Origin of the sequence: Pseudomonas sp. DL, from assembly GCF_047199225.1 — a bacterium.
Classification (GTDB): Bacteria; Pseudomonadota; Gammaproteobacteria; order Pseudomonadales; family Pseudomonadaceae; genus Pseudomonas; species Pseudomonas aeruginosa.
Genome location: NZ_CP178323.1, coordinates 4,387,019 through 4,442,598, shown reverse-complemented (window position 1 = coordinate 4,442,598; position 55,580 = coordinate 4,387,019). Strand labels below are relative to the sequence as shown.

Here is a 55,580-nt window from a genome sequence, read left to right as displayed (position 1 = left end):
TACAGCCTGGCGGCGATCGCCTGCGCCAAGGCCAGTGGCAAGCGCCTGGTGATAGCCACCGCGACCGTCGCCCTGCAGGAGCAGATCGTCCACAAGGATCTTCCCGACCTGCTGCGCAACAGCGGGCTGGCCTTCAGCTTCGCCCTGGCCAAGGGCCGCGGGCGCTACCTGTGCCTGTCCAAGCTCGACGTGCTGCTGCAGGAAGGCCAGGCGCAGAGCGCGACGGCGCAACTGTTCGCCGACGACGGTTTCAACATCGATGTCGACGAGACCAGCAGCAAGCTGTTCAACCAGATGATCGAACGCCTGGCCGGCAACCGCTGGGACGGCGACCGCGACAGCTGGCCGGAGGCGATCGACGACGCGCATTGGGCGCAGCTCACCACCGATCACAGCCAGTGCACCAACCGACATTGCCCGAACTTCCAGCAGTGCGCCTTCTACAAGGCGCGCGAAGGGATGACCAAGGTCGACGTGATCGTCACCAACCACGACCTGGTCCTGGCTGACCTGGCCCTGGGCGGCGGCGCCATCCTGCCCGATCCGCGCGAGACCCTCTACGTGTTCGACGAGGGCCATCACCTGCCGGACAAGGCGATTGGCCATTTCGCCCATTTCACCCGCCTGCGCGCTACCGCCGACTGGCTGGAGCAGGTCGCCAAGAACCTCACCAAGCTGCTCGCCCAGCACCCGCTGCCGGGCGACCTCGGCCGCCTGATCGAACAGGTGCCGGAGCTGGCCCGGGAGATCAAGACCCAGCAGCAGTTCATGTTCACCGCCTGCGAAGAGATCGGCGATTTCCGCGCCGGCGAGGACATGGAGGGTCGCGAGCGGCCGCGTCACCGTTTCGTCGGCGGGGTGGTCCCCGAGCATATCCGCGAGATGGGCATCGAGCTGAAGAAAGGCTTCTCCAAGCTGACCGACCTGTTCACCCGCCTCACCGATATCCTCAAGGAGGCGATGGACGGCGAAGGCGCCGGCGGCATCGCCAGCCACCAGGCGGAGGAGTGGTACCCGCTGTTCGGTAGTCTTTTGGCGCGCGCCCAGGGCAACTGGGAACTGTGGACCGCCTTCACCTGCGAGGACCCGCAGGACAGCCCGCCGATGGCGCGCTGGCTGACCCTCGCCGAGAGCGGCAGCTTCTACGACATCGAAGCCAACGCCAGCCCGATCCTCGCCGCCGAGACCCTGCGCCGCAACCTGTGGAACGTCGCCTATGGCGTGCTGGTGACCTCGGCGACCCTGACCGCGTTGGGCACCTTCGACCGCTACCGCATGCGCGCGGGCCTGCCGCGCAACGCGGTCACCGCGGTGGTGCCGAGCCCCTTCCACCATGCCGAGGCCGGGGTATTGCGGGTCCCCGACCTCAAGGCGGATCCGCGCAACGCCGCCGAGCACACCGCGGCGATCATTCGCGAGCTGCCGGAACTGGTGAAGGGCGCGCGCGGCAGCCTGGTGCTGTTCTCCTCGCGCAAGCAGATGCAGGAAGTCTTCGACGGTCTCGACCGCGACTGGCGCAAGCGGGTGTTCATCCAGGGCAACCTGTCCAAGCAGGAAACCCTGAACAAGCACAAGTCGCGAGTCGACGACGGCGAGGACAGCGTGCTCTTCGGCCTCGCCAGCTTCGCCGAAGGCGTGGACCTGCCGGGGGCCTATTGCGAACACGTGGTGATCGCCAAGATTCCCTTCGCGGTACCCGACGACCCGGTGGAGGCGGCGCTGGCCGAGTGGATCGAGGCGCGCGGCGGCAATCCGTTCATGGAGATCGCCGTGCCAGACGCCTCGCTGCGGTTGGTCCAGGCCTGCGGGCGGCTGCTGCGCACCGAGCAGGACCGCGGCACCATCACCCTGCTGGATCGCCGCGTGGTCACCCAGCGCTACGGCAAGGCTATCCTCAATGCATTGCCGCCGTTCCGCCGGGAAATCGCCTGACGCGCTGATCTGCGCGGAGGGCGCCAGCCTTCACGTCCGAGCCGCATCGGGAAATTCCCGGCATTTGTCCATGCCGGGATGGAGTTAAGGAAAACAGGCTTCATGATCCGTTCGCGTTGGCATCTTCCCCTGCTTCTCGGCCTGCTCGCGGTGGCCGCGCCGCTGGCGGCGAACGACACCCAGCAGGTGCTGTTCAACTTCGTCAAGCCAATGGCCGTGGTCGGCATCACCCTGGAGGATGCCGACCTGCCCAGCGTGACGGCGGAGGCCACCCCGGAGGGCGACATTCTCCGTCGCGTCACCTTCAGCCCGGCGCAACGGCCCACCTTGCGCATGAGTCCGGCGCAGGGCCGTTGGGACTGGTCCGCAGCGGACTACGTGAGCCTGCGCATCCAGAACGCGATGAGCTGGGACATGACCCTGGAGGTCGCGATCGAGGGCGAGCAGGGCGCGCCGGGGTTGCAGGCATCCATCGAGCTTCCGGCAGGCCCGCCGCAGACCCTGCTGGTGCCGTTGCGGGCGGTTTCGCCAGAGGCTCTGGGCATGCGTGCGGGGCCGCCGATGCCGCAGATGGTCGAAGGCCAGCGGGTGCTGCTGGCGCCACGCGTGGAGGGCTCGCTGGACCGCGCCAGGGTCGGGGCGCTGAGCCTGTCCCTGCGCTCGCCGCAAGCTCCCCAGAGCATCCTGCTCGGACGTTTCGGCATACGCGCAGGGAGAGCGGTGGAGCGGAGCATCCTGACCGGCCTGATCGATCGCTATGGCCAGTACAGCCGCGCCGACTGGCCGGAAAAGATTCGTTCCGACGAACAGTTGCGCAGCGCCTATGCGGCCGAGGCCGCACAGCTCCGCGACTGGGAACGGCAGACACCGGCGCGCGACCGTTTCGGCGGCCTGCTGGGTGGGCCGGTGTTCGAAGCCAGCGGTTTCTTCCGCACGGAAAAACGTGGCGGGCGCTGGTGGCTGGTTACTCCGGAAGGACATCCGTTCTGGTCGCTGGGCGTTAATGCGGTGACCGCCGACGGCAGCCGGACCTACGTCGAAGGACGCGAGCCGATGTTCGCCGAACTGCCGGCGGAGGGTGAGCCGCTGGCCGCATTCTTCGGTGAGGGCGACGACCGCCGCGGCGTCGCCGCGCAGGCCGGGCGGCGCTTCGGGCATGGTCGCTGGTTCGATTTCCTCGGTGCCAATCGCCAGCGCATCGCTCCCCAGGCGAGTGCCGACCAGCTCGCCGGCGAATGGCGCCAGCGCACCCTGGAGCGCCTCTCGGCATGGGGTTTCAACAGCCTCGGCAACTGGAGCGATCCGGCGCTCGCCGCACAGACGCGGATGCCCTACAGCCTGCCGCTGTCGATCGCCGGCGACTACGCCACGGTCAGCAGCGGTTTCGACTGGTGGGGAGCCATGCCCGATCCCTTCGACCCGCGCTTCGCCATGGCCGCCGAGCGCGTCATCGCCATCGCTGCTCGCGACCACCGCGACGATCCCTGGCTGCTCGGCTACTACGCCGACAACGAACTGGCCTGGGCCGGGCGCGACGGCTCGGCCCAGGCGCGCTACGGCCTCGCTTTCGGAGCCTTGACGCTGTCCATGGACAGTCCGGCGAAGCGCGCCTTCGTCAAGCAATTGAAAGCCAAGTACCTGGGCCATGAGGCATTGGCCGAGGCCTGGGGCATCGAGCTGGCCGCCTGGGAGGCCCTGGAGGCGCCGGGCTACGCGGCTCCGCTGCCGGGCGAGGGGCATCCGGCCATCGCCGAGGACTACAGCGCCTTCCTCCGGCTGTATGCCGACGCTTACTTCAAGACCCTGCGCGACGCCCTGCAATGGCACGCACCGAACCACCTCCTGCTCGGCGGCCGCTTCGCCGTCAGCACTCCCGAGGCGATCACCTCCTGCGCCCGGTATTGCGACCTCCTCAGTTTCAACCTCTATACGCCGTTGCCCGGGCAGGGCCTGGACGACTCCCTGCTGGCGCGGCTGGACAAGCCGGTGCTGATCAGCGAGTTCCACTTCGGCTCGCGGGATCGCGGTCCGTTCTGGGGTGGTGTCAGCGAGGCGGCCAATGAGCGGGCGCGCGGCGACTCCTACCGAACGTTCCTGGAGGCGGCGCTGAAGAGTCCGTATATCGTCGGCGCCCACTGGTTCCAGTACCTCGACCAACCGGCCAGCGGGCGTCTGCTGGACGGCGAGAACGGCCATATAGGCCTGGTCGGGATCACGGGCTTGCCGTTCGCCGGCTTCGTCGACACGGTGCGCCGAAGCAACCTTGCCGTCCTGTCGCGACTGTCGGCGATGGCCAGGTCCATGCCTGCCGTCGAGCCTCTGCCGCCGCGCGAGGATTCAGCCGGTTCATGAGCGCGCATTCACCGCCGCCCGCTTGCGGCGAACCCCTCTTATGTCAGGGTTCACAAGGCCGCCGAGGGCTGGAAGAATGCCCCGACCACTTTCCCACCGGAACTTGCCCATGACGCCCCAAGGCCACTGTGACAGCCGTTTCGCCCCGCTTGCCGAGGCCTTCGCCCGGCTTTTCGACAATCCGCAGGAGCGCGGCGCGGCGTTGTGCCTGGAGGTCGGTGGCGAGACGGTGGTCGACCTCTGGGGCGGCGTCGCGGACAAGGACGGCGAGCAGCCCTGGCAGCGCGACACCATCCTCAATCTGTTCTCCTGCACCAAGACCTTCACCGCCGTTGCCGTGCTGCAACTGGTGGCCGAGGGCAAGCTCGAACTGGACGCGCCGGTGGCACGCTACTGGCCCGAGTTCGCCGCGGCCGGCAAGGCAGCGATCAGCGTGCGCCAGTTGCTCTGCCATCGCGCCGGCCTGCCGGCGCTGCGCGAGCAGATGCCGCCCGAGGCACTCTACGACTGGCAGGCGATGACCACGGCACTGGCCGCCGAGGAGCCCTGGTGGACGCCTGGTGAAGCGCACGGCTATGCACCGATTACCTATGGCTGGCTGCTCGGCGAGGTGATCCGCCGGGTCGACGGCCGCGAGCCGGGCGAGGCCATCGTGGCGCGCACCGCGGCACCGCTGGGCCTGGATTTCCATGTCGGCCTGGACGACAGCCAGTTCGGCCGCGTCGCCCACATGGCACGGAGCAAGGGCAGCCTCGGCGACGCTGCCGCCCAGCGCATGCTGAAGACCATGATGAGCGAGCCATTGGCGCTGACCACCCGTGCCTTCACCAATCCGCCGTCGATCCTCACCAGCACCAACAAGCCGGAATGGCGACGCATGCAGCAGCCGGCCGCCAATGGCCATGGCAACGCGCGCGCGCTCGCCGGCTTCTATAGCGGCCTGTTGCGGGGACGTTTGCTGGAAGATGAACTGCTGGGCCAGTTGGCCCACGAACACGCGGTAGGCGAGGATCGGACCTTGCTGACCCGGACCCGCTTCGGCCTCGGCACCATGCTCGACCAACCGGGCGTGGCCAATGCGACCTACGGACTCGGCCCCAAGGCCTTCGGCCACCCTGGGGCGGGTGGCTCGATCGGCTTCGCCGATCCCGAGCGCGACCTGGCTTTTTCCTTTGTCAGCAACGCCTTGGGGCCGTATGTGCTGATGGATCCGCGGGCGCAGCAGCTGGCGCGTGTCGCGGGGGAGTGTCTGTAATCCGTTGGTTAACTTTTAACCGCTTGTCGGCTCGACGCTAAATTTCATTGCCAAATAATGGCTTAGCGACACAATCTAAAGCGTCGTATGAGATAGGGCGTTGCCGGGGCAGTGGATCGACTCCGGCATCGCTGCGATGTGACCGGCGGTTGAGCCGAATGTTCCATCGGGCTCGCCTTCTTTCACTTCCAACGGACCCCGACGTATGAAACTGCTTAAGACCTCGACGCTTCTTCTCTGCATGACCGCCTCCGGCTGCAGCTATTTCCAGACCCAGGACGCTTCCTCGCAGCCAGCCAAGGCTCCGGCCGAGCAGGCTTCCAGCCATTCATGGTGGCCGTTCGGCAAGGACGACGGACAGACCGTCGCCAAGCAGGCCACGGAACAGAAGGCCGAAGCCGAGCATGTCGGCTCCAGCCACTGGTGGTGGCCGTTCGGCAAGGACGAAGGCGGTCGGGACGTAGCCGCCAAGGCAGCGGAGCAGAAGGCCGAGATCGCCGCGGCGAAGAAAGAAGTCGCCGCCGCAGCCGAGCCGAAGGCCGCCAACCCCTGGTGGTGGCCGTTCGGCGCCAGCTCGGCGAGCAAGGCGTCGGGCAAGCCGGCACTGGTCCAGCAGAAGGTCACCAAGGAGTGGCTGGATGCCCATGAGAAAGCCCTGCGCGAAGCGATCGCCGGTAGCGAGTTCACCCTCGAACGCCGCGACAACGCATTGATCGTCATCGCCCCCGCCGACTACTCGTTCAATCCCAAGCGCCACACCATGCTGATGCCGATCACCCTCAACCCGCTGGGCAAGGTCGCCAAGATGGCCCAGGCCGATCCGCAGAGCGGTATCCTGGTACTCGGCCATACCGACAGCACCGGCAGCAAGGCGGTCAACGACAAGCTGAGCTTCGAGCGTGCCCAGTCGGTGGCGGCGATCTTCCGCCTCAGCGGCCTGAAAGGCGACCAATTGCGCCTGAAGGGGGTCGGTTCCGACATGCCGCGCGCGGACAACGCCAGCGCCGCCGGCCGCGCCCAGAACCGTCGCGTCGAAGTGCTCTATACCCAGCGCGCCAGCCTGCTGTCCCTGGCCCAGGGCAACTGAGCCGAACCGGGGCAGGGCGCTTGGCGCCATTGTCCCGGATCAAGCGCGAGGCGGAGTCTGCGGTTAAGCTATGGCGCATTTCCCCCTGGAGATGCGCCATGACCCAGTCCCTGGCCGATATGCGCCGCGAGTACACCCGCGATGGCCTCAGCGAGGCCAACGCCCCTAGCGATCCCTTCAGCCTGTTCCGCCAGTGGTTCGACGACGCGGTGAAGACCGAGCGCCTGCCGGTCGAACCCAACGCCATGACCCTGGCCACCGTCGACGCCGACGCCTATCCGCATTGCCGTATCCTCCTGCTCAAGGGCCTCGACGAGCGCGGCTTCACCTTCTTCACCAACTACGAAAGCGCCAAGGGCCGGCAACTGGCGGCCAATCCGCGGGCGGCCATGACCTTCTTCTGGCCGGCGCTGGAGCGCCAGGTGCGCATCGAAGGCAGCGTCGAGAAGGTCACTCCCGAGGAATCCGACGCCTACTACCAGGTGCGTCCGCTGGGCAGTCGCCTGGGCGCCTGGGCCTCGCCGCAGAGCCGGGTCATCGCCGATCGCGCCGAGCTGGAACGGCTGCTCGCGGACACCGAGCGGCGTTTCGCCGACCAGCCGCCGAGCTGTCCCGAGCACTGGGGCGGCTACCGTCTCCTGCCGCAGCGCATCGAGTTCTGGCAGGGGCGGCCGAGCCGCCTGCACGACCGTCTCGACTATCGACGCCAGGACGGCGGCTGGCGGCGCGAACGCCTGGCGCCCTGAATCCTCCATGTTCGAACTGGATTCGACGCTGGCGCAGCACATCGTCGATCGGGCGATGGCGATCCTGCCGCACAACATCAATGTGATGGATGCCCAGGGCATGATCATCGGCAGCGGCGATCCATCGCGCCTGCATACCCGCCACGAAGGGGCGCAACTGGTGCTGGCCAACCGGCGGGTGGTGGAAATCGACGAGCAGGCCGCCGCCTGCCTGCGCGGGGTGCGGCCAGGGGTGAACCTGCCGTTGCTGCACGCCGAGCGGCTGGTCGGCGTGCTCGGCATCACCGGCGCGCCGGAGGTGGTCCGGCCCTATGCCGAGCTGGTGCGGATGGCAGCGGAAATGCTCATGGAACAGCGCCAGATGCAGGACGAGCGACACTGGCAACGCCAGCGTCACGAAGCCTGGCTGCGCCAGTTGCTCGATCCCGGCCACGGCCTCGGGGCGCTGGCGGCCGATGCCGAACACCTGGGGCTGGCCATGCACTGGCCGCGCCAGGCGGTCTTCCTGGAGTTGCCCGAGCATGCCGATCCGCTGCCTTGCCAGGCTCGCCTGCTGGCGGCACTCGGCGGCCGGGCGGAGCACTGGAGCGCGGCGCTGGGCGAGCGCCTGGTGTTCTGGTGCCGGCCGGTAGCCCACGCAGATACGCTCGAGCACTGGCTGGAGCGCGCCGACGCGCGCGGCTGGGGCGTGGCGCGCCTGTGTGCCGGCGACCCGGCGCATGACCTGGCCGAGCTGCGCGCCTCGGCCTGCGCCGCGCGCGACCTGCTGGACTATGCGCGCAGCCGGTTGCCCGGTCGGCGGGTCGTGATCCTGGACGGACACCGCCTCGCCAGCCTGCTGTTCAGCCAGCGCGACAGTTGGCAGGTGCGGCAGCTGCTGGCGCCCTTGCAGCGGTTGCTCGACCACGATCCGCAAGGTTCGCTGGCCGCTACCCTGGAGTCCTGGTGCGCCCATGACGGGCACGCCCAGGCCTGTGCCCAGGCGCTGGGAATCCATCGCAACAGCCTGCGCTACCGACTGGAGCGCATCGCTTCGATCAGCGGGCTCGATCTCGCTCGCCTGGAGCACCGCCAGCAATTGTTGCTGGGGCTGCAATTGCTCGTTCCGCGCCGCGGGTAACGGGCGATCAATCGATTCACTGTGCAGTCGCACAAAATGTTCCCCTTCCAGCGCCGTCTTCCTCTGGCCGTTGCACAAGGCGTGTCCGGTCCCGACGGAGCGAAAATGACCCGCCCCTGGGCGCCCATCCCACACCCATAACAACAAGGAGGCGGCTCATGACCCTGGTCCTGATCCTGCTGGCGTTGATCGCCTTTATCGTCCTGTCCACCACGCGACTCAAGCTGCACCCGTTCCTCGCCCTGCTGGCGGCCGCGCTGATCGCCGGCTTCGCCTACCAGGTACCCACGGCGGAAATCGTCAAGACCGTTACCGGCGGCTTCGGCAGCATCCTCGGCTACATCGGCATCGTCATCGTGCTCGGCACCATCATCGGGGTGATCCTCGAGCGCAGCGGTGCGGCGATCACCATGGCGGAAAGCGTGATCCGCCTGCTCGGCGAACGCTTCCCGACCCTGACCATGTCGATCATCGGCTACCTGGTGTCGATCCCGGTGTTCTGCGATTCCGGCTTCGTCATCCTCAACTCGCTGAAGAACGCCCTGGCGGCGCGGATGAAGATATCCACCATCGCCATGAGCGTGGCCCTGGCCACCGGTCTCTACGCCACCCACACCTTCGTGCCGCCGACCCCGGGACCGATCGCCGCGGCCGGCAACCTCGGCCTGGACGCCAGCCTTGGCCTGGTGATCGTGGTCGGCCTGGTGGTCGCCTTCGTCACCGCGATGGCCGGCATGTGGTGGGCCAATCGCTTCGTCGGCAAGGACATTCCCCTGGTCGACGACGGCCAGGTCGTCCAGACCGAAGAGGACTTCAGCGAGCTGCGTGCCCGCTACGGCAAGCTGCCCAGCGCCACCCAGGCGTTCGCGCCGATCTTCGTACCGATCCTGTTGATCTGCCTTGGCTCGGTCGCGGTATTCCCGAGCAAGCCGCTGGGCGAGGGCGTACTGTTCGCCTGCCTGAACTTCCTCGGTCAACCGGTGATCGCCCTGCTGGTCGGCCTGGCGCTGGCCTGCACCCTGCTCAAGGGCCAGAGCAAGCGCGAGGAATTCCATGAGCGCGTGGTGGAAGGCATCCAGTCGGCCGCGCCGATCCTGCTGATCACCGGCGCCGGCGGCGCCTTCGGTGCGATGCTGAAGATCACTCCGCTCGGCGACTACCTGGGCAGCACCCTGTCAGCGTTGGGCATCGGCCTGTTCATGCCGTTCGTGGTGGCGGCCGCGCTGAAGACCGCACAGGGCTCGACCACCGTGGCGCTGGTCACCACCTCGGCGCTGGTCGCTCCGCTGCTGCCGCAGCTCGGCCTGGACAGCGAGATGGGCCGGGTGCTGACGGTCATGGCGATCGGTGCCGGAGCGATGACGGTGTCCCACGCCAATGACAGCTTCTTCTGGGTGGTCACACAGTTCAGCCGCATGACCGTATCCACTGCCTATCGCGCCCAGACCCTGGCGACCCTGGTCCAGGGTATCGCCGGTATGCTCGCGGTATGGCTGCTCAGCCTTGTGCTGCTCTGATTGAAGCGGGGCCGGGGACTCCCGGCCCTGCGAGGTGACTGATGAAAATCGTGATTGCTCCTGATTCGTTCAAGGAAAGCCTGTCCGCGCCCGACGTCGCCGAGGCTATCGCCCGCGGCTGGCGGCGAGTCTTCCCGCAGGCCGAGGTGTTGCTGCGGCCACTGGCGGACGGCGGCGAAGGCACGGTCGATGCGGTACTCGCCGCCACCGCCGGCGAACGTCGCGAATGCCGTGTCGAAGGCCCGCTCGGTGAGCCGACCCTGGCGCACTGGGGCTGGCTGGACGACGCCACCGCAGTGATCGAAATGGCTTCCGCCAGCGGCTTGCACCTGGTCCCGCGCGACCGCCGCGACGCCACGCGCAGCAGCAGCCGTGGCACTGGCGAGCTGATCCGTGCGGCGCTGGACGCCGGGGCGCGGAAGATTATCCTCGGCCTCGGCGGCAGCGCTACCAATGATGCCGGCGCCGGCCTGCTGGGCGCGCTCGGCGTGCGTTTCCTGGCTGCCGACGGCGAGGAACTGGCGCCCGGCGGCGCCGCGCTGGCTGGCCTGCACAGTCTCGACCTGGGCGGGCTGGATCCGCGCCTGGTGGATGTCGCGGTGGAAGTCGCCGCAGACGTCGACAACCCGCTATGCGGGCCGCGCGGCGCGTCGGCGGTGTTCGGTCCGCAGAAGGGCGCCAGCGCCGAACAGGTGGCGCAACTGGATGCCGCCCTGGCGCACTTCGCCAAGGTGGTCGCGGCGACCCTTGGCGAGGACTTCAGCCGGGTGCCGGGCGTCGGCGCCGCCGGCGGCCTGGGTTTCGCCGCGAGGGCATTCCTCCGCGCGCGTTTCCGCCCAGGCATCGAACTGGTGGCGGAGCTGGCCGGGCTGGCCGATGCGCTGGTCGGTGCCGACCTGGTGCTGACCGGCGAGGGCCGTCTGGATGCGCAGAGCCTGCACGGCAAGACCCCGGTGGGCGTGGCGCGGATCGCGCGCCAGGCCGGCGTTCCCGTGGTAGCCCTGGCCGGCAGCCTGGGCGACGGCTACCAGCGCCTGCACGACGCCGGCATCGATGCGGCGTTCAGCCTGGCGCCGGGACCGATCAGCCTGGAGCAGGCCTGTGCCGGAGCGGCGGCGGAACTGGAGGCGCGCGCCGAGCAGATCGCCCGGCTCTGGCGCCTGGCTCAGGCTTCGCGGGAAGGGTAGTCGGCGGCGGCGCGCTCCAGCCAGGCCGGCAGGTCGCGCCGCTTCACCTTGCTGGCCTTGGCCTCGGCCAGTCGCTGTAACAGATAGTCACGCTTTTGCGGGTCGTCGCCGGCGAATGACAGCGCCAGGTCGCGGTCCATCCAGCGGCGGATGCGCCAGTAGATCCACCAGTGGAAATACAGGCCGGCGGCGGTGGTGACGACGATGATGAAATAGTCCATGGCTGTTCCTTCTGCGGGCGCTCACCCTAGCCGATCGGTCCCGCCGATGAAAGCGGGAGGGTTCGGTCGAAACTGAACGAACCTGTACCATTGCTGAATCGATTCGATTATCTCGCGCCGGCCAGGTGACAGGAGCGGCTGCGGGAGAGTCTAATATTCGTCAGTTATCCCTTTCGGAGATGCCGTTATGCGCAAGTCTGCCTTGATCGTTGCTTCCTTCACCGCCATGGCCCTGGCTCTTGGCGGCTGCCAATCCAGCCTCACCGGCGATACCTACAGCCGTGAGGAAGCCCGTACCGTGCAGACTGTACGCATGGGCACCATCCAGGCCTTGCGCCCGGTCAAGATCGAAGGCACCAAGACCCCGATCGGTTCCATCGCCGGTGCCGGCGTCGGCGGTGTCGCCGGCAGCGCGGTGGGCGGCGGCAAGGGCAGCTACGTCGCGGCCATCATCGGCGCGGTCGCTGGCGGCCTGCTGGGCGCGGCTACCGAAGAAGGCCTGACGCGCACCCAGGGCGTCGAGATCACCGTGCGCGAAGACGACGGCAGCACCCGCGCCTATGTCCAGCAGGTCGACCAGGGCCAGATCTTCCGCGTCGGCGAGCGCGTGCGCATCCTGACCGTCAACGGCACCAGCCGCGTCGCCCACTGATTCTTCCCACGTTATCCCGCGGCCGGCATTTCGCCGGCCGTTTTCGTTGTAGCGCCGAACCACTGCCGGCGTTGTCTTGCTAAGCTTCAAGTCGTTGCCGTTGCAGAGTTTTTTTCGGCTTTCCGGCAGTCGGAACGCCTGAATTTTGTAATAATTCAATCCATGACGTTCGTTCGATAGATTGCGATAATCGTAGTTCCGTCGCGCCGCGCCTGCCGGTGGCCGATGGGGCTTCGAGCTGCTGGCGATCCGGCCGCGCACCGACAACCGCGGGGAAGCACCGCCGGCCAGGCATGCCGGGGGCTCCGCCATCGAAGAGGAGTAGCCCATGATTCTGGCGCTGATCATCGCGCTGCCGTTCATGGGGGCGTTGTTGCCCCTGCTTGCCGAGCGTGGCGGCCGCACCTTGTGCGCGGCGTCCGCCGGCGTGGCGCCGCTGATCGGCCTGATCCTGTTGCTCGGGCAGCGCGGCACGGTGTTCGCCGGGCAGACCCTGACCGCCAGCTATTCCTGGCTGCCGGAAATCGGCATCAACCTCAGCCTGCGCCTGGACGGCCTCGGTTTCCTCTTCGCCCTGCTGATCCTCGGCATCGGCCTGCTGGTGATCCTCTACGCCCGCTACTACCTCTCCGAACAGGAGCCGATGGGGCGTTTCTTCGCTTTCCTGCTGCTGTTCATGGGCTCCATGCTCGGCGTGGTGCTCGCGGAAAATCTCTTGCTGATGATGCTCTTCTGGGAGCTGACCAGCCTGTCCTCGTTCCTGCTCATCGGCTTCTGGGGCAGCCGTTCCGACGCCCGCAAGGGTGCGAGGATGGCCCTGACCGTTACCGGAGGGGGCGGCCTGGCGCTGCTGGCCGGGGTGCTGCTGCTCGGCCACATCGCCGGCAGCTTCGAACTCACCGAGGTCCTCGCGGCTGGCGAGCTGATCCGCGCCCACGCTCTGTATCCGCTGGTGCTGATACTGATCCTGCTCGGCGTGTTCACCAAGTCGGCGCAGTTTCCCTTCCATTTCTGGCTGCCCCACGCGATGGCGGCGCCGACCCCGGTTTCCGCGTACCTGCACTCGGCGACCATGGTCAAGGCCGGCGTATTCCTGCTGGCCCGGCTGTATCCGGCGCTGGCCGGCACCGAGTGGTTCTTCTACCTGGTCAGCCTGAGCGGCCTGGTGACGCTGTTGCTGGGGGCCGGCATGGCACTGTTCCAGCATGACCTGAAGGGGCTGCTGGCCTACTCGACGATCAGCCACCTGGGCCTGATCACCCTGCTGTTCGGCCTCGACTCCCCGCTGTCGAACGTCGCCGCGGTGTTCCACATCATCAACCACGCGACCTTCAAGGCCTCGCTGTTCATGGCCGCCGGGATCATCGACCACGAGACCGGCAGCCGCGACATGCGCCTGATCAACGGGATGTGGAAGTACCTGCCGCATACCGCGGTGCTGGCCATCGTCGCCTCCCTGGCGATGGCCGGGGTGCCGCTGCTGAACGGCTTCCTCAGCAAGGAGATGTTCTTCGGCGAAACCCTCAGCCAGAACCTGCTGGGCAGCTTCAACTGGCTGGTGCCGGCGGTGGCGACCCTGGCCGGCGTGTTCTCGGTGGCCTATTCGCTGCGTTTCATCCACGACGTGTTCTTCAACGGCGAGCCGGCCCGGTTGCCGAAGTTCCCGCCCCACGAGCCGCCGCGCTACATGAAGGTACCGGTGGAGATCCTGGTGTTCCTCTGCCTGTTGGTCGGCATGCTGCCGGCCTACACCGTGGCGCCGCTGCTGGCCGCCGCCGCCAGTGCCAGCCTTGGCGGGCAACTGCCGGAATACAGCCTGGCGATCTGGCACGGTTTCAACCTGCCATTGCTGATGAGCGTGGTGGCGCTGGTTGGCGGTGTGCTGGTCTATGTCCTGCGCAAGCCGCTGTTCAACTGGTACGCCGGGTTACCGGAGGTGGACGCCAAGCTGGTCTTCGAGCAGCAGGTGCAACGTGTGGTGGCCCTGGCCGCGCGCCTGACCGCCTGGCTGGAGAACGGGTCACTGCAGCGCTACCTGGCCTGGCTGCTGGGCGCGGCGCTGGTCGTGGTGGCGGTCGAGCTGGCACCGCTGGCGAGGCTGACCGGCTCGCGCGGCCTGACCCCGCTGGACGGTATCACCGCCCTGGGCATGCTGGTGCTGGCCTTCAGCGGCCTGGCCACGGCGCTGTTCCATCGTATGCGCCTGGTCGCGCTATTGATCCTCAGCGTCGCCGGCCTGCTGGTGGCCCTGGCCTTCGCTCGCTTCTCGGCCCCGGACCTGGCGCTGACCCAGTTGTCGGTGGAAGTGGTGACCATGGTCCTGCTGATGCTGGCGCTGTATTTCCTGCCCTCGCGCACTCCGGCGGAGTCCTCCAGCCTGCGCGGCTTGCGCGACGTGGCGCTGGCCGGCGGGGTCGGCATGCTGGTGGCGCTGCTGGCCTACGCGGTGCTGACCCGGCCCTACGAGAGCATCGCCGGATTCTTCGTCGAGAACAGCGTCTCCGGGGGCGGCGGCTACAACGTGGTCAACGTCATCCTGGTGGACTTCCGTGGTTTCGATACCCTCGGCGAGATCAGCGTGCTGGCGATCGCCGGCGTCGGCATCTACGCGATGCTCGCCGGTTTCGCCCTGCACAAGCCGACCTGCGACCCGCAGGGTCGCAACTGGGCCCACGCCAAGCACCCGCTGATCCTGGAAACCCTGTCGCGGGTGCTGCTGCCGCTGGCGTTGCTGATCTCGGTGTTCATCTTCCTGCGCGGCCACAACCTGCCGGGCGGAGGTTTCATCGCCGGCCTGGTGACTGCCATCGCCCTGGTGCTGCAGTACATCGCCAGCGGCTCGCAGTGGGTCGAGCAGCGCCTACCGCTGAACTATGCGGCCATGGCTGGCGCCGGAGTGCTGATCGCCGGGCTCACCGGGCTCGGCAGCTGGCTGTTCGGCTATCCGTTCCTGACTTCCGCGTTCGGCCACTTCGAGTTGCCGCTGATCGGCGAGATCGAGCTGGCCACGGCGATGCTGTTCGACCTCGGCGTGTACCTCACCGTGGTCGGTGCCGCGCTGCTGATCCTGTCCTACCTCGGCAAGCTCAGCCTGATGCCTGAACCCGTCGCACAAGAGGAGGCGCTCTGATGGAAGCCCTGTTCGCCATCACCCTCGGCCTGCTCACCGCCAGCGGCGTCTACCTGCTGCTGCGGGCGAGGACTTTCCCGGTGGTGCTCGGTCTCACGCTGATCTCCTACGCGGTCAACCTGTTCCTGTTCGCCATGGGCCGACTCGGCGGCAGCGTCGCGGTGATCGGCACTCCCGGGGAGTATGGTGATCCGTTGCCGCAGGCGCTGGTGCTGACCGCCATCGTCATCGGCTTCGCCATGACCGCCTTTGTCGTTGTCCTGGCCCTGCGTGGCCTCGGTGACCTCGGCAGCGACCACGTAGATGGCCGTCCGGACGAGGAGGAGCCGCGCCCATGAGCCATTGGCTGATCCTGCCGATCCTGCTCCCCCTGTTTGCCGGCAGCCTGCTGCTGTTGCCGCTGGCCGAGCGCTGGCAGCGCGGCCTGTCGTTGCTCGCGGCGCTGGCACTGATCCCCCTGAGCCTGCTGCTGATACGTACGGCCGCCAGCGGCGACCTGAGCGTCTATGCCCTGGGCAACTGGGCCGCGCCGTTCGGCATCGTGCTCATGCTCGATCGTCTCGCCGCCCTGATGCTGCTGGCCACCGCGGTGCTCGGCAGCGCCGCGCTGATCTACGCGCTGCGTGGCGACGACCGCCTGGGCAAGCATTTCCACGCGTTGTTCCAGTTCCAGCTGCTCGGTATCAACGGCGCCTTCCTGACCGGCGACCTGTTCAACCTGTTCGTGTTCTTCGAGATACTCCTGATCGCCTCCTACGCGTTGCTCCTGCATGGCGGCGGCGCGGAGCGGGTGCGCTCGGGCTTGCACTACGTGATCCTAAACCTGGTCGGCTCGGCGTTCTTCCTGATCGCCGTGGGTACCCTGTATGGCCTCACCGGCACCCTGAACATGGCCGACATGGCGCAGAAGATCGCCATGGCAGATGCCGAGCGCGCGCCGCTGCTGGCGGCAGCCGGGCTCCTGCTGCTGGTGGTGTTCGCCCTGAAGGCGGCGCTGTTGCCGCTGTACTTCTGGCTGCCGCGCGCCTATGCCGCGGCCAGCGCGCCGGTGGCGGCGCTGTTCGCGATCATGACCAAGGTCGGCATCTACTCGATCCTGCGGGTCTACACGCTGGTCTTCGGCGATGCCGCCGGCGAGCTGGCCAACCTGGCGCAGGCCTGGCTCTGGCCGCTGGCCCTGGCGACCCTCGGCCTGGGCGCGATCGGTGCCTTGGCGGCGCGGACCCTGCAAAGCCTGCTGGCCTACCTGGTGGTGGTCTCCGCCGGAACCCTCCTGGCTGGCGTGGCGTTGGGCAGCGAGCGGGCGCTGGCGGCGTCGCTGTACTACCTGCTGCACAGTACCTGGATCGCCGGTGGCCTGTTCCTGCTCGCCGACCTGGTCGCCCGCCAGCGCGGCGACAAGGCCGGCGACCTGGTCCAGGGCCCGGCGTTGCAGAATCCTCGGTTGCTCGGCGGGGCTTTCTTCATCGGCGCCATCGCCGTTGCCGGTCTGCCGCCATTGTCGGGGTTCTTCGGCAAGGTCATGCTTTTGCAGTCGGTCGCTCCCGGCAGCCAGGCGCTGGCCCTGTGGAGCGTGGTACTGGGCAGCGGCCTGGTGGCGCTGGTGGCGTTGAGCCGGGCCGGCAGCACGCTGTTCTGGCGCACCGGGCATACCGTGCTCGGTAGCGCCGAACTGGACCACGGCCGCTTGTTCGCCTGCATCCTGTTGCTCTCCGCCGGCCCGTTGCTGGTGTTCGCCGCGAAGCCGCTGCTGGCCTACGTCCAGGCCACCGCGGCGCAGTTGCACGACCTCGACCTGTATCGCCAGATCATCACCCGCGGAGGTGCCGCATGATCAGCCGTTCGTTGCCGCGTCCGCTTCTTCGCGTACTGCCTCATCCCGTGCTTAGTGTCCTGCTGTTGCTGGTCTGGTTGCTGCTGGTGGATTCCTTCGCCATCGGCCACTGGCTGCTCGGCGCCTTCCTCGGCGTGTGCATTCCGCTGCTGACCAACCGCCTGCTGGTCGGGCGCAGCCAGGAGTGGCATCCGTTGCTGCTGCTGAAGCTGCTGGTGCTGGTGATGTGGGACATCCTCGTCGCCAACATCCAGGTCGCCCGCCTGACCCTCGGACCGATCGAGCGCTTGCGTCCGGCCTTCGTCGAGGTGCCGATCGAGCTGGAGAACGACCTCGCCATCAGCGTGCTGGTGAGCATCGTCTCGCTGACCCCGGGGTCGGTGTCGTCGGACCTCAGCGACGACCGCAAGACCTTGCTGGTGCACGGCCTCGACGTGCCGGACAAGGCGGCGCTGATCGCCGAGATCAAGCAACGCTACGAAGCGCCGCTGAAGGAGATCTTCCCATGCTCGCTTACGTGATCCCGCTGTGCCTGGCGCTGCTCGGCCTGGCCCTGTTGCTGACCCTGGCGCGCCTGGTCAAGGGGCCGTGCCTGCCGGACCGGGCGCTGGCGCTGGACACCCTCTACGTGAACGCCATCGCCCTGCTGGTGCTGTACGGCATCTGGCGCGACAGCGACCTGTTCTTCGAGGCGGCGCTGCTGATCGCGGTGCTCGGCTTCGTCGGTACGGTGGCGGTGGCCAAATACATGCTGCGCGGAGACATCATCGAATGACTGGCGAACCCCTGAGCCTGTGGCTGGAAATCATCGTCTCGGCGTTCCTCCTGCTGGGCAGCGCCTTCGTCCTGATCGGCGCGATCGGCCTGTACCGCCTGCCGGACTTCTTCATGCGCCTGCACGGGCCGACCAAGGCCACCACCCTCGGGGTTGGCGGGGTGATCGTCGCCTCGCTGATCTATTTCTCCAACCGCCAGGCGGGCATCAGCCTGCACGAATTGCTGATCAGCCTGTTCCTCTTCATCAGCGCCCCGGTCAGCGCCTACATGCTGGCCAAGGCCGCGGTGCTGCAGCAGTTGCCGCTGGAGAAGAAGACTCGCGGCAAGCCCTGGGAGCAGTGAGGCCCGGCGCAACAGTTTTGCCCGCTTTCTGTGCCTGTCGGCGCAGCTAGCCGGCTGCCTATACTGGGAGTCCTTTTTCCGGCGCCGCGCGGCGCCCGTGGTGGAGATTCCCTTGACTCGGACGCGCTGGTTCGCCCTGGCCTGCCTGATCCTGGCGATGGCGCTGTGGGGCAGTTCGTACGTGGTGCTGAAGGTCGCTTTCCGCGAACTGCCGCCGCTCTGGGTGATCTTCGGCCGCATGGCCCTCGGCAGCCTGGTGTTCCTCGTTGCCTGGCGCTGGCGCGGACGCATCGACTACCGCCCGGGCGACTGGAAGTACCTGCTCGGCCTGGCCGTCTGCGAACCCTGCCTGTACTTCCTCTGCGAGTCCTTCGCCCTGCAGTACACCAGCGCGGCCCAGGCCGGGATGATCACCGCGCTGCTGCCGTTGCTGGTGGCGGTGGGGGCCTGGTTGTTGCTGCACGAGCGCATCGGCCGGATGACCTGGATCGGCTTTGGCCTGGCGGTGCTCGGTTCGATCTGGCTGAGCCTCGCCGGCGAGCCCGACCTGCACGCGCCGCAGCCGCTGCTGGGCAACTTCTTCGAACTTCTCGCGATGCTCTGCGCCACCGGCTATACCCTGTTGCTGAAGCACCTTTCGGCGCGCTACTCGGCATTCGCCCTGACCGCCATGCAGGCCTTCGTCGGCACGCTGTTCTTCCTGCCGCTGGCGCTGGCCAGCGCCGACCTGCCGAGCCAGCCCAGCGCGCTGGGGATCCAGGCGGTGGTGTATCTCGGCGTGGTGGTCACGGTGGGCGCCTACGGCCTGTACAACTTCGGCGTCGGTCGACTGCCGGCCAGCCAGGCCTCGGGCTTCATCAACCTGATCCCGGTCTTCACCCTGGTATTCGCCGCGCTGTTCCTCGGCGAAACCCTCAACGGCCCGCAGATGCTCGCTGCCGGCCTGGTCTTCATCGGCGTCGCCATCAGCCAGTGGCGCAGCGCTCCGCCGCCGCCTCCGGCCGGCGTCCTGAACTGAAGGAGTTTCCATGACCGTCGACCACCGCCAATGGGCCCGCGAGGCGATCCGCATCATCGAAGCGGATTTCCAGCGCAGCGCCGATACCCATTTGATCCCCCTGGAGACTCCCGGCCTGCCTGGCGTCGAACTGTACTTCAAGGACGAGTCCAGCCACCCCACCGGCAGCCTCAAGCATCGCCTGGCGCGCTCGCTGTTCCTCTATGCGCTGTGCAACGGCTGGCTCAGGCCGGCCGCGCCGGTGATCGAGGCATCGAGCGGTTCCACGGCGATTTCCGAAGCCTATTTCGCACGCCTGCTGGGCCTGCCCTTCATCGCCGTGATGCCGGCCAGCACCTCGAAGGAAAAGATCGCCCAGATCGCCTTCTACGGCGGCCAGAGCCACCTGGTGGAGGACCCCACCCAGATCTACGCCGAGTCCGAACGCCTGGCGCGGGAGAGCGGTGGCCATTTCATGGACCAGTTCACCTATGCCGAGCGCGCCACCGACTGGCGGGCGAACAACAACATCGCCGAATCGATCTTCCAGCAGATGCGCCACGAGCCGTACCCGACCCCGACCTGGCTGATCTCCAGCCCCGGTACCGGCGGCACCCTGGCGACCCTCGGCCGCTACGTGCGCTATCGCCAGCACTGCACCCGGGTACTCTGCGCCGACGCCGAGCGTTCGGTGTTCTTCGACGCCTATGTCAGCGGCGACCGTGGCCTGACCCTGGATTGCGGTTCGCGGATCGAGGGCATCGGCCGGCCGCGGGTCGAGGCGTCCTTCCTGCCGGAAGTGATCGACGCGATGGTCAAGGTGCCGGACGCCTGGTCGCTGGCGGCCATGCATTACCTGGCCCGGCGTCTGGGGCGGCGGGTCGGCGGCTCCAGCGGAACCAACCTGATCGGCGCCCTGGTGGCCGCACGGCAAATGGTCGCGGCCGGCGAGAAGGGTTCGCTGGTGGCGATTCTCTGCGACGGCGGCGAACGCTATGCGACCACCTATTACGATCCGGTCTGGCTGGCCAGGCAGGGCTATGCGCTGGAACCCCTGGTCGAGGCGCTGGCTGCCTGCATCGAGCGGGGCGTGGCGTTGCCCGACGGGCTGCTGGTGGCTGGACTTTGAAGGAGTGGATATGCACCGTTTGCGAGCTGCCGAAACCGGCGATATCGAGGCCATGACCGACCTGTTGCTGCGCCACGGGCCGAATCCCTGGAACCATTTGCCGGAGGAGGGGGTGCGTGCGCATCTGCGAGCCATCGCCGACGGCGAGGTACGTGCCGTCCTGGCCGAGCGCGACGATCGGCTGCTGGGGTTCGCCAGCTTCCGTCGCACCGAGGATTTCGCCCATTACCAGCCGCAGCGTGCCGATGCGCCGCGGGCCTACATCTGCGAGGCGGTAGTGCATCCGGCGGCGGCCGGCCAGGGGCTCGGCAGCGCGTTGCTGGAGGCGGTGCTGGCCCAACTGGCCGACGAAGGCATCGAGGACGTCTATATCGATCGTCACGAAGAGAACCTGGCGTCGGCGGGAATGATGCGCAAGGCCGGCTTCGTCGAGCTGGAAACCTACGCCGATCCGGCGCGGCGACCGAACGGCTCGGGGCGCTCGACAGTGTGCCATCGCAATCTTTCCCTCCAGCGCAGAGCCGTGCGATGAGTTTCATCCGCCTCAAGGTGCGCGCCGCCTTCATGGTCCACGGCTACGACGCGGACAACCGGGAAATCGTCGAGCAGATCGGCGAGGAACGCTTCGTCGAGAAACTGCTGCGCATCGAACGGATCCAGTCGATCAGCGAGAAATACCTGCTGGTCAGCGCCTCCCACGGGCGCGTCGCCTACTGGGAGTACGAGGGCGGCCTGACGGCGCTGCGGCGGCGCCTGGAGCAGGCCGGACTGCTCTTGTAGGGAAGGGCCGCCGCTGCGCGGCCCCTCGCTTCACTTGCCCAGTGCGCCCGGATAGGCGCAGCCGCGCAGCGTCTCGCCATCGATGCGCAGTTCGGCGGAGTAGCTGCTGAAGGCACCGCTCATGCTGTCGGTGCAGGACGACGGGGCGATCCACAGTTCGACCTTCTTGCCGTTCGCCTCGCTGGAATAGCTGGTGCTGCCGTTCGGCAGTTCCTCGGCGACGTAAGGCAAGGCCAGGGTCTCGTGTTCCGGGCGGTCCAGGCGCAGGCCCTGGTTGTTCACCCTGGCGCTCCAGAAGGGTTCGTTGCCGTTGGCGGCGAAGGTCAGCAGCTTGAAGTTCGGGTCGTCGCAGCCGGGGCCCTCGTTCTGCACGCGGTACAGTCGGCTGACCTCCAGCTTGCCGTCGGTACCGCGGACCTTGGCCGGTCCCATGGTGCCGCGCAGGTCGACGAACAGGCCCTGGGCGCCGTCGTCGAACAGGCTGTCGGCTTCGCGGCGCAGGCCGGTATTGGCCACGTCCTCGATGCTGAACAGGCGCTTCTCGGTACAGGGGCGGAATTGCAGCGCGCCGTTGATCTTCACCAGTTCGCCCTGGAAGCGGGTGTCTACACTGGTGCTCGGCGATTCGGGCTTCCACACCTGGCAGGCGGCGAACAAGGGGAGCAGGCTGTAGACCAGCAGACGGGCAGGGCGCATAGGGAAGACTCCATCGAAAATGCGCCCACGTTACCGAGCGTCCGGGCCTAGCTCAAGTCCGGATCGGACTTCATCGCAACCAGGGAGTCGATCGATGATCCAATGCAAGCGTGTATACGAACCGGCGTCGCCCGCCGATGGCCGGCGCGTACTGGTGGACCGGCTGTGGCCGCGGGGCATCCGCAAGGAGGCCCTGGCCATGGACGACTGGCTGAAGGACGTGGCGCCCTCCAACGAGGTGCGCAAGCAGTTCTGCCACGATCCGGCACTCTTCGACAGCTTCCGCGAACACTACCGCGCCGAGTTGCAGGCGCACCCGGAACATTGGTGGGGCCTGCTCGACAGCGCTCGGGAGGGCACCCTGACGCTGCTCTACGGCGCCCACGACCAGCAGCACAACAATGCCGTGGTGCTGGCCGAGTTCCTCGAGGAGGAGCTGGACCGCCAGCAGCCGGGCAGTTCGCCGACCTGCTACGCCGACCGCCTCTCCTGAGAAATATCGCTTACCAGATGCGGTACACCTGGCCGGTCTGCGCGCCTTCCACGCTGCGTGCGTAACCCAGCGCGGCGTCCGCCGCCGGAACCGGCTTGAAGCCACGGAAGTAGGGCGCGTAGCCGGGCAGCGCCTCGCTGACCACGGTCGGGCTGACGGCGTTGATGCGCAGGCCGCGCGGCAACTCCAGGGCTGCGCCGCGGACGAAGCCCTCGACGGCGCAGTTGACCATGCTCGCCGAACTGCCGAAGCGGATCGGCTGCTCGGCGAGCACGCCGCTGGTGAGGGTGAAGGAGCCCCCGTCGTTGGCGTACTCGCGGCCGAGCAGTACCAGGTTGACCTGGCCCATCAGCTTGTCGCGCAGGCCGAGCTGGTATTGCGCCTCGCCCATTTCCTCCAGGGCGCCGAAGTGCACCTTGCCGACCGCGGCGACCAGCGCGTCGAAGCGACCGGTTTTCTCGAACAGGGCGCGAATGGAGTCTGAGTCGCTGATGTCGACCTGGAAATCGCCGCTGCTGTGGCCTACCCGGACGATCTCGTGGCGCTCGCCGAGTTCTTTGTCGATACCCTTGCCAAGGGTGCCGCTGGCGCCGATCAGGATGATTTTCATACAGGCCTCTCGTTGAGTGAAGGTGAGTGGTTTCCAGTGTAGAGTCGCTTTTGCCATGGATAATCCTGTCAATCGACAACCTACCGTTTTCATAGGGAAACAATCGTGAAGGACCTGGACGATCTCGCCGCCTTCGCCGTACTCCACGACCTGGGCAGTTTCACCCGCGCCGCCGAGCGTCTCGGTTGCAGCAAGGGCCAACTGTCGAAGCGCATTGGCGTCCTCGAGCAGAAGCTCGGCGTGACCCTCTTGCACCGCACCACCCGCCGTCTTTCGCTGACCGCCGCCGGCGCCGCGCTGCTGCCCGAGGCGCAGGCCTTGCTGGTGCAGGCCGAGCGCGCGCGGCAGGCTGTGGCGCGCCTGCAGGAGCGAGCGGAAGGACGGGTGCGGGTGACCCTCCCGGTCTCGCTGGGCGAGACCCTGTTCGATGCACTGCTGGAGGACTTCCAGGAACGCCATCCGCTGCTGCGCGTCGAGCTGGACCTGTACAACGGCCTGCGCGACCTAGTTGGTGAGGGCTTCGACCTGGCGATTCGCTCTGGGGTCGAGCAGGACGCCCGGCTGGTGGCGCGGCCGCTGTTCGTCCTGCAGGAAATCACCTGCGCCAGTCCCGCCTACCTGGCGCGACACGGCGAGCCGCAACGCCCGGCCGAGCTGGCCGAGCGCGAGTGCCTGCTGAACTCGCACTACAGCGGCCACGAGGAGTGGCTCTATCACCGCCACCATCGGCTGGAGCGGGTACGGGTTGCCGGCTTTCTCGCCAGCAACCACTACAGCCTGTTGAAGAAAGCCGCGCTGGCCGGCACCGGCATCGCCCGGCTGCCGTCATACATGGTCCACGACGAACTGGGCGACGGCCGCCTGGCCTGGTTGCTGCGCGACTACCAGACGCGCAGCACGCCGATGTTCCTCGTCCATCCGTTCCAGGGCGGCCTGCCGCGGCGCACCCAGGTACTCGCCGATTACCTGCTCGACTGGTTCGAGCGCAGCCGGCGACAATTGATCGGCCTGGAGGGTTGAACATTTCGCCGCGACGCGGCTCTATTGCACTCCGGGCCGCTTCCATGCGGCCTGAAGCTCATCGCGGGCACGTCGTTGCACAAGGAACGTGACGGAACGTGGCAGAATCCCGCACCGGACCGCTCGCGTGCGAGCGGACGCCATTCATCGAACGCTTGGATAGGGACATGCAAAGCAGCTTTCCGCAATCGAACACTCCCCAGATCCGTCGCGCTGGAGTCGACCTCAACGGCGTGATGTCGGTGCTCAGCAAGCACCTCTATTCCACGCCCACCGTGGCGTTGCGCGAGCTGGTGCAGAACGCCCACGACTCGATCCTCCGTCGCCGCCTGGAGCAGCCCGACTGGCAAGGGCCGTCGCGAATCGAGGTGATCGGCGACAGTGCCAGCAACACCGTGCGCATCGTCGACACCGGCGCCGGGCTCACCGAGCACGAAATCCACGCCTACCTGGCCACCGTCGGCGTCGGCTACACCCGCGGACTGCGCCAGTCCGGCCACGAGGACAGCGGGCTGATCGGCATGTTCGGCCTGGGCTTCCTCTCCGCTTTCGTCCTGGCCCGCCGGGTCAGCGTGCGGACCACGTCCTACCAGCAGCCGGAACTGGGCTTCTGCTACGTCTCCAGCAACGCCGAGCAATACAGCGTGACGCCGATGCCGGCGCGCCCGGTGGGTACCGAGATCACCCTCGAAATGCAGGACGAATACAGTGCGCTGACCCAGGCCGCGCGCCTGCGCGAGATCCTCGAACGCTACTGCGTGCTGCTGCGCGAGCCGATCCACGTCGGCGGCGACGCCCAGTCGATCAACCCGGAGCCGCCGCCGTGGCGGCTGGCCGCCGACGCCGCGCTGCACCCGCTGCAACGGCAGCGCCGCGACCTGGAGTTCGCCGCACGCTTCGAGCACGACTTCGAGCCGATCTGCTGCCTGCCGGTGCGCCCGGACGAGCGGGTCGACGTGCAGGGCCTGCTGTGGATTCAGGACGGCGGCACCTATGGCACCAGCGACAACCGCAATCTCTCGGTATTCCTTCGCGGCATGCTGCTCGACGATGACGCCCGCGACCTGCTGCCGTCCTGGGCCGGGTTCGTCGGCGGGGTGATCGAATCGAACCGCCTGACGCCCACCGCCAGCCGCGAGGACCTGCAGCGTGACGACCATTACGCGGCGATCCAGCATGCGCTGGCCGAGGCGCTGATCGCCGGGCTCGGCGAGGTGGCGCGGCAGCAGCCGGAGGCCTGGCGGCGGGTCCTGCTGCGGCACAACGAGGCCCTGCTGGGAGCGGCGTTGTGCGACGAGCGTCTGTTCGCGCTGATGATGGACAGCCTGCGCGTACCCACCTCCCAGGGCGACCTCCCGGCTTCCGAACTCCTTTCGCGCGGAGCGGTGCATGTGCTGCTGGACAACGACAGCGGCTTCGAGGAAATGCTGTTCCGTGCCATGGGCGTACCGGTGGCCCATGGCAATCGCTATGCGGTAGTACCCTTCCTCCGTCGCTGGGCGCAGGCCAAGGGGATGCGCCTGGTGGAGCTGGGCACCGAGCAGGGCAACCGCCAGTTGTTCCGCCTCGACCGACTGCCCGAGCGCGAGACCGGCTGGCTGGCCGAACACCTGGGCGGCGCCGAGGAGCAGCTGGTGATCGCCCGCTTCAGCCCCGAGGAATTGCCGCTTGTGGTGGTGCCTGACCGCGACGCCGAACTCAAGCGGCGACTGGAGGACGACGAGGCCGACAAGCGTATTTCCACCGCGGCGTTGCGCCTGGCCCGGCAGTTCACCCGCAAGCTCGACAATTGCCAGCCGAGCCGGCTCTACGTCAACCTCGACAATCCGGCGGTGCAGGCGCTGCTCGCGGCCGTCGGCGAGGAACGCGACGAAGCGGCCCATGCGGCGTTGCTGCTGCGCTCGTTCAAAGTGATCATCGCCGGACAGGGACGCGGCCAGCCCGCGACCTCGCTGAACCAGGCCCTGGCCGGACTCGCCGATTCGGTGAAGCGCCTGCTGGGGCAATAAGAAAATTCGCAACACGCCTGATGGAGACTGAAGCATATGGATATCTGGAACTGGGTGGAGAAGCTCCGCGCCGACCTGCGTGAGGCCGGCCAGGAGCAGAGTGCGCGGCTGATCGACGAACTCACCGCGTACGTCTGCGACCTCGAGGTGGAGCGCGCCGAGGCGCTGTTGCCGGAGGTCAAGGCGCTGAGCCGGACGTTGAACAACCCGTGGCTGGAAATCTTCGTCCGCCACTGGGAAATGCGTAACCGGGTCGGCAACCAACTGGAGGGTGAGACCGCCCTGGCCGACGCCGTTTCCCTGTTCGAACTGGCCAACCGCGACGACACCCAGGCCTGCCCGCAGTCGGTCTGCGTGACCCAGGACCTGGCGTCGTGCTACGCCAACGTCGACGGCCCGGGCTGGGTGGAGGAACGCATCGAGGTGTGCGACGAGACCCTGGCGCGGATCGACCCGACCTGGGCCTGCTTCCACTGTCTGAGCAACGAGAAGGCCGAGGCGCTGCTCGACGACGGGCGCGGCGAAGATGCCCTGGCCTTCCTGGCCGAACAGGAGAAGAAGATCCTCGCCGCCGGCGAGGAGGTATTCGACAGCCTCCTGGAGATGCGCGTGGCGATCCTGCTGAACCTGGGGCGCGCGGAACAGGCGCTGGCCCTGATCGGCGAGATGGAGGAGAAGGTCGAGGGCGCGGAGTGGAACAACATCAGCCAGCCGCGGCGTCTGTACAAGGCCCACGGCCTGGCGTTGCTGGGGCGCGACGAGGAGGCCCTGGAGGCGCTGCTGCCGTTCTCCGAGATTGCCCCGCGCTATCGTACGATCTGGCTGCGCGCCGTCTACCTGCTGCTGCAACGGACCCCTGAGCGCAACACCTGGGACTTCGGCGGGCGCCTGCAGCAGATGCTCGAACACTACTCGCAGAAGGGCGCGCACCGGGTGGTCATCGATGTTGCCAGCCAGGCCATCCGCCTCGCGTTGCAACGCGGTTCGGTATGGAGCGCCAGGCGCCACCTGGCGCTGGCCGAACAGCATGCTCAACAGTTGCAGCGCGATCGGGGCGCCAGCCAGTTGCTCGCCGGGTTGAGGGAGGAGATCGATGCCGCGCCGCAGCAGCAGGAGCTGCCGGTGCCGGCTGCGGAGTTGCTCGACTGGCTGGCTGCGCAGGGCAGCGAAGACGCGCCGCGCAACCCGGAGAAAGAAGTGCAGTGGCTGCTCCAGGCGCTGGCCGAGCGGCCCGACGACACCGCCTTGCGCGAAGTGGCCGCCTCGGCGCTACAGGCCTGCTCCGCCGACGACGAGGCCATCGACCTGCTCTGGGAGTACGTCGAGCGCCACACCGACGAGGAGCAGCAACTGGCCTACTACCTGCTCAATGCCTTGCTGGCCCGCGGCGAGTACGACCAGGTCAAGCGCCTCGGCCGGCTCTACGCCGACAGCGTGCCGCTGATCGCGCTGTGGAGCGAAGTCAAGCTGGCCGAGAAACTCAACGACTGGCCGGAGCTGGAGCGCGCCTGCCAATCGGTGCTGGAAATTTCTCCCGGCTCGCTGGGAGCCCACAGCCTGCTGGGTAAGGCGCTGATGGAGCAGGATCGCTTCGCCGAGGCGGCGCTGGCCTACCAGCGTCTGGCCGGCAAGCTGGAGGAGCCGCAGTCGGTGCAGTGGGACCAGATGACCGCCGCCAGCGCCGCGCGCGACTGGACGATGCTGCGCGAGGTCGCTGCCGGCATGGGCATGGAGTTCGCCGCCGGCGACGGACCGATCGAGGAAGACTGGGGCTGGGTGATCGTCCGCTACATCGAGGATGGCGAAGCGCTCGACTACTACGCCCGGCGCACCGGCCCGGTGACCGCGCGGGTCCTCGAGAACGCGCCGGGCAACCGCAGCCAGCGGGTCGGTGACTGGGTGGTGTTCGACGCCGGCCTGATCTATCCGGCTCCGGAAGATGAGGAGGAACGCAAGCGTTTCGTTCCCACCTATGCGGTGGTGCACGTCCTCGAGAGCGGTGGTTACTCGCCGAGCTGGCTGGTGGACGGCGTCTATCCGGGCGACGAGGCCTTCGACGCCTTCCGCGAAACGCTCGACGCGCGCGGCTGGAAGGTCTGGGTGCACAGCAACCGCGACTACCAGGTCACCGATGCCAGCAGCGGCGAGGAACTGCGGGCGATCTACTTCACCGTCGCGACACCCGCGCAGCAGGCGCCGCGCGACCTGCACCAGGCGTTGCAGGAGGCCACCGGGCAATGGCCGCACCGCATGTGCTGGCTGCGCCTGGCGGAAGCGGCGGAGGTCGACACCCAGCCGCACCTGGACGCTATCGAGCGCTACGGCCTGTAGCCGGTACGCCTCGGCATAAAAAACGGCCCGTGAGGGCCGTTTTCGTATGCGCTGAAGTCTCCGGCGGGACGGTGCTCAGCCGCCGAGGTAGGCGTCGCGCACCTTCGGGTTGGTCAGCAGGGCGGCGCCGGTGTCGTGCATGACGATCCGGCCGTTCTCCAGCACGTAGGCGCGATCGGCGAGCTTCAACGCCTGGTTGGCGTTCTGCTCGACGAGGAACACGGTGACGCCTTCGCGACGCAACTGTTCGATGATCTCGAAGATCTGCTGGATGATGATCGGCGCCAGGCCGAGCGAAGGTTCGTCCAACAGCAACAGCTTTGGCTTGCTCATCAGCGCGCGGCCGATGGCGAGCATCTGCTGTTCGCCGCCGGACATGGTCCCGGCGCGCTGTTCGTAGCGTTCCTTCAGGCGCGGGAAGAGTTCCAGCACCTTGTCCATCTGCACCTGGTAGTCGTCCTTGTCGGTGAAGAAGCCGCCCATCGCCAGGTTTTCTTCCACCGTCAGGCGGGAGAAGACCCGGCGGCCTTCCGGGACCACCGCGATGCTCTTGCGCATGATGGTGGAGGAGGGCAGGCCGACCAGTTCCTCGCCTTCGTAGCGGATGCTGCCGCTGGCCGCCTGCGGCGAGCCGCAGAGCGTCATCAGCAGGGTCGACTTGCCGGCGCCGTTGGCGCCGATCAGGGTGACGATCTCGCCCTTCTTCACTTCCACGCTGACGTCGTGCAGCGCCTGGATCTTGCCGTAGTAGGTGGAAACCTTGTCGAAACTCAGCATGCTCACGCTTCCCCCAGATAAGCCTTGATCACGTCCGGGTTGTCGCGGATCTGCTCCGGCGTCCCGTCGGCCAGGGGGGCGCCCTGGTTGATCACCACGATATGGTCGGAAATGCTCATCACCAGCTTCATGTCGTGCTCGATCAGCAATACCGTCACGTTGTGCTCGCTGCGCAGCTTGGCGATCAGCGCCTTGAGGTCGTCGGTCTCCTTCGGGTTGAGGCCGGCGGCCGGCTCGTCGAGCATGAGGATCCGCGGGCGGGTCATCATGCAGCGGGCGATCTCCAGGCGTCGCTGCTGGCCATAGGCGAGGGTGCCGGCGCTGCGGTTGGCGAACTCGGTAAGGTTGACTTCCTCCAGCCAGTGCGCGGCGTACTCCATGGCCTCGCGCTCGCTGCGGCGGAATGCCGGGGTCTTGAACAGGCCGGCGAGGAAGTTGGTGTTGAGGTGGCGGTGCTGGGCGACCAGCAGGTTCTCCACCGCGGTCATTTCCTTGAACAGGCGGACGTTCTGGAAGGTCCGCACCACGCCCTTGCGAGCGATCTTGTGACCGGGCAGGCCCTGGATCTCCTCGCCGTCGAGGCGGATCAGGCCGCCGGTGGGCTGGTAGAAGCCGGTCAGGCAGTTGAACACGGTGGTCTTGCCGGCGCCGTTCGGGCCGATCATCGAGACCACCTGCTTTTCCTCGACCTTCAGGTTGACGCCGTTGACGGCCAGCAGGCCGCCGAAGCGCATGGTCAGGCCGCTCACTTCGAGAATCGGTCGGCTCATGGCTTCAGCTCCAGGTGCGGGCGTTGCATCGGCAGCAGTCCCTGGGGACGCCAGATCATCATCACGATCATGGTCAGGCCGAAGATCAACATGCGGTATTCGTTGAACCCGCGCATTTCCTGGAGCAGCACCATCACCACCGCGGCGAGGATCACGCCGAGCTGCGAACCCATGCCGCCGAGTACGACGATCGCAAGGATCATCGCCGACTCGATGAAGGTGAAGGACTCAGGCGTCACCAGGCCCTGGCGGGCGGCGAAGAAGCTGCCGGCGAAACCGGCGAAGCTGGCGCCGATGGTGAAGGCGGAGAGCTTGACGATGGTCGGGTTGAGACCGAGAGCGCGGCAGGCCACTTCGTCCTCGCGCAGCGCTTCCCAGGCGCGACCGATCGGCATGCGCATCAGCCGGTTGATCACGAACAGGGCCAGCAGCACCAGCAGCAGGGCCACCACGTAGAGCAGGATGACCTTGTAGTTGGTGTTGTAGGCGATGCCGAAGAACTCGTGGAAGGTCTGCATGCCTTCCGGCGCGCGGCGTTCGAAGGTCAGGCCGAACAGGGTCGGCTTGGGGATCGAGCCGATGCCGTTGGGGCCGCCGGTGATCTCGGTCATGTTGCGCAGCAGGATGCGGATGATCTCGCCGAAGCCGAGGGTCACGATCGCCAGGTAGTCGCCGCGCAGGCGCAGCACCGGGAAGCCGAGGAGGAAGCCGAACAGCGCGGCCATCATCCCGGCGATCGGCAGGGCGGTCCAGAAGCCGAACCCGGCGTACTCGGCGAGCAGCGCGTAGGTGTAGGCACCTACCGCGTAGAAGCCGACGTAGCCGAGATCGAGCAGGCCGGCCAGGCCGACCACGATGTTCAGGCCGATGCCGAGCATCACGTAGATCAGGATCAGGGTGGCGATGTCCACCGCCCCGCGCGAGGCGAAGAACGGCCAGACGAAAGCCACCACGACCAGGGCGAGGACCGCCCAGCGCTGGGTCGATGGCAGGCTGAGGAAGTTCTTCAGGCCGCTGCCGTTGACCTTGTAGCCGACGCCGCGACCCAGCTTGAGCGGGATGCGGTCGCGGAACAGCTGCCAGACGAACATGGCCAGGGCGGCCGCGGCGATGGTCCAGAGGGTCTGCGCATCGGCGCCGAGGACCTCGAGCTTGATGCCGACGGTGCGCAGCTTCAGGCCTAGGATCGGATAGGACACCAGGATCACGAGGAGGGCGCTGAACAGCGCGCGCTTGAGGGACTGGCTCATACTTTTTCCACCTCCGGACGACCGAGGATGCCGGTAGGTCGGAACAGCAGCACCAGGATCAGCAGGCCGAAGGCCACCACGTCCTTGTACTGGTCGCCGAACACGTCGGCGCCGAAGGCTTCGGCGACGCCCAGCAGCAGGCCGCCGAGCATGGCGCCGGGGATGCTACCGATGCCGCCGAGCACCGCGGCGGTGAACGCCTTGATCCCGGCGAGGAAGCCGATCCCGGGGTTGATCACGCCGTACTGCATGCCCAGCAGCACCGCGGCGACGGCGGCCAGGGCGGCGCCGATGACGAAGGTGAGGGCGATGATGTTGTTGCTGTTGATACCCAGCAGGTTGGTCATCTTCAGGTCCTCGGCGCAGGCGCGGCAGGCGCGGCCCAGGCGGGAGCGGGAGATGAACAGGGTGAGGCCGAACATCACCAGGAAGGTGACGACGAAGATCAGGATCTGCATATAGGAGATCACCACGCCGTTCATGCTGCTTTCGCCGAACACGAAGTTGCCGGGCAGCAGGGTCGGGATGGCCTTTTCCTTGGAGTCCTGCGAGAGCATCACGGCGTTCTGCAGGAAGATCGACATGCCGATCGCGGAGATCAGCGGGATCAGGCGGTTGCCGCCGCGCAACGGGCGGTAGGCGACCCGCTCGATGCTGTAGCCGAAGGCACTGGTGACGATGATGCTGGCGGCGAATGCGGCGAGCATCATCAGCGGAACGCTGTCCAGCCCCATCATCGCCAGCAGGGTGATGGCGATGAAGGCGATGTACGAGCCGATCATGTACACCTCGCCGTGGGCGAAGTTGATCATGCCGATGATGCCGTAGACCATGGTGTAGCCGATCGCGATCAGCGCATAGGTGCTGCCGACGGTCAGGCCGTTAACCAATTGTTGTAGGTAATGATAAATCTCGGGCATGGGACTCTCTCGCTAAACGCCCGCCGTTGTACGGCAGGTAGACGTTCGGCTCGCGGGTGTGGGGCCGGAACGCTGCTGAGACCCGTCACGATCCGGCGCGCGGCGGGCCGGCGGGAGGCAGGGGAAAGCCGCGCTCCCGTCCACCAGGAGTGAACGCTGCCGGTCTTCGCCTGCCCTTGCCGGGCCGCCGCTCGCGGAATCATGCGGGTACTAAAACAAAGCCCACGGTGGGTGACGTGGGCTCCGTACTGCAACGATGCTTACTTGACCTCGGTCCGGGTGGCGTCCTTGTGCCACTCGTAGACGGTGAAGTCGAAGTTCTTCAGGTCGCCCTTCTCGTCGAACCCGAGGTTCCCGGTGGGAGTCTCGAAGGTGTTGGCGCGCAGGGCCTCGGCGACCTTCTCCGGATCGGCCTCGCCGGCTTTCTCGATGCCCTTGGCGATCACTGTGACCGCGGAGTAGGCGGGCAGGACGAAGATGCCGCTCGGATCCTGGTTCTTCGCCTTGAAGGCGTCGATCAGGGCCTTGTTCTTCGGATCCTGCTCGAAGGCGCGCGGCAGGGTCGCCAGCATGCCTTCCGAAGCGTCGCCGGCGATCGCGGTGATTTCGCTGTTGCCGACCCCTTCCGGGCCCATGAAGCGCGCGTCCAGCCCGGCCTGCTTGGCCTGGCGCAGCAGCAGGCCCATTTCTGGGTGGTAGCCGCCGAAGTAGACGAACTGCACGCCGGCTTTCTTCAGCTTGCTGATCAGCGCGTTGAAGTCCTTGTCGCCGGCGTTCAGGCCTTCGAAGACGGCAACCTTGATGCCGGCGTCTTCCACGGTCTTCTTCACCTCGGTGGCGATGCCTTCGCCGTACTGCTGCTTGTCGTGCAGTACCGCGATGGTCTTGTCCTTGTAGCGTTCGGCGATGAACTTGCCGGCCACCGGGCCCTGCATGTTGTCCAGGCCGATGGTGCGGAAGATCAGCTTGTAGCCGCGCGAGGTGATTTCCGGGGCGGTGGCCGACGGGGTGATCATCAGCACGCCTTCGTCTTCGTAGATGTCGGTGGCGGGTTGGGTGGAGCTGGAGCAGACATGGCCGACCACGAACTTGACGCCGTCGTTGACCACCTTGTTGGCGACCGCCACGGCCTGCTTGGGATCGCAGGCGTCGTCGTAGATCACGCCTTCGAGTTGCGCGCCGTTCACGCCGCCTGCCTTGTTGATCTGTTCGATTGCCATCAGCGCACCGGCGCGCTGCATGTCGCCGTACTGGGCTACCGGACCGGTGACCGGGCCAGCCAGGGCGATCTTGATGGTGTCGGCGGCCATGGAGTAGCTGGCGAACCCGGCAATGGCCATCGCGGCGAACAGGCGGGATAGACGCTGAGTACCCTTCTTCATAGTGCTCCACTCTTCTTGTGTGTTGTCATTGTTGTAGTCTCGCGGCCGCGGGGGCCGGAGGAGACCGGGTGATCGTCATGGACGGACCCCGGGAACTGTACCGGTACAGTGTAGAGCGGCGCTTCGTCGCTTGAAAAGCACGGCACGGCGAGCTCCCGTGAGTCGTGTCGCCTGGTTGACATAAACGTATAGAAAAACGGCGCGGACCTGCCTCACCTCCCTGGGCCCGGTTTCCCTTCGGCTGTCGTGGGCTACCGGCGGGCGTTATCATGGCGCCCATGCAATCCAGGTAGATCCCATGACAGAACAAACTAGCACCCTCTATGCCAAGCTGCTCGGCGAGACCGCGGTCATTTCCTGGGCCGAGCTGCAACCGTTTTTCGCCCGTGGCGCCTTGCTCCAGGTCGATGCCGCGCTGGACCTGGTGGAAGTCGCCGAGGCCCTGGCCGGGGACGACCGCGAGAAGGTCGCCGCCTGGCTTTCCGGCGGCGGCCTGAGCAAGGTCGGGGAGGATGCGGCCAAGGACTTCCTCGAACGCGACCCGACCCTCTGGGCGGTGGTGGTGGCGCCCTGGGTGGTCATTCAGGAACGCGCGGAAAAAGCGACGTTGCACTGATCCAGGGCGGTTTTCTTTCGCTCGACCCTGGCTAGACTGATTCCGATTCCCACCAGGAGATTCGTCATGTTCGAACCAGGCCACCTCCATCTGGTCAGCCTGCCCGGCCTCGACCAGCAGGACATCAATATCCATATCCGCTACGAGGTGCGGCAGAACGCCGAATCCGGCGCCTATGTGCACTTCGACATGGACGGCGAGATCGACGGCAAGCCGTTCAGCGACTCCTTCGAGCTGCCGCGCGATACCGCCTTCAACTTCGCCAGCGATGCCACGCGGGTCGCCCAGAAGCACGGCCTGCACCCGAAGTTCGGCGCGATCACCCGGGTGCACAAGGAATACGATGCGATGTTCGAGGATATTCGCGCCAAGCTGCATGCCCATCCCGGCGAACCGGTGGATCTCGAGCGGATCATTCGCCACGAGTGAGCCGTGTCCCCGGCGGCCGGAAGCATGGGAAAGGCCCGATATCGACGATATCGGGCCTTTTTTCGTTTGCCGGAGAGGCCGTTCCAGGGGCTTGCCACCCTTGCCGGCAAGCGGAAACGGCTTGCCGCTTGCCGCTTCCGGGTTGCTCTTAAATAAACTCAAGTTATTGAATATAAAGGTTTTTAATAATTTGGCACGGGCCTTGCTGAAGTGTTGGCGACGAAAGCCACACCGGCAAACAGGTTCGCAGCCATGAGCATCAGTTTCGACAGAGCACTCGGTATCCACCAGCAGGCCCTCAGCTTCCGCGCCCAGCGCGCCGAAGTGCTGGCCAACAACCTGGCCAACGCCGATACCCCGAACTACAAGGCTCGCGACCTGGACTTCGCCGCGGTTCTCGCCGAGCAGAAGGACAAGGCCGCCAAGGGTACCTTCGCCATCCGCACCACCAACGAGCGGCATATCGCCGCCGAAGGTTTCGGCATGGGCGAGGGCAGCCTGCAGTACCGCATCCCGGTCCAGCCGTCGATCGACCAGAACACTGTCGACGCCCAGATCGAGCAGGCCAACTACGCCGAGAACGCCATGCACTTCCAGGCGTCCTTCACCTTCCTCAACAGCAAATTCAAAGGGCTGGTCAGCGCCCTGCGTGGAGAGTAACCGCCATGTCCCTCGCCAGTGTCTTCAACATTGCCGGTAGCGGCATGAGCGCCCAGAGCACCCGCCTGAACACCGTGGCCAGCAACATCGCCAACGCCGAGACGGTTTCCTCCAGCGTCGACAAGACCTACCGCGCCCGCCATCCGGTGTTCTCCACCATGTTCCAGCAGGCCCAGGGCGACAGCGGCTCGCTGTTCGCCGACCAGGACAGCTCCGGCGCCGGCGTGCAGGTGCTGGGCATCGTCGAGGACCAGAGTTCGCTGATGCCGCGCTACGAGCCGAACCATCCGGCCGCGGATGCCAACGGCTACGTGTATTACCCCAATGTGAACGTGGTCGAGGAAATGGCCGACATGATTTCCGCCAGCCGTGCCTTCCAGACCAACGCGGAAATGATGAATACCGCCAAACAGATGATGCAGAAGGTCCTGACCCTGGGTCAGTGAGCGGAGTAGAGCATGAGCATCGATAACGTCAGCGGCACCAGCAGCAACACCGGCAACGTCAACGGCAGCAAGCGTGCCGCCGGCAGCGGCGCCACCGAGACCGGGCAGAGCGTCAAGGGCAGCAGCAACCTTGGCAAGGACGAATTCCTCAAGCTGCTGGTGGCCCAGTTGAAGAACCAGGACCCGATGTCGCCGCAGCAGAACGGCGAGTTCATCGCCCAACTGGCCCAGTTCAGCACCGTGGAAGGCGTGCAGTCGCTGAACAAGAGCATGGAGAGCATTCTCTCCAACTACCAGTCGTCGCAGGCCCTGCAAGCCTCGTCGCTGGTGGGGCGCAAGGTCATCGTGGCGACCGACAAGTCGGTGGTGGACACCAAGGACACCTTCAAGGCGTCCCTCAACCTGCCGGTCTCCAGCAGCAACGTATGGGTCAACGTCTACGACGACAAGGGCACCGTGGTCAATCGCATCAACCTCGGCCAGCAGGCTGCCGGCAGCGTCAGCTTCATGTGGGACGGCAAGGACAGCAGCGGCAACATCATGCCGCCGGGCACCTACAAGTTCGAGGCGCAGACCTCGATCGACGGCAAGACCTACGGGCTCCAGACCTACCTGCCGGCCAACGTCGACAGCGTCACCCTGGGGCAGAACGGCGGCGAGCTGATGCTCAACCTCGCAGGCCTGGGCAGCATCGCGCTGTCCAAAGTACAGATCATCGGCCAGTAAGCCGGCGTTTCCGGCAAGGAGCTATCCATGAGTTTCAACATCGGCCTGAGCGGCATCCAGGCGGCCTCCAGCGGCCTGAACGTCACCGGCAACAACATCGCCAACGCCGGCACCGTAGGCTTCAAGCAATCCCGCGCGGAGTTCGCCGACGTCTACGCCGCCTCGGTGCTGGGTTCGGGCAGCAACCCGCAGGGCAGCGGCGTGCTGCTCTCGGACGTCTCGCAGATGTTCAAGCAGGGCAACATCGACTCGACCAACAGCGTGCTGGACCTGGCCATCAACGGCAACGGCTTCTTCGTCACCAGCAACAACGGGGCGATCAGCTACACCCGCGCCGGCTACTTCAATACCGACAAGCAGGATTTCATCGTCGACAACAACGGCTACCGCCTGCAGGGCTATGCCGTCGGGCCGAACGGCCAGTTGCAGAACGGCGTGGTCACCGACCTCAAGGTCGAGCGCGCCAATCAGGCGCCGCAGGCCACCTCGAGCATCCAGCAGTCGTACAACCTCAACTCGACGCTGAAGCCGCCGACCGTGACGCCGTTCGATCCGTCCGACGCCGCTACCTACAACTCGTCCTCTTCGCTGGGCATCTATGACAGCCAGGGCAACTCCCACACCATGAGCCAGTTCTTCATCAAGAACGAGCCGGATCCGAATGCGACCCCGCCGATTCCGGAGAACAGCTGGACCATGAAAGTGCTGATCGACGGGGTCAATCCGCTCGACCCGTCGAACAAGACGCCGATGAGCTTCAACGTCACCTTCGACGCCAGCGGCCAGATGACCTCGGTACGGGCTCCGGACGGCAGCACCAGCGGGCCGGGCTTCAGCATCGACGCGACCACCAACGTGATCCAGTTCAGCCCGGCCACCGGCAATCCGCCGACTCCCGGCACCGGCTGGATTCCGGCGGCCTCGGACGGCAAGACCCCGCCGACCTACGCCTGGAATGGCGCGACCGGTGCCGCCAGCGGCATCTCCTTCGACATGCGCAAGACCACCCAGTACTCCACCGCGTTCGCCCAGAGCAACCCGATCCAGGACGGCTACACCACCGGTCAGCTGGCAGGCCTGGAAATCGACGACACCGGGGTGATCTTCGCCCGCTACACCAACGGCCAGTCCAAGGTGCAGGGCCAGGTGGTGCTGGCCAACTTCGCCAACATCCAGGGCCTGACGCCGATCGGCAAGACCTCCTGGGTGCAGTCCTCGGAGTCCGGCGAGCCGGCGGTCGGCGCGCCGCGCTCGGGCACCCTGGGGGCGTTGCAATCCGGCGCGCTGGAAGCGTCCAACGTGGACATCTCCAACGAACTGGTGAACCTCATCGTCCACCAGCGCAACTACCAGGCCAATGCCAAGACCATCCAGACCGAGGATGCGGTGACCCAGACCATCATCAACCTGCGCTGATGACGGCGTGCCGGTGCCGTCCGGGCACCGGCAAGGCCCTTGCCGCCAGCGGCAACCCCTGGCCAGGGGTTGCCCCCGAAGCCTCCGAAAGGAGGCTTTCTGTTTTATAAAATCCTTTTAAATCAATGTATTAATTGTTTTTTCGAATTCTGGCACGGTGCTTGCTGGATAACCTGCAAGAAAGCCCGGCGGATTGTGCCGGTGCCTGGAGGATTCGATGGACAAGATGCTGTACGTCTCCATGAGCGGGGCCAGCCAGAACACCCTGGCGATGCGTGCTCATGCCAACAACCTGGCGAACATCTCGACCAGCGGCTTTCGTCGCGACTTCGAGCAGGCGCGTTCGATGCAGGTGTTCGGCGACAGCTTCCCGGCGCGGGTATTCGCCATGAGCGAGCGGCCCGGTACCGATTTCAGCCATGGCAGCCTCCAGGAAACCGGCAACGAGCTGGACATCGCCATCGACGGCGACGGCTTCGTCGCGGTCCAGGCGCCGGATGGCAGCGAGGCCTACGTGCGTACCGCCGGCATGCATATCGACGCCCTCGGCATGCTGCGCACCGGCGACGGCTTGCCGGTGCTCGGCAACGGTGGGCCGATCGCCGTGCCGCCGGAGGAAAAGGTGGAGATCGGCCAGGACGGCACCATCAGCATCCGCGCCCTTGGCGAGAACCCCAACGTGGTCGCCGTGGTGGACCGGATCAAACTGGTCAACCCGAACCTGAAGCAGATGGAGAAGGGTACCGACGGCCTGCTGCACTACAAGCCGCAGCCGGGCGAGCAGGCGCCGCTGGCCGACGCCAACGTGAAGGTGGTCTCCGGTTTCCTGGAAAGCAGCAACGTGAACGCGGTGGAAGAGATGACCGCGATCCTCTCGCTGTCCCGTCAATTCGAGCTGCACGTGAAGATGATGCGCACCGCCGAGGACGATTCGGCGGCCATGGCGCGGGTTTTGCAAATCAGCTAATCACTTGAGCGTGGTGCCATAAAACCGGCACCCGAGGAGCACGACGATGTTATCGGCACTGTGGGTCAGCAAGACCGGTCTGTCCGCCCAGGACATGAACCTGACCACCATTTCCAACAACCTGGCCAACGTATCCACCACCGGCTTCAAGCGCGACCGCGCGGAGTTCCAGGACCTGCTGTACCAGATCCGGCGCCAGCCGGGCGGCCAGTCGACCCAGGACAGCGAGCTGCCTTCGGGCCTGCAACTGGGTACCGGTGTGCGCGTCGTCGGCACCCAGAAGATCTTCACCCCGGGCAGCCTGCAGACCACCGAGCAGCCGCTGGACATGGCGGTCAACGGGCGCGGCTTCTTCCAGGTCCTGCTGCCGGACGGCACCGTGTCCTACACCCGCGACGGCAGCTTCCACCTGAACTCCGACGGGCAGATCGTCACCTCCAACGGCTTCGCCCTGGAGCCAGCGATCGTGGTGCCCAACGAGACCCAGACCTTCACCGTCGGCCAGGACGGCACCGTCTCGGTGACCACCACCGGCAACGCCCAGCCGCAGGTGATCGGCAACATCCAGACCGCCGACTTCATCAACCCGGCCGGCCTGCAGGCCATCGGCAACAACCTGTTCCTGGAAACCGGCTCCAGCGGCGCGCCCCAGGTCGGTACGCCGGGTCTCAACGGCCTCGGCACGGTTGCCCAGAACACCCTGGAAAACTCCAACGTCAACGTGGTCGAGGAACTGGTGAACATGATCACCACCCAGCGCGCCTACGAGATGAACTCCAAGGTCATCTCCACCGCCGACCAGATGTTGTCCTTCGTCACCCAGAATCTTTGACGGGCCCTGACCGGGCCCTGGCTGTACGCCGCGAGGTAGCTTGATATGAACCGGCTGATGATCGTCTCCCTGCTTGGCATCGCCACCGCCCTGGGCGGTTGCGTCAATCCACCGCCGAAGCCGAACGATCCGTACTACGCGCCGGTGCTGCCGCGCACCCCGCTGCCCGCCGCGCAGAACAACGGCGCGATCTACCAGGCCGGCTTCGAGCAGAACCTCTACGACGACCGCAAGGCCTTCCGCGTGGGCGACATCATCACCATCACCCTCAACGAGAAGACCCAGGCGAGCAAGAAAGCCAACTCCGATATCCAGAAGGACAGCAAGACCAAGATGGGGCTGACCTCGCTGTTCGGCAGCGGCATGACCACCAACAACCCGATCGGCGGCGGCGACCTCAGCCTCAGCGCCGAATACGGCGGCTCGCGCGACGCCAAGGGCGATAGCCAGGCGGGGCAGAGCAACAGCCTGACCGGCTCGATCACCGTGACCGTGGCCGAGGTGCTGCCCAACGGCATCCTCTCCGTGCGCGGCGAGAAGTGGATGACCCTGAACACCGGCAACGAGCTGGTGCGCATCGCCGGCCTGGTCCGCGCCGACGATATCGCCACCGACAACACCGTGTCCTCGACCCGCGTGGCCGACGCCCGGATCACCTACTCCGGCACCGGCGCCTTCGCCGATGCCAGTCAGCCGGGCTGGCTGGACCGCTTCTTCCTCAGCCCGCTGTGGCCGTTCTGAGGACGCTCGCGATGACCAAGTTCAAGCACCTGCTGGCCCTCGCCGCGCTGCTCCTGGCCGCCGGCGCGGCCCAGGCCGAGCGGTTGAAGGATATCGCCAGCATCCAGGGCGTGCGGACCAACCAGTTGATCGGCTATGGCCTGGTGGTCGGCCTGAGCGGCAGCGGCGACCAGACCACGCAGACGCCGTTCACCCTGCAGACCTTCAACAACATGCTGGCGCAGTTCGGCATCAAGGTGCCGGCCAACGTCGGCAACGTGCAGTTGAAGAACGTCGCCGCGGTATCGGTGCATGCCGACCTGCCGCCGTTCGCCAAGCCGGGCCAGCCGATCGACGTCACCGTGTCGTCCATCGGCAACGCCAAGAGCCTGCGCGGCGGCAGCCTGCTGATGACTCCGCTGAAAGGTATCGACGGCCAGGTCTACGCGGTCGCCCAGGGCAACCTGGTGGTCGGCGGCTTCGACGCCGAAGGCCGCGACGGCTCGAAGATCACCGTCAACGTACCGTCCGCCGGACGTATCCCGGCCGGCGCCACCGTCGAACGCGCGGTGCCGAGCGGCTTCGACCAGGGCAACAGCCTGACGCTGAACCTCAACCGCCCGGACTTCACCACTGCCAAGCGCATCGTCGACCGCATCAACGAACTGCTCGGTCCGGGCGTCGCCCATGCGGTGGACGGCGGCTCGGTGCGGGTCAGCGCGCCGCTCGACCCGAACCAGCGGGTCGACTACCTGTCGATCCTGGAGAACCTCGACGTGCAGCCGGGCGAGGCGGTGGCCAAGGTCATCATCAATTCGCGCACCGGCACCATCGTCATCGGCCAGAACGTCAAGGTATCGCCGGCCGCCGTCACCCACGGCAGCCTGACCGTGAGCATCACCGAGGACCCGATCGTCAGCCAGCCCGGTGCCTTCTCCAACGGCCAGACTGCGGTGGTGCCACGCTCGCGGGTGAACGCCGAGGAGGAGACCAAGCCGATGTTCAAGTTCGGTCCCGGCACCACCCTGGACGACATCGTCCGCGCGGTGAACCAGGTCGGCGCCGCGCCGAGCGACCTGATGGCGATCCTCGAAGCCCTGAAGCAGGCCGGCGCGTTGCAGGCCGACTTGATCGTGATCTGAGGACGACGCCATGGATTCCCGTTTGCTCAGCGGTATCGGCGCAGGCCCCGACAGCGGCTCCTATACCGATCTCAACCGCCTCAACCAGCTCAAGGTCGGCAAGGACCGCGACGGCGAGGCGAACATCCGCAAGGTCGCCCAGGAATTCGAATCGCTGTTCCTCAACGAGATGCTCAAATCCATGCGTTCGGCCAACGAAGCGCTGGGCGACGGCAATTTCATGAACAGCCAGACCACCAAGCAGTACCAGGACATGTACGACCAGCAACTGTCGGTGAGCCTGTCGAAGAATGCCGGCGGCATCGGCCTGGCCGACGTGCTGGTGCGCCAGTTGTCGAAGATGAAGCAAGGCTCCAGGGGCAACGGCGAAAACCCGTTCGCCCGGGTCGCCGAGAACGGCGCCGGTCGCTGGCCGAGCAACCCCAGCGCGCAGGCCGGCAAGGCCCTGCCGATGCCGGAAGCCGGCCGCGACGACTCGAAGCTGCTCAACCAGAGGCGCCTGGCGCTGCCGGGCAAGCTGACCGAGCGCATGCTCGCCGGCATCGTTCCCTCCGCCTCGCCGGCCGCCAGCCAGATGCAGAGCCTGGGCCAGGACAGCTACCTGCCGGCGCAGAGCTACCCGGCGGCGAGCCGCCGCGGTTTCTCCACCGATGGCGTCGACAGCCAGGGCAGCCGGCGCATCGCCCAGCCGCCGCTGGCCAGGGGCAAGTCGATGTTCGCCTCGGCCGACGAGTTCATCGCCACCATGCTGCCGATGGCCCAGAAGGCCGCCGAGCGGATCGGCGTCGATGCCCGCTACCTGGTGGCCCAGGCCGCGCTGGAGACCGGCTGGGGCAAATCGATCATCCGCCAGCAGGATGGCGGCAGCAGCCACAACCTGTTCGGCATCAAGACCGGCAGCCGCTGGGATGGTGCCTCGGCGCGCGCTCTCACCACCGAATACGAAGGCGGCAAGGCGGTCAAGGAAGTCGCGGCGTTCCGCTCCTACTCGTCGTTCGAGCAGAGCTTCCACGACTACGTCAGCTTCCTCCAGGGCAACGACCGCTACCAGAACGCCCTGGACAGCGCCGCCAACCCCGAGCGCTTCATGCAGGAACTGCAGCGCGCCGGCTACGCCACCGATCCGCAGTACGCCCGCAAGGTGGCGCAGATCGCCAGACAGATGCAGACCTACCAGGCCGTCGCCGCCGCCGGCACGCCGCCTCTGGGTTGAGCAAGGAGGAACTGACCCATGTCCGACCTACTCTCGATAGGCCTGTCCGGCCTCGGCACCAGCCAGACCTGGCTGACCATCACCGGGCACAACATCACCAACGTCAAGACGCCGGGCTACAGTCGCCAGGATGCCATCCAGCAGACCCAGGTCCCGCAGTTCAGCGGTGCCGGCTACATGGGCTCGGGCAGCCAGATCGTCGACGTGCGCCGCCTGGCCAGCGACTTCCTCACCGGCCAGTTGCGCAACGCCACCAGCCAGAACAGCGAGTTGAGCGCATTCCGTAGCCAGATCGAGCAGCTCGACGGCCTGTTGTCCAACACCACCACCGGCGTCAGCCCGGCCATGCAGCGCTTCTTCGCCGCACTGCAGGCCGCCGCCAACAATCCCTCCTCGACCGAAGCGCGCGAGGCAGTGCTTGCCCAGGCCGAGGGGCTGGGCAAGACCTTCAATACCCTCTACGACCAGTTGGACAAGCAGAACAGCCTGATCAACCAGCAACTGGGCGCGCTGGCTTCGCAGGTCAACCATCTGTCGCAGAGCGTGGCCAGCTACAACGATGCCATCGCCAAGGCCAAGTCGGCGGGCGCGGTGCCCAACGACCTGATGGATGCGCGCGACGAAGCCGTGCGCAAGCTGTCCGAGATGATCGGGGTGACCGCGGTCACCCAGGACGACAACAGCGTCAGCCTGTTCATCGGTAGCGGCCAGCCGCTGGTGGTGGGCAATACCGTGTCGACCCTGAGCGTGGTGCCCGGGCTGGATGACCCTACCCGCTACCAGGTGCAACTGAGCAACGGCAACTCCATACAGAACGTCACCGGCCTGGTGTCCGGCGGCGAGATGGGTGGCTTGCTGGCCTACCGCAACAGCGCCCTGGACAGCAGCTACAACAAGCTCGGGCAGTTGGCGATCACCCTCGCCGATACCATCAACAAGCAGCTGGGGCAGGGCCTCGACCTAGCCGGCAAGGCCGGCGCCAACCTGTTCGGCGACATCAACGATCCGGACATCACCGCGCTGCGGGTCCTGGCGAAGAATGGCAACACCGGTAATGTCCACGCCAACCTGAACATCACCGATACCAGCAAGCTGAATTCCAGCGATTTCCGCCTGGACTTCGACGGCACCAGTTTTACCGCGCGGCGCCTGGGCGACGACGCAAGCATGCAGGTCACGGTCAGCGGTACCGGTCCCTACACCCTCTCGTTCAAGGATGCCAACGGCGTCGACCAGGGCTTCAACCTGACCCTCGACCAGCTCCCGGCTGCCGGCGACCGCTTCACCCTGCAGCCGACCCGGCGTGGCGCGGCGGATATCGAGGCGACGCTGAAGAATGCCTCGCAACTGGCGTTCGCCGGTACCGCGCGTACCGAGTCGACCACCGAAAACCGCGGCACCGGCAAGATCGGCGCGCCGACCCTCACCAGCGGTCCGTCGCCGGTGGATCCGACTGTGCTACAGGGCGCGTTCGGGCCCAACGGGATCAGCCTGGGCGCGACGCTCAGCGCCGACGGCAAGACCTATACCCTGTCCTCGCCGTTGCCGGCCGGCTGGAGCTACGTCGACAAGGACGGTAACGCCCTGACCGGCAGCCCGACGCTGACCAGCGGCAATACCAATACCGTGCGCATGGCGTTCACCGACCCGAGCGGGCAGAAATACAGCTACGAATTCGAGCTCAGCGGCGTACCGCAGAACTCCGACAGCTTCAAGCTGGGCTTCAACGACAAGGGTATTTCCGACAACCGCAACGCTCTCAACCTGCTGGCCTTGCAGACCAAGCCGACCGTCGGCGGCACCGACAACACCGGTTCCACCTATAACGAGGCCTATGGTGGCCTGGTCGAGCGGGTCGGCACCCTGACCGCCCAGGTGCGTGCCAGTAGCGAGGCCAGCGCCACGGTGCTGAAGCAGGCCCAGGACAGCCGCGATTCGTTGTCCGGGGTGAGCCTCGACGAAGAGGCGGCCAACCTGATCCAGTTCCAGCAGTACTACGGTGCCTCGGCCCAGGTGATTCAAGTTGCCCGCACTCTGTTCGATACCCTGATTGGAGCGTTCCGTTGAGTTCTCTCGACGGGGCCTAAGCCAGCGAGACCGCCACCATGCGCATTTCCACCATCCAGGCCTTCAACAACTCGGTCAACGGGATTTCCCGCAACTACGCGGACCTGAACCGTACCTTCGAGCAGATCAGCACCGGCAAGCGCATCCTGACACCGGCGGACGACCCGGTCGGTTCGGTACGCCTGTTGCGCCTGGACCAGGAGCAGGGGTTGAACGAGCAGTACAAGACCGGCATGACCGAGGCGAAGAACAGCCTGAGCCAGGAAGAAACCATCCTCCGTTCGGTTGGCAACGTCCTCCAGCGCATCCGTGAGATCGCCGGCCAGGCCGGCGACGGCGCACTGGACTCCAACGACAAGAAGTCGCTGGCCAGCGAGTTGCGCCAGCGCGAGGACGAGTTGCTGAACCTGCTCAACAGCCGCGACGCGAGTGGCAAATACCTGTTTTCCGGGTCCCAGGGCTCGGTGCAGCCGTTCGTGCGCAACGAGGACGGCACCTACAGCTACATGGGCGACGAGAGCCAGCGCGAGGTGCAGATCGCCAGCAGCACGCGGATTCCGGTCAGCGACAGCGGCAAGGTACTGTTCGAGGACATCGTCAATGCCGCTCGTCTCGATACCAAGGCGGCGGCTGGCAATACCGGCGACGGTCGCATCTCGGTCGGCCTGGTCGAGGACGAGCTGGCCTTCGACAGCCAGTTCCCGGCGAGCAATCCGCCTGCGGCAACCGACGGCTTCAACATCCACTTCGTCAGCGACAAGGAGTATGTGGTCTACGATCCGAAGAGCCTGCCTCCGGGCTATGACTGGACCACCTACGATCCGAATTCGCCGCCGGCCTGGCAATTGTCCAAGGGCGCCATCGACGACGACCCGAAGACCATCGACAAGGTGCTCTACGCCGGCGTCAGCGTGACGATCGACGGCACGCCGAAGGCGGGCGACGAGTTCAACGTCAACTACAAGCCGGGCAGCGAGAAGCGCAGCCTGCTGAACGTGGTGTCGGACCTGCGCAAGGCCCTGGAAAGCTCCACCGACAACCAGGCCGGCAACGACGCCATCCGCGATGCGACGGCGGTGGCCCTGACCAACCTCTCCGCCGTGGCTGCCGCCGTGGATGGCGGCCAGGGCAAGATCGGCGCGCGCCTGAATACCGTGGAAAGCACCGAGACCTTCATCGACGATGTGAAGCTGGTGAATGCGTCGGTGATGTCGCAGATCCAGGACCTGGACTACGCCGAGGCGTTGTCGCGGCTGTCGTTGCAGTCCACCATCATGGATGCCGCGCAGCAGAGCTACGTGAAGATCCAGGGGTTGAGCCTGTTCAACTACCTGAAGTGACAGTCCCTCTGTGAAACAGGGCCCATGACTCCGTCATGGGCCTTTTCGTTCGCAGGGACTGGACCTGTGTCGCTGGAGGGTATGTTCCGCAAGGTCTACGGAAACACGGGAGAATTTGTCAGAAGTTTGACTGCCGATTCGCGCCGCAGCGCCTGTGGAACAGCCAGGGGCCGCGCGACCAGGGGCTTTGACCTGCATCAGGCTCTTTGGGTACGGGCCTTGCATAGAGTGGCGTGCTCGGGTTTTTCGCCCTTTACTCGCCTGAGTATCCATTCATCAGGGCCCTACATGAACAACAAGACGATCCCGGTCACCAGCCCGCTGCTGCCGCCCCTGGAAGAGTTCATCCCCTACCTGGAAAAGATCTGGGAGAGCCGCTTCCTGACCAACGGGGGCGACATGCACCATGCGTTGGAAGAGGCCCTGTGCGAATACCTGGGGGTGAAGCACATCGTGCTCTTCGCCAACGCCACCCTGGCGCTCATCACCGCGCTGCAGGCATTGCGGGTGACCGGCGAGGTGATCACCACGCCGTACTCCTTCGTCGCCACCAGCCACGCGCTGCTGTGGAACGGGCTCAAGCCGATCTTCGTGGACATCGATCAGGACTCCATGAATCTCGACCCGTCGCGGATCGAGGCGGCGATCACCCCGCAGACCACCGCGATCCTGCCGGTGCATTGCTACGGCAACCCCTGCGATGTCGAGGCGATCCAGCGGATCGCCGATATCCACCACCTGAAGGTCATCTACGATGCCGCGCATGCCTTCGCCGTGCGCGACGCCGGCGGCAGCGTGCTGCGCCACGGCGACCTGAGCATCCTCAGCTTCCATGCCACCAAGGTGTTCAACACCTTCGAGGGCGGTGCGATCATCTGCTCGGACGAAAACACCCGGCAACGCCTCAACCACCTTAAGAATTTCGGCTTCGTCGACGAGGTCACGGTGGTCATGCCCGGCATCAACGGCAAGCTCAACGAGGTCGGCGCTGCCTTCGGGCTGCTGCAACTCAAGCACGTCGACCAGGCCCTGGAGCAGCGCAGGGAGATCGCCGAGCGCTATCGGCGCCTGCTGGCCGGCGTCCCTGGCATCCAGTGCCTCCGGCCTGGTACCCAGACCTTCGCCAACAACGCCTATTTCCCGATCCTGGTGGAAGTCGATTTTCCGCTTTCGCGTGACGAGCTGTACCAGCGCCTGCGCGACAGGGATGTGCTGGTGCGGCGCTACTTCTACCCACTCATCAGCGACTTCCCCATGTACCATTCGCTGCCCTCGGCGGCGCCCGCCAATCTTCCGGTGGCGCGGTCGATTTCCTCGCGGGTGCTGTGCCTGCCGATCTATCCCGGGCTGGCCGCCGCAGACGTCGAGTTCGTCGCCGGCCTGATCGCTTCCGCCGCCATGCCGCGGCGGCGAGCATCAAGTTGAGCCCGTCGCGACCGATAACAGAATGAACAACCGCCTCACTCAGGTAGACAATAAATGAGCCAAGCAAAATTCATCGAAGACTTCCTTTCCGCCACCGATTTCCAGAATCCCGTCGAGGTCAGCATGGACACCCAGCTCGAAGACCTGCCGGAATGGGACTCGCTGGCCGCGCTCGGGGTCATCGTCATGTTCGACATGGAATACGGCAAGACCATCACCGGCGAAGACCTGATCAAGGCTCGCACGGTGGGCGACCTCTACCAGATGCTCGGACTCTGACCATGGCCACCTCCACGCTGAAGAACGTCCGTTTCGCCGGGATGGCGACCTGCGTCCCCAAGCGCGTTATCTCCAACCTGACCGACTGCAAGCCGCAGTTGCGCGCCGAGCGCGAACGCCTGGTGCGCAACATCGGCATCGAGACGCGGCGCATGGCGCAGGAGTGGCAGTGCTTCTCCGACCTGGCCTTCGACGCCGCCGAGCGCCTGCTGGAAAGCCTGGAGTGGAAGCGCGAGGAGGTCGATGCGCTGATCGTCGTGACCCAGTCTCCCGACTACCTGGCGCCGGCTACCGCGATCATCCTCCAGGACCGCCTGGGGCTGCCGCATTCCACCGTGGCCTTCGACGTCAACCTGGGTTGCTCGGCCTATCCGTTCGCCCTCAACCTGCTGGGTTCGCTGATTGCCGCCGGCGGGGTGAAGAAGGGCCTTGTGCTGGTCGGCGACCGCGGCGCCAGTGTCAACGATCCGATCTTCTCCGACGCGGGCACCGCGACGGCGCTGGAGTTCTGCGAAGGCGCGCCGCCGATGCACTTCGACCTGAACAGCGACGGCAGCGGCTACAAGGCCATCATCCTGCCGGTGGGCGGCCATCGCGAACCGGTCGGCGTGCAGCACCTGATGCCGTTCCGCGAGGACGAGAACGACCATTGGCACCGTGCCATCGACCTGCAGCTCGACGGCACCGCCGTACTCAGCTTCTCCACCCAGCGCGTACCGCCGGCGGTGGAAAAGCTGCTCGACTATGCCGGTGCGAGCAAGGACGAAGTGGACTACTTCGTTTTCCACCAGGCCAACCGGATGATCAACGAGACCATCCGCAAGAAGCTCGGCCTGCCGGTAGAGAAGGTGCCTTCGACCCTGCGCGACTTCGGCAACACCAGCGGCGCCTCGCTGCCGGTGACCATGACCGCGCGGATCAACCGGGAACTCGAGGCCGGCCGCAATCGCGTGTTGCTCTGCGGCTTCGGTATCGGCCTGTCCTGGGGTACCTGCCTGGTGGATATCGAAGGGGCGAAGTTCCCCGATCTGATCGAATCCTGAGTGCCTTGAACGCGGAATCAGCCAAGTGAACGACGAGACTTCCTTCAATCCCTTCAGCCTGTCGGGCAGGCGCATCCTGGTCACCGGCGCCAGTTCCGGCCTGGGCCTGGCCATCGCGCAGAGCTGCGCGCGGATGGGCGCCGAATTGATCGTCAGCGGTCGCGACCCACAGCGCCTGGGCGCCAGCCTGGAAGCGTTGCAGGCGATTTCCGATTTGTCGCACCAGGCGATCCAGGTCGATCTCACGGTCGCCGAGCAGCGTGCCGCCTTGGTCGCGGCGCTCGATGGCGAAATCCATGGGGTAGTGCATAGCGCGGGGATCTCCCGTCTATGTCCGGTCCGTATGATGAGCGAAGCGCACCTGCGCGAGGTTCAGTCGATCAATGTCGACTCGCCGATGCTGCTTACCCAGGCGCTGCTGAAGCGCAACCTGATCGCGGCCGGCGGCTCGATCCTGTTCATCGCTTCCATCGCCGCCCACATCGGGGTTGCCGGAGTGGGCGCATACTCGGGAACCAAGGCCGCTCTGATCGCCATGTCCCGCTGCCTGGCCATGGAAGTGGTGAAACGGCGGATCCGGGTCAATTGCCTGTCGCCGGCGCTGGTGGAAACACCGCTGCTGGAAGCTACGGCCCAGGTCGTGGGTTCCATGGACACCGAGCGCAACAATTATCCGCTGGGCTTCGGCAAGCCCGAGGATATCGCCAACGCCGCTATCTTCATGCTTTCCGATGCCAGCCGCTGGGTGACCGGCACGACCCTGGTGATGGACGGCGGCCTGACCATCAGTTGAGGACGATGCAATGAAGAGGATCATCATCCTCGGCGCCGGTGGGTTGGGGCGTCAGGTGTTGGCCCAGCTGCAGGTCGACTACGGTCACGGCATCGACTGGGTGATCGGCGGGTTTCTCGACGAGCGCGGCCCCGAAGCGGTCGCGGAGTCGCTCTACTATCCGTGGCTCGGGTATCCGGAGAGCTTCGTCGCCGAGCCTGACCAACTGTTCGTCGCCGCGGTCGGCGATCCGCTCAGTCGCCAGAAGCAGGTCGCATGCCTGCTGGCGAAGGGCGCCGAGTTCGTCGCTATCCGCACCCGCTGCACCCTTGGCGTGCGGACCAGCTACGGCCCGACCTTCTTCGGCTACGACGTGAGCAGCGGCGTGGACTGCCGTATCGGCGCCTACGGTTTCATCGACCAGCAAACCATGCTCGGCCACGACGTGGTCATCGGCGACTATGTACACATCGGCCCGCGCTGCCTGCTGGCTGGCTACGTGAAGGTGGGCGATCGCGCGGTGATCAACTCCGGGGCGATGATCGCCCGCGACGTCAGTATCGGCGAAGACGCCGTGGTGGGCATGGGCGCGGTGGTGTTCAAGGACGTGGCGGCCGGACAGACCGTGGTCGGCAATCCGGCCCGGGTTATTTTCAGCAAGTGAAGGTTGTGGATGTGGACATGACTCGCCATGCGCTGGACGCAGCGCACTACACCGAGCCGCAGACGCTCGCGCTGGAGCGCGAAAGGCTGTTCGGCAGGCTCTGGATCTTCGTCGGCTTCAGTTCGATGGTGCGCGAGCGCAACCAGTTCTTCACCCGCAAGATCGCCGGCGTGCCGGTCGTGGTGCAGCGTACCGAGTCCGGCATTCGGGCCTTTCTCAACCAGTGTCCGCATCGTCTGTCGGCGATCCAGACCGAATGCACCGGCCAGCGACCGCTGGTCTGCCCGTACCATGCCTGGTCGTTCGGTGCCGAGGGGCAGCTACAGGGCATTCCGAACTCCAGCCTGTACCAGTTCAGCGCCGAGGAGCGGGCGCGGATCGGCTTGCGCAAGCTGCACCTGGAAGAGGTGGGGCAACTGCTGTTCGTCAACCTGGCGGACGACCCGTTGCCGCTGCGCGAGCAGTTCGATGATGGATTCCTGGAAACCTTGCGGGAGGTCTCCTCGCACCTGGATACGCGGCTGATCTACAGCTGCCACAAGGTGCGCTACAACTGGAAGCTGAACATGGAGAACGTGAAAGACTACAACCACGTTCCTTTCGTCCATCCGAAGACCTTCCTCCCGGTGATGACCGCTCCGGTGCGCGGTTTGGCACGCGAGGCTGCGGTGCCGTCCGAGGTGCTGCGCCTGCTGCAGGAAGGCGAAACGCCGGAGCTGCGTTCGCTGAGCTTCCCCACCAAGGCGCCGATCCAGCCCTACAAGAGCTGGTTCTCCGACCTCTGCGAGGGCTACGGCGACGAGCACGCCTACTACAACTGGTTCATCTACCCGAACGTGAACTTCTGCAGCGTCCGTGGCGAGCACTTCCTGCTCCAGCAGTACGATCCGGTGGCACCCGGCGAGACCGACTACCACCTGTGGATGATGACTGCCCGGCGCAAGGATCCGAAGACCGATTTCAGCGCTTTGCTGAGCACCCTGATTCGCGGCGAGCGTAACGTGATCGGCGAGGACACCCTGGTCCTGGAACGCCTCCAGGAGGGACTGGGTGCACATTCGCCGCCGTTCATGCACGGCGACTACGAGGTGCAGTTGGTGCGCCAGCACCTGTGGTATCGCGCGCAGGTACTGGGGGAGAGGGCATGAAGCAAGCGATCATCGTCGGGGAAGGGCGCGCGCTCGAACGGGCGGACAGTACCGCGCGGGAACGGGGACTGGAACACCGGGTCCTGGAGCTGAATGCTGCGGATCGACACAACTTCGATATTGCGCCTCTGCTCGAACGCTACCCCGCTGCGGAAAGCGAAGTATTCGTGGCGCTGGACGAGCGGGCGGTGAACTACGCCCGCCACAAGCTCATCGCGGACATCCGCCTGGCGGGCTACCGGCTATTCGATATCGTCTCGCCTCAGGCCATCGTCGGCGAAGGCGTGCGACTGCTGGGCAACGTGTTCGTCGGCGCCGGTTGCGTGCTCGCCGGTCGTGCCCGCATCGGCACTGGCAGTTGGCTGGAGCTGCAGGTCCTGGTGGAGGAGGACTGCCGGGTCGGAACCTGTAGCACGCTGCTCGCTGGCGTGCAGTTGGGACGGCGAGTGGAGATCGGCCAGGGCAGCACGCTGGGTGCGGGCAGCGTCGCGCTCGCCGACACCCGGGTGGGGCGACACTGCGAATGGTTGTTGCCGGGCAGGCTTCCCCGGGAGCTGCCCAATTACTCCTTTTACGATGAACTCATGCCCGATGGGGCGCGCATCCTGAACAATTGAGGGGTGGTCGATGGTGGATGGTGGCAGCATTGCACAAGCGGATTTTCTAGCGCGTTGCGAACAGAGTGGATATCTCATGTTGCTGGTGCCTAGCTCCTATCTCGGGCGTATCTATCGACCCCATATCGCGTCCGGCCTGGCCAGGCGCCTGCCTGATGTGCGCCTGGTCGCCGTCGATGATGTGCTCTTCAGGGAAGGCACTACTGTCGATGGCTTCGACGAAGTGATCCCCACTGCTCACCTGAGCGATCCCCGTCATGCCGGGAGGCCGGCGGTGAACTGCGCCTATTCGCTGTCTGCATGGCTGACGCTGGACCGTCTCTCAAGCGCCGCGAAATGCGCCACCCTCGACTTACCTGAACTCCTCTATCTGCTGGATATTCCGCTGGTCTACCAGACCGGTGCGCTGACTCGCGAGCTGGCCGTGAAATATCATGCCGAGTTCGTCTCGCTGCGCGAGCGTCTGGCCGACGAGCCAAGCCGCAAGACCCTGGATGCCATCATGCGCTTGCGCCTGGATGGAAACCGTTCCGCTCTGCTGGATGTCGTGTGTCCGGGAGAGCAGGAATACTTTTCCCTATACCGCGGCGCCGGACATCCGATCGACCTGCGAACCGACGAGCACTACGTGGATATCGGCGCCTTCGACGGTGATACGGTGAAGAAATTCATGCTGGCAGCCCGTCATCGATACGCCTCGATCCACGCCTTCGAGCCCGACCCAGCGAACTACCAGCGCATGCACGCGGCCCTAAACGGACATGCCAGGCTGAAGCTGCACAACCTGGCCGTGTCCGACGATGAGGGCTATCTTGCGTTCGCTGCGCACGGCACCATGGGCAGTCGGGTCCAGGCGGATGGTGCGGTTCAAGTGCGTTGTGTGCGCCTGGACGACGTCCTGGACCGTATGAGCCTGCTCAAAATGGATGTGGAGGGCCACGAAGCGCGGGTCCTCCGCGGCGCAGCGCGCCTGATCGGCGAATGCCGGCCGCGCATGGCCATTACCTGTTATCACCACGTGGCGGACCTGCTGGAGATTGTCGCTGCGATCGATGAGATCGCCCCGGGGGCTCGGTTGCGGCTACGGCACTATTCGATGTTTTTCTACGACACCATTCTGTATGTCGACTGGCCGGAGTATTCCGCATGAAAGGCCGTCTCCCTATCGACACCTATGGCTTCCGTTCCATGGCCCGGAGGGTAAGACATGACCTTCCAGCGGATGAATGTCGTCGTGGACGTCGAATGCTCGTCTCGTAATCTGAAGAGTCTTGAACATGTCTATCGTTACCGGAACCTTGCTGCGTGCACGCCTCAAGTACCCTGACCTGGACCTCTCCAAGGTTCGCCTAGTCGGATGGGGGGCGGGGCAGTTTTTCCAGGATTTCTACCCGTGTGTGAGCGAGTACCTGAACCTGCAATACACTATCTGTCCCTATCCCGAAAATCAGGGGAAGCGCATCCACGGCGTGGAAGTTCGGGCGCCGTCTGCACTCGAACAGGAATCGCTGGAGCACACCGTGATCGTGGTCATGGCCAACCACTTCCCCGAAGTGATGAACCAGATCAGTCAGTTTCATGGCAGGTTCCGCACGGTACGCGCTATCGATTTCGATCCGGGCAACGTGGCGCTGCTCGATGAAATGCAGGACGTCGCCGAGCTGCTCCCAAGTCTGACGATGAGGCGCGATCTGCCTTCCAGTCGGATGGGTATTTTCGTCCAGGGCCTGGCGTTCGACTTCACGCCGCTGGTGCTGGCCTGGAACCGCTCGCATTTCCCGTCCGCCTACCAGTGCATGGTGACCTGGGACCATCAGTCCAGCGAATTGCTCGAGCGCTGCCGCCCCTGGCTGGATGAGTTGATATTGGTTCCACAGCCGGAGAATCTCGGCTTGATGAACCGCAATGTGATCCTGCGTTCGGCACGCTTGGGTGTACAGCGCCTGGCGGACAAGGGGATCGAGTTCGCTGTTCGTTGCCGCAGCGACAACATTCTTCATGGTTCGCTTCACCAGGCGCTCAACGGACTCTTCTCGCATGGCCGCAATGCCGGGAAGATCGCGGTTTCGCTGGGTGCTTCCTGGCAGTACATGCCGTTCCACTTCTCGGAGAAAGCGATGATTGCAAGAACCGAGGATATGCTGGCGCTCTGGTCCCTGCCCGAGGATCCGCGTCCGGCAGACTGGGCCGCCGACGAGCTGTCCGATCGGCTGGAACTGTCGCCGGAGCGGCATTACCAGGAGCTGTCTCAGTACACCTTCGAATCTGCGCTCTGGCGAGATTATGCCCGGCGTCTGGGCTTTCCTGTGGAGTCCCTGGCCGACTCTTACCGTTTTGCACAGGCGCGCCTCCTGGCCCTTGAGCCGTATATGAGCTGGTACTCGTTGAAGTTCACCGCGCTGTTCAACCTGGAGCGTGACACGTTCTATTCGTTTTCCGCTGAAAGCTGGAACCGCCTGTTTTCCGATAGCGATGGAGCTCTGCTGCGGGCGGAGGCCGCCAGCCGACTTGCCATGAACTCGCGGGATTTCTGGCGGGGTAGGGTCGGTTAAATGTCGCGGAAAACGCAGTTTCCGCCCATCGGATGAGGGACTCCATGAAGTACGCCGTTGTCATTCCCGCACGCCATGCGTCGACACGCTTGCCAGGCAAGCCCTTGCTCGACTTATGCGGCGTGCCGATGATCGTCAGGACCTACAGGCAATGCATCCAGGCGGTGGACGCCGAGCATGTGCTGGTTGCCACCGACGACGAACGCATCCGCGCAGTCTGCGAAGGCGAGGGGATTCGCACGTTCATGACCTCGAGCCGTTGCCTGACCGGAACCGACCGGGTCGCCGAAGTGGCCGGACGGGTCTCAGCGGAAATCTTCATCAATGTTCAGGGCGATGAGCCGCTGTTCAATCCTGACGATCTGCGCAAGCTGATCGATGCAGCCCAGGCGAGCCCGGAAGCGATTATCAATGGCTACTGTGGCATCGCTGACGAAACGACGTTTCGCAACCCATCGGTCCCTAAGGTGGTCTTTCGTCCGGATGGACGCTTGCTCTACATGTCGCGGGCAGCCATTCCGACGACCAAACAAGGCGAGTTTAGTCGGGCCTGGCGTCAGGTGTGTGCCTACGCCTTTCCGCGTGAGGCGCTGCGAGCGTTCGCAGCCAGGCCGACGAAAACTTCACTGGAGGAGGTCGAGGACATCGAGATTCTGCGCTTTCTCGAATTGGGTTGGGAAGTCAAGATGATCGAAATGAGCGACCAGTCCATCTCAGTGGATAACCTCGAGGATGTGGAGCGGGTGTTGGACGCAATCCTCCAGCGCAAGCCGCGAACCGCTAGCGTTGGAGGTGACCAGCATGCCCCGTGACGACTCGGCGGCCTACTCGTCTCGCTGCGGTACTTTCGAGTGGTGCGATGCCGACTATGCTCGGACCTATTTGCCTCGGCGCTTCTGTGAGCAATTGGCGTCCTCGATTGCTCCGACCATACTTGGCATCGACGCACAGCCTGGCGAGTCGTTGTGGTTTTCCAAGCTTGTTGACCTGGGGTGCAGACTGGATTCTCTCGAGTCAGGTCTCGATAGCGTTGAGGATTGCGAGTGTCTGCGTAACGCCCACATCGACATGCACGGCTACGAGTGCCAGGAGATGGAGGCTGTCTCCCCTGGGCAAGTCGATTACATAGCCATCGAAGCGTCTCTCTTCGGTTTCTGCGGCAGGAGTGATATCTCCGCGAAGGCCTTCCA

Annotated in this window: 55 protein-coding genes (2 of these 55 running past the window's edge); 47 read left to right on the top strand and 8 right to left on the bottom strand. The window is 65.8% G+C overall.

The window, feature by feature from the left end:
• The 8 genes from dinG to ACI766_RS20570 all read left to right on the top strand — a co-directional run.
• A protein-coding gene (gene dinG, locus ACI766_RS20605) for an ATP-dependent DNA helicase DinG (protein ID WP_023087684.1) crosses the window boundary here: on the top strand, positions 1–1,932 show its 3' portion. The gene continues 213 nt to the left of window position 1, outside the view; only the last 1,932 of its 2,145 coding nucleotides appear in the window; its start codon lies off the left edge, out of view; its stop codon occupies positions 1,930–1,932.
• Between the two features lie 78 nt (positions 1,933–2,010).
• Positions 2,011–4,284 (top strand): beta-agarase, encoded by a 2,274-nt coding sequence (locus tag ACI766_RS20600; protein ID WP_073647913.1) that lies wholly within the window; start codon positions 2,011–2,013, stop codon positions 4,282–4,284.
• 109 nt (positions 4,285–4,393) lie between these two features.
• Positions 4,394–5,539, top strand: coding sequence for an EstA family serine hydrolase (locus ACI766_RS20595; protein ID WP_014603184.1), 1,146 nt, complete (start codon positions 4,394–4,396; stop codon positions 5,537–5,539).
• A gap of 205 nt (positions 5,540–5,744) precedes the next feature.
• The gene (locus tag ACI766_RS20590) at positions 5,745–6,626 is read left to right on the top strand and encodes an OmpA family protein (RefSeq protein ID WP_003082037.1); all 882 of its coding nucleotides are present in this window, start codon (positions 5,745–5,747) and stop codon (positions 6,624–6,626) included.
• A gap of 98 nt (positions 6,627–6,724) precedes the next feature.
• Entirely contained in the window at positions 6,725–7,372 is a 648-nt protein-coding gene (gene pdxH / locus ACI766_RS20585) for a pyridoxamine 5'-phosphate oxidase (protein ID WP_034055292.1), read from the top strand.
• A 7-nt stretch (positions 7,373–7,379) separates the two neighbouring features.
• The gene (locus ACI766_RS20580) at positions 7,380–8,492 is read left to right on the top strand and encodes a CdaR family transcriptional regulator (protein WP_014603183.1); all 1,113 of its coding nucleotides are present in this window, start codon (positions 7,380–7,382) and stop codon (positions 8,490–8,492) included.
• 158 nt (positions 8,493–8,650) lie between these two features.
• Positions 8,651–10,009 (top strand): GntP family permease, encoded by a 1,359-nt coding sequence (locus ACI766_RS20575; protein ID WP_003086363.1) that lies wholly within the window; start codon positions 8,651–8,653, stop codon positions 10,007–10,009.
• Between the two features lie 41 nt (positions 10,010–10,050).
• On the top strand, positions 10,051–11,196 hold the full coding sequence (locus tag ACI766_RS20570) for a glycerate kinase (RefSeq protein WP_003082051.1): 1,146 nt from the start codon (positions 10,051–10,053) through the stop codon (positions 11,194–11,196).
• Here ACI766_RS20570 and ACI766_RS20565 read toward each other — a convergent pair.
• Positions 11,175–11,417, bottom strand: a complete 243-nt coding sequence (locus ACI766_RS20565; RefSeq protein WP_003082053.1) for a hypothetical protein — start codon at positions 11,415–11,417, stop codon at positions 11,175–11,177. The two genes, ACI766_RS20570 and ACI766_RS20565, sit on opposite strands and share 22 nt — an antisense overlap.
• A 187-nt stretch (positions 11,418–11,604) precedes the next feature.
• Here ACI766_RS20565 and ACI766_RS20560 point away from each other — a divergent pair, with 187 nt between their 5' ends.
• From ACI766_RS20560 to ACI766_RS20510, 11 genes are all read left to right on the top strand, one after another.
• Positions 11,605–12,069, top strand: coding sequence for a glycine zipper 2TM domain-containing protein (locus ACI766_RS20560; protein ID WP_003082056.1), 465 nt, complete (start codon positions 11,605–11,607; stop codon positions 12,067–12,069).
• Positions 12,070–12,397: 328 nt separating this feature from the next.
• Positions 12,398–15,199: a monovalent cation/H+ antiporter subunit A gene (locus ACI766_RS20555; RefSeq protein ID WP_003082059.1), complete on the top strand. Its 2,802-nt coding sequence runs from the start codon at positions 12,398–12,400 to the stop codon at positions 15,197–15,199.
• A complete protein-coding gene (locus ACI766_RS20550; protein WP_003082068.1) occupies positions 15,199–15,537 on the top strand; it encodes a Na+/H+ antiporter subunit C in 339 nt (112 codons plus the stop codon). The genes ACI766_RS20555 and ACI766_RS20550 overlap by 1 nt, the downstream gene beginning before the upstream one ends.
• Positions 15,534–17,033, top strand: a complete 1,500-nt coding sequence (locus tag ACI766_RS20545; protein ID WP_003123177.1) for a monovalent cation/H+ antiporter subunit D — start codon at positions 15,534–15,536, stop codon at positions 17,031–17,033. The genes ACI766_RS20550 and ACI766_RS20545 overlap by 4 nt, the downstream gene beginning before the upstream one ends.
• Positions 17,030–17,554 carry a Na+/H+ antiporter subunit E gene (locus ACI766_RS20540; protein ID WP_003112515.1) on the top strand — a complete coding sequence of 175 codons (525 nt, stop codon included), beginning with the start codon at positions 17,030–17,032 and terminating at the stop codon, positions 17,552–17,554. Before ACI766_RS20545 ends, ACI766_RS20540 begins: the two co-directional genes overlap by 4 nt.
• Positions 17,539–17,808: a K+/H+ antiporter subunit F gene (locus tag ACI766_RS20535; protein ID WP_003082079.1), complete on the top strand. Its 270-nt coding sequence runs from the start codon at positions 17,539–17,541 to the stop codon at positions 17,806–17,808. Before ACI766_RS20540 ends, ACI766_RS20535 begins: the two co-directional genes overlap by 16 nt.
• Entirely contained in the window at positions 17,805–18,152 is a 348-nt protein-coding gene (locus tag ACI766_RS20530) for a Na+/H+ antiporter subunit G (RefSeq protein ID WP_003082083.1), read from the top strand. Before ACI766_RS20535 ends, ACI766_RS20530 begins: the two co-directional genes overlap by 4 nt.
• 112 nt (positions 18,153–18,264) lie before the next feature.
• Positions 18,265–19,170, top strand: a complete 906-nt coding sequence (locus tag ACI766_RS20525; RefSeq protein WP_003082086.1) for a DMT family transporter — start codon at positions 18,265–18,267, stop codon at positions 19,168–19,170.
• 10 nt (positions 19,171–19,180) lie between these two features.
• Positions 19,181–20,278, top strand: coding sequence for a PLP-dependent cysteine synthase family protein (locus tag ACI766_RS20520; RefSeq protein ID WP_003112514.1), 1,098 nt, complete (start codon positions 19,181–19,183; stop codon positions 20,276–20,278).
• 10 nt (positions 20,279–20,288) lie between these two features.
• Positions 20,289–20,810 (top strand): GNAT family N-acetyltransferase, encoded by a 522-nt coding sequence (locus tag ACI766_RS20515; RefSeq protein ID WP_003082093.1) that lies wholly within the window; start codon positions 20,289–20,291, stop codon positions 20,808–20,810.
• Positions 20,807–21,058 (top strand): hypothetical protein, encoded by a 252-nt coding sequence (locus ACI766_RS20510; protein WP_003082096.1) that lies wholly within the window; start codon positions 20,807–20,809, stop codon positions 21,056–21,058. Before ACI766_RS20515 ends, ACI766_RS20510 begins: the two co-directional genes overlap by 4 nt.
• Before the next feature lie 30 nt (positions 21,059–21,088).
• Here ACI766_RS20510 and ACI766_RS20505 read toward each other — a convergent pair whose 3' ends face one another.
• A complete protein-coding gene (locus tag ACI766_RS20505) occupies positions 21,089–21,754 on the bottom strand; it encodes a COG3650 family protein (RefSeq protein ID WP_003082099.1) in 666 nt (221 codons plus the stop codon).
• 94 nt (positions 21,755–21,848) lie between these two features.
• On the opposite strand from ACI766_RS20505, the gene ACI766_RS20500 reads away from it, so the two are divergent.
• A complete protein-coding gene (locus tag ACI766_RS20500) occupies positions 21,849–22,247 on the top strand; it encodes a DUF488 domain-containing protein (protein WP_003116310.1) in 399 nt (132 codons plus the stop codon).
• Positions 22,248–22,257: 10 nt separating this feature from the next.
• Here the strand turns inward: ACI766_RS20500 and ACI766_RS20495 are convergent, their stop codons facing one another.
• A complete protein-coding gene (locus ACI766_RS20495) occupies positions 22,258–22,857 on the bottom strand; it encodes a short chain dehydrogenase (protein ID WP_003112511.1) in 600 nt (199 codons plus the stop codon).
• A 105-nt stretch (positions 22,858–22,962) separates the two neighbouring features.
• On the opposite strand from ACI766_RS20495, the gene ACI766_RS20490 reads away from it, so the two are divergent.
• The 3 genes from ACI766_RS20490 (at position 22,963) to ACI766_RS20480 (ending at position 28,217) form a co-directional block, all read left to right on the top strand.
• Positions 22,963–23,877, top strand: a complete 915-nt coding sequence (locus ACI766_RS20490; protein WP_003082110.1) for a LysR family transcriptional regulator — start codon at positions 22,963–22,965, stop codon at positions 23,875–23,877.
• Positions 23,878–23,975: 98 nt separating this feature from the next.
• Positions 23,976–25,886 (top strand): ATP-binding protein, encoded by a 1,911-nt coding sequence (locus tag ACI766_RS20485; RefSeq protein WP_073647914.1) that lies wholly within the window; start codon positions 23,976–23,978, stop codon positions 25,884–25,886.
• Positions 25,887–25,922: 36 nt separating this feature from the next.
• Entirely contained in the window at positions 25,923–28,217 is a 2,295-nt protein-coding gene (locus tag ACI766_RS20480) for a hypothetical protein (protein ID WP_003082116.1), read from the top strand.
• A gap of 75 nt (positions 28,218–28,292) precedes the next feature.
• On the opposite strand, the gene ACI766_RS20475 is transcribed toward ACI766_RS20480, so the two are convergent.
• The 5 genes from ACI766_RS20475 to ACI766_RS20455 form a co-directional block, all read right to left on the bottom strand.
• Positions 28,293–28,994: an ABC transporter ATP-binding protein gene (locus tag ACI766_RS20475; protein WP_003086389.1), complete on the bottom strand. Its 702-nt coding sequence runs from the start codon at positions 28,992–28,994 to the stop codon at positions 28,293–28,295.
• 2 nt (positions 28,995–28,996) lie between these two features.
• Positions 28,997–29,764 carry a high-affinity branched-chain amino acid ABC transporter ATP-binding protein LivG gene (livG, locus tag ACI766_RS20470; protein ID WP_003082125.1) on the bottom strand — a complete coding sequence of 256 codons (768 nt, stop codon included), beginning with the start codon at positions 29,762–29,764 and terminating at the stop codon, positions 28,997–28,999.
• A complete protein-coding gene (locus tag ACI766_RS20465; RefSeq protein WP_003082131.1) occupies positions 29,761–31,014 on the bottom strand; it encodes a high-affinity branched-chain amino acid ABC transporter permease LivM in 1,254 nt (417 codons plus the stop codon). Before ACI766_RS20465 ends, livG begins: the two co-directional genes overlap by 4 nt.
• Entirely contained in the window at positions 31,011–31,934 is a 924-nt protein-coding gene (gene livH / locus ACI766_RS20460) for a high-affinity branched-chain amino acid ABC transporter permease LivH (protein WP_003086391.1), read from the bottom strand. The genes ACI766_RS20465 and livH overlap by 4 nt, the downstream gene beginning before the upstream one ends.
• 260 nt (positions 31,935–32,194) lie before the next feature.
• The gene (locus tag ACI766_RS20455; protein WP_003082136.1) at positions 32,195–33,316 is read right to left on the bottom strand and encodes a branched-chain amino acid ABC transporter substrate-binding protein; all 1,122 of its coding nucleotides are present in this window, start codon (positions 33,314–33,316) and stop codon (positions 32,195–32,197) included.
• 298 nt (positions 33,317–33,614) lie between these two features.
• Between ACI766_RS20455 and ACI766_RS20450 the strand changes: the two genes are divergently transcribed.
• From ACI766_RS20450 to ACI766_RS20335, 24 genes are all read left to right on the top strand, one after another.
• Entirely contained in the window at positions 33,615–33,932 is a 318-nt protein-coding gene (locus ACI766_RS20450; protein ID WP_003086400.1) for a DUF2288 domain-containing protein, read from the top strand.
• Between the two features lie 66 nt (positions 33,933–33,998).
• The gene (locus ACI766_RS20445) at positions 33,999–34,361 is read left to right on the top strand and encodes a DUF5064 family protein (RefSeq protein ID WP_003082140.1); all 363 of its coding nucleotides are present in this window, start codon (positions 33,999–34,001) and stop codon (positions 34,359–34,361) included.
• A gap of 252 nt (positions 34,362–34,613) precedes the next feature.
• The gene (flgB, locus tag ACI766_RS20440) at positions 34,614–35,021 is read left to right on the top strand and encodes a flagellar basal body rod protein FlgB (RefSeq protein WP_003120614.1); all 408 of its coding nucleotides are present in this window, start codon (positions 34,614–34,616) and stop codon (positions 35,019–35,021) included.
• Positions 35,022–35,026: 5 nt separating this feature from the next.
• Complete coding sequence (flgC, locus tag ACI766_RS20435; protein WP_003082150.1) at positions 35,027–35,467, top strand: flagellar basal body rod protein FlgC; 441 nt, start codon at positions 35,027–35,029, stop codon at positions 35,465–35,467.
• A 12-nt stretch (positions 35,468–35,479) separates the two neighbouring features.
• On the top strand, positions 35,480–36,193 hold the full coding sequence (gene flgD, locus ACI766_RS20430) for a flagellar hook assembly protein FlgD (protein WP_003082153.1): 714 nt from the start codon (positions 35,480–35,482) through the stop codon (positions 36,191–36,193).
• 27 nt (positions 36,194–36,220) lie between these two features.
• A complete protein-coding gene (gene flgE, locus ACI766_RS20425) occupies positions 36,221–37,609 on the top strand; it encodes a flagellar hook protein FlgE (protein ID WP_003082154.1) in 1,389 nt (462 codons plus the stop codon).
• Positions 37,610–37,826: 217 nt separating this feature from the next.
• Entirely contained in the window at positions 37,827–38,576 is a 750-nt protein-coding gene (gene flgF / locus ACI766_RS20420) for a flagellar basal-body rod protein FlgF (RefSeq protein ID WP_003082159.1), read from the top strand.
• A 46-nt stretch (positions 38,577–38,622) separates the two neighbouring features.
• Complete coding sequence (gene flgG / locus ACI766_RS20415; RefSeq protein WP_003082164.1) at positions 38,623–39,408, top strand: flagellar basal-body rod protein FlgG; 786 nt, start codon at positions 38,623–38,625, stop codon at positions 39,406–39,408.
• A gap of 45 nt (positions 39,409–39,453) precedes the next feature.
• Positions 39,454–40,149, top strand: coding sequence for a flagellar basal body L-ring protein FlgH (flgH, locus tag ACI766_RS20410; protein ID WP_003082166.1), 696 nt, complete (start codon positions 39,454–39,456; stop codon positions 40,147–40,149).
• Between the two features lie 11 nt (positions 40,150–40,160).
• Positions 40,161–41,270, top strand: a complete 1,110-nt coding sequence (locus ACI766_RS20405; RefSeq protein ID WP_003082169.1) for a flagellar basal body P-ring protein FlgI — start codon at positions 40,161–40,163, stop codon at positions 41,268–41,270.
• Positions 41,271–41,280: 10 nt separating this feature from the next.
• Positions 41,281–42,483, top strand: coding sequence for a flagellar assembly peptidoglycan hydrolase FlgJ (flgJ, locus tag ACI766_RS20400; RefSeq protein ID WP_003082172.1), 1,203 nt, complete (start codon positions 41,281–41,283; stop codon positions 42,481–42,483).
• 18 nt (positions 42,484–42,501) lie between these two features.
• Positions 42,502–44,550 (top strand): flagellar hook-associated protein FlgK, encoded by a 2,049-nt coding sequence (flgK, locus tag ACI766_RS20395; RefSeq protein WP_003158204.1) that lies wholly within the window; start codon positions 42,502–42,504, stop codon positions 44,548–44,550.
• Positions 44,551–44,588: 38 nt separating this feature from the next.
• Entirely contained in the window at positions 44,589–45,890 is a 1,302-nt protein-coding gene (gene flgL / locus ACI766_RS20390) for a flagellar hook-associated protein FlgL (protein WP_003086414.1), read from the top strand.
• 288 nt (positions 45,891–46,178) lie between these two features.
• Positions 46,179–47,315, top strand: coding sequence for a DegT/DnrJ/EryC1/StrS family aminotransferase (locus ACI766_RS20385; RefSeq protein WP_003123166.1), 1,137 nt, complete (start codon positions 46,179–46,181; stop codon positions 47,313–47,315).
• 54 nt (positions 47,316–47,369) lie between these two features.
• The gene (locus ACI766_RS20380) at positions 47,370–47,594 is read left to right on the top strand and encodes an acyl carrier protein (RefSeq protein ID WP_003086419.1); all 225 of its coding nucleotides are present in this window, start codon (positions 47,370–47,372) and stop codon (positions 47,592–47,594) included.
• Positions 47,595–47,596: 2 nt separating this feature from the next.
• Positions 47,597–48,637, top strand: a complete 1,041-nt coding sequence (locus tag ACI766_RS20375; RefSeq protein WP_003086420.1) for a ketoacyl-ACP synthase III — start codon at positions 47,597–47,599, stop codon at positions 48,635–48,637.
• Between the two features lie 25 nt (positions 48,638–48,662).
• Positions 48,663–49,430 carry an SDR family NAD(P)-dependent oxidoreductase gene (locus ACI766_RS20370; protein ID WP_003120610.1) on the top strand — a complete coding sequence of 256 codons (768 nt, stop codon included), beginning with the start codon at positions 48,663–48,665 and terminating at the stop codon, positions 49,428–49,430.
• Between the two features lie 10 nt (positions 49,431–49,440).
• On the top strand, positions 49,441–50,073 hold the full coding sequence (locus ACI766_RS20365) for an acetyltransferase (protein ID WP_003158205.1): 633 nt from the start codon (positions 49,441–49,443) through the stop codon (positions 50,071–50,073).
• A gap of 17 nt (positions 50,074–50,090) precedes the next feature.
• The gene (locus ACI766_RS20360; RefSeq protein WP_003158206.1) at positions 50,091–51,221 is read left to right on the top strand and encodes an aromatic ring-hydroxylating oxygenase subunit alpha; all 1,131 of its coding nucleotides are present in this window, start codon (positions 50,091–50,093) and stop codon (positions 51,219–51,221) included.
• Positions 51,218–51,838 carry an acetyltransferase gene (locus ACI766_RS20355; protein ID WP_003158207.1) on the top strand — a complete coding sequence of 207 codons (621 nt, stop codon included), beginning with the start codon at positions 51,218–51,220 and terminating at the stop codon, positions 51,836–51,838. Before ACI766_RS20360 ends, ACI766_RS20355 begins: the two co-directional genes overlap by 4 nt.
• Positions 51,839–51,914: 76 nt before the next feature.
• Positions 51,915–52,988, top strand: a complete 1,074-nt coding sequence (locus tag ACI766_RS20350) for an FkbM family methyltransferase (RefSeq protein WP_014603180.1) — start codon at positions 51,915–51,917, stop codon at positions 52,986–52,988.
• Between the two features lie 127 nt (positions 52,989–53,115).
• The gene (locus tag ACI766_RS20345) at positions 53,116–54,390 is read left to right on the top strand and encodes a hypothetical protein (protein ID WP_003158210.1); all 1,275 of its coding nucleotides are present in this window, start codon (positions 53,116–53,118) and stop codon (positions 54,388–54,390) included.
• 44 nt (positions 54,391–54,434) lie between these two features.
• Positions 54,435–55,202, top strand: coding sequence for a 3-deoxy-manno-octulosonate cytidylyltransferase (locus ACI766_RS20340; RefSeq protein ID WP_014603178.1), 768 nt, complete (start codon positions 54,435–54,437; stop codon positions 55,200–55,202).
• A protein-coding gene (locus ACI766_RS20335; RefSeq protein ID WP_003158212.1) for a hypothetical protein crosses the window boundary here: on the top strand, positions 55,192–55,580 show its 5' portion. 112 nt of this gene lie beyond the right edge of the window; only the first 389 of its 501 coding nucleotides appear in the window; its start codon is at positions 55,192–55,194; the stop codon falls past the right edge of the window. The genes ACI766_RS20340 and ACI766_RS20335 overlap by 11 nt, the downstream gene beginning before the upstream one ends.

Excerpts from the sequence above, each read along its gene's own strand:
- flgD (WP_003082153.1), top strand. The coding sequence starts at position 35,480 with ATGAGCATCGATAACGTCAGCGGCACCAGCAGCAACACCGGCAACGTC.
- flgG (WP_003082164.1), top strand. The coding sequence starts at position 38,623 with ATGTTATCGGCACTGTGGGTCAGCAAGACCGGTCTGTCCGCCCAGGAC.
- ACI766_RS20455 (WP_003082136.1), bottom strand. The coding sequence starts at position 33,316 with ATGAAGAAGGGTACTCAGCGTCTATCCCGCCTGTTCGCCGCGATGGCC.
- ACI766_RS20345 (WP_003158210.1), top strand. The coding sequence starts at position 53,116 with ATGTCTATCGTTACCGGAACCTTGCTGCGTGCACGCCTCAAGTACCCT.
- livH (WP_003086391.1), bottom strand. The coding sequence starts at position 31,934 with ATGCCCGAGATTTATCATTACCTACAACAATTGGTTAACGGCCTGACC.
- ACI766_RS20465 (WP_003082131.1), bottom strand. The coding sequence starts at position 31,014 with ATGAGCCAGTCCCTCAAGCGCGCGCTGTTCAGCGCCCTCCTCGTGATC.
- ACI766_RS20355 (WP_003158207.1), top strand. The coding sequence starts at position 51,218 with ATGAAGCAAGCGATCATCGTCGGGGAAGGGCGCGCGCTCGAACGGGCG.
- ACI766_RS20550 (WP_003082068.1), top strand. The coding sequence starts at position 15,199 with ATGGAAGCCCTGTTCGCCATCACCCTCGGCCTGCTCACCGCCAGCGGC.
- ACI766_RS20510 (WP_003082096.1), top strand. The coding sequence starts at position 20,807 with ATGAGTTTCATCCGCCTCAAGGTGCGCGCCGCCTTCATGGTCCACGGC.
- ACI766_RS20600 (WP_073647913.1), top strand. The coding sequence starts at position 2,011 with ATGGAGTTAAGGAAAACAGGCTTCATGATCCGTTCGCGTTGGCATCTT.
- ACI766_RS20380 (WP_003086419.1), top strand. The coding sequence starts at position 47,370 with ATGAGCCAAGCAAAATTCATCGAAGACTTCCTTTCCGCCACCGATTTC.
- flgB (WP_003120614.1), top strand. The coding sequence starts at position 34,614 with ATGAGCATCAGTTTCGACAGAGCACTCGGTATCCACCAGCAGGCCCTC.
- livG (WP_003082125.1), bottom strand. The coding sequence starts at position 29,764 with ATGAGCCGACCGATTCTCGAAGTGAGCGGCCTGACCATGCGCTTCGGC.
- ACI766_RS20530 (WP_003082083.1), top strand. The coding sequence starts at position 17,805 with ATGACTGGCGAACCCCTGAGCCTGTGGCTGGAAATCATCGTCTCGGCG.
- ACI766_RS20480 (WP_003082116.1), top strand. The coding sequence starts at position 25,923 with ATGGATATCTGGAACTGGGTGGAGAAGCTCCGCGCCGACCTGCGTGAG.
- ACI766_RS20385 (WP_003123166.1), top strand. The coding sequence starts at position 46,179 with ATGAACAACAAGACGATCCCGGTCACCAGCCCGCTGCTGCCGCCCCTG.
- ACI766_RS20405 (WP_003082169.1), top strand. The coding sequence starts at position 40,161 with ATGACCAAGTTCAAGCACCTGCTGGCCCTCGCCGCGCTGCTCCTGGCC.
- ACI766_RS20570 (WP_003082051.1), top strand. The coding sequence starts at position 10,051 with ATGAAAATCGTGATTGCTCCTGATTCGTTCAAGGAAAGCCTGTCCGCG.
- ACI766_RS20540 (WP_003112515.1), top strand. The coding sequence starts at position 17,030 with ATGATCAGCCGTTCGTTGCCGCGTCCGCTTCTTCGCGTACTGCCTCAT.
- flgF (WP_003082159.1), top strand. The coding sequence starts at position 37,827 with ATGGACAAGATGCTGTACGTCTCCATGAGCGGGGCCAGCCAGAACACC.
- ACI766_RS20360 (WP_003158206.1), top strand. The coding sequence starts at position 50,091 with ATGACTCGCCATGCGCTGGACGCAGCGCACTACACCGAGCCGCAGACG.
- ACI766_RS20535 (WP_003082079.1), top strand. The coding sequence starts at position 17,539 with ATGCTCGCTTACGTGATCCCGCTGTGCCTGGCGCTGCTCGGCCTGGCC.
- ACI766_RS20580 (WP_014603183.1), top strand. The coding sequence starts at position 7,380 with ATGTTCGAACTGGATTCGACGCTGGCGCAGCACATCGTCGATCGGGCG.
- flgK (WP_003158204.1), top strand. The coding sequence starts at position 42,502 with ATGTCCGACCTACTCTCGATAGGCCTGTCCGGCCTCGGCACCAGCCAG.
- ACI766_RS20520 (WP_003112514.1), top strand. The coding sequence starts at position 19,181 with ATGACCGTCGACCACCGCCAATGGGCCCGCGAGGCGATCCGCATCATC.
- ACI766_RS20450 (WP_003086400.1), top strand. The coding sequence starts at position 33,615 with ATGACAGAACAAACTAGCACCCTCTATGCCAAGCTGCTCGGCGAGACC.
- ACI766_RS20475 (WP_003086389.1), bottom strand. The coding sequence starts at position 28,994 with ATGCTGAGTTTCGACAAGGTTTCCACCTACTACGGCAAGATCCAGGCG.
- ACI766_RS20350 (WP_014603180.1), top strand. The coding sequence starts at position 51,915 with ATGTTGCTGGTGCCTAGCTCCTATCTCGGGCGTATCTATCGACCCCAT.
- ACI766_RS20565 (WP_003082053.1), bottom strand. The coding sequence starts at position 11,417 with ATGGACTATTTCATCATCGTCGTCACCACCGCCGCCGGCCTGTATTTC.
- ACI766_RS20555 (WP_003082059.1), top strand. The coding sequence starts at position 12,398 with ATGATTCTGGCGCTGATCATCGCGCTGCCGTTCATGGGGGCGTTGTTG.
- ACI766_RS20590 (WP_003082037.1), top strand. The coding sequence starts at position 5,745 with ATGAAACTGCTTAAGACCTCGACGCTTCTTCTCTGCATGACCGCCTCC.
- ACI766_RS20560 (WP_003082056.1), top strand. The coding sequence starts at position 11,605 with ATGCGCAAGTCTGCCTTGATCGTTGCTTCCTTCACCGCCATGGCCCTG.
- ACI766_RS20595 (WP_014603184.1), top strand. The coding sequence starts at position 4,394 with ATGACGCCCCAAGGCCACTGTGACAGCCGTTTCGCCCCGCTTGCCGAG.
- ACI766_RS20505 (WP_003082099.1), bottom strand. The coding sequence starts at position 21,754 with ATGCGCCCTGCCCGTCTGCTGGTCTACAGCCTGCTCCCCTTGTTCGCC.
- ACI766_RS20515 (WP_003082093.1), top strand. The coding sequence starts at position 20,289 with ATGCACCGTTTGCGAGCTGCCGAAACCGGCGATATCGAGGCCATGACC.
- ACI766_RS20495 (WP_003112511.1), bottom strand. The coding sequence starts at position 22,857 with ATGAAAATCATCCTGATCGGCGCCAGCGGCACCCTTGGCAAGGGTATC.
- flgJ (WP_003082172.1), top strand. The coding sequence starts at position 41,281 with ATGGATTCCCGTTTGCTCAGCGGTATCGGCGCAGGCCCCGACAGCGGC.
- pdxH (WP_034055292.1), top strand. The coding sequence starts at position 6,725 with ATGACCCAGTCCCTGGCCGATATGCGCCGCGAGTACACCCGCGATGGC.
- ACI766_RS20500 (WP_003116310.1), top strand. The coding sequence starts at position 21,849 with ATGATCCAATGCAAGCGTGTATACGAACCGGCGTCGCCCGCCGATGGC.
- flgE (WP_003082154.1), top strand. The coding sequence starts at position 36,221 with ATGAGTTTCAACATCGGCCTGAGCGGCATCCAGGCGGCCTCCAGCGGC.
- ACI766_RS20445 (WP_003082140.1), top strand. The coding sequence starts at position 33,999 with ATGTTCGAACCAGGCCACCTCCATCTGGTCAGCCTGCCCGGCCTCGAC.
- ACI766_RS20375 (WP_003086420.1), top strand. The coding sequence starts at position 47,597 with ATGGCCACCTCCACGCTGAAGAACGTCCGTTTCGCCGGGATGGCGACC.
- ACI766_RS20340 (WP_014603178.1), top strand. The coding sequence starts at position 54,435 with ATGAAGTACGCCGTTGTCATTCCCGCACGCCATGCGTCGACACGCTTG.
- flgH (WP_003082166.1), top strand. The coding sequence starts at position 39,454 with ATGAACCGGCTGATGATCGTCTCCCTGCTTGGCATCGCCACCGCCCTG.
- ACI766_RS20545 (WP_003123177.1), top strand. The coding sequence starts at position 15,534 with ATGAGCCATTGGCTGATCCTGCCGATCCTGCTCCCCCTGTTTGCCGGC.
- ACI766_RS20575 (WP_003086363.1), top strand. The coding sequence starts at position 8,651 with ATGACCCTGGTCCTGATCCTGCTGGCGTTGATCGCCTTTATCGTCCTG.
- flgC (WP_003082150.1), top strand. The coding sequence starts at position 35,027 with ATGTCCCTCGCCAGTGTCTTCAACATTGCCGGTAGCGGCATGAGCGCC.
- flgL (WP_003086414.1), top strand. The coding sequence starts at position 44,589 with ATGCGCATTTCCACCATCCAGGCCTTCAACAACTCGGTCAACGGGATT.
- ACI766_RS20365 (WP_003158205.1), top strand. The coding sequence starts at position 49,441 with ATGAAGAGGATCATCATCCTCGGCGCCGGTGGGTTGGGGCGTCAGGTG.